The organism is Patescibacteria group bacterium (assembly GCA_041662665.1).
Taxonomy (GTDB): domain Bacteria; phylum Patescibacteriota; class JABMPQ01; order JABMPQ01; family JAQVVF01; genus JAQVVF01.
The window spans coordinates 403,700-461,370 of the sequence record JBAZSC010000001.1; the positions used below are offsets into that span (position 1 = coordinate 403,700).

At 31.9% G+C, this 57,671-nt stretch carries 58 protein-coding genes and 2 tRNA genes (2 of these 60 running past the window's edge); 56 read left to right on the forward strand and 4 right to left on the reverse strand.

Annotated elements, in window-relative coordinates; all coding sequences use genetic code 11:
• From WC663_02075 to WC663_02145, 15 genes are all read left to right on the forward strand, one after another.
• On the forward strand, positions 1 to 2,177 hold the 3' portion of the coding sequence (locus WC663_02075; GenBank protein ID MFA6296114.1) for a chitobiase/beta-hexosaminidase C-terminal domain-containing protein. It extends 2,107 nt beyond the left edge of the window; the window shows 2,177 of its 4,284 coding nt (coding positions 2,108-4,284); its start codon lies beyond the left edge, outside the window; it ends in the stop codon at positions 2,175 to 2,177.
• A gap of 5 nt (positions 2,178 to 2,182) precedes the next feature.
• Positions 2,183 to 3,007: a hypothetical protein gene (locus WC663_02080; GenBank protein ID MFA6296115.1), complete on the forward strand. Its 825-nt coding sequence runs from the start codon at positions 2,183 to 2,185 to the stop codon at positions 3,005 to 3,007.
• A gap of 254 nt (positions 3,008 to 3,261) precedes the next feature.
• Positions 3,262 to 3,333, forward strand: a tRNA-Glu gene (locus WC663_02085).
• 71 nt (positions 3,334 to 3,404) lie between these two features.
• A complete protein-coding gene (locus WC663_02090; protein MFA6296116.1) occupies positions 3,405 to 4,736 on the forward strand; it encodes an ATP-binding protein in 1,332 nt (443 codons plus the stop codon).
• Between the two features lie 67 nt (positions 4,737 to 4,803).
• Complete coding sequence (locus tag WC663_02095; protein ID MFA6296117.1) at positions 4,804 to 5,184, forward strand: response regulator; 381 nt, start codon at positions 4,804 to 4,806, stop codon at positions 5,182 to 5,184.
• Entirely contained in the window at positions 5,181 to 5,975 is a 795-nt protein-coding gene (locus WC663_02100; protein ID MFA6296118.1) for a hypothetical protein, read from the forward strand. The genes WC663_02095 and WC663_02100 overlap by 4 nt, the downstream gene beginning before the upstream one ends.
• A gap of 170 nt (positions 5,976 to 6,145) precedes the next feature.
• On the forward strand, positions 6,146 to 6,862 hold the full coding sequence (locus tag WC663_02105; protein ID MFA6296119.1) for a hypothetical protein: 717 nt from the start codon (positions 6,146 to 6,148) through the stop codon (positions 6,860 to 6,862).
• 30 nt (positions 6,863 to 6,892) lie between these two features.
• Positions 6,893 to 7,405, forward strand: coding sequence for a hypothetical protein (locus WC663_02110; GenBank protein MFA6296120.1), 513 nt, complete (start codon positions 6,893 to 6,895; stop codon positions 7,403 to 7,405).
• A 188-nt stretch (positions 7,406 to 7,593) separates the two neighbouring features.
• Complete coding sequence (locus WC663_02115) at positions 7,594 to 8,358, forward strand: hypothetical protein (protein MFA6296121.1); 765 nt, start codon at positions 7,594 to 7,596, stop codon at positions 8,356 to 8,358.
• 119 nt (positions 8,359 to 8,477) lie between these two features.
• Positions 8,478 to 8,954 carry a nucleotide exchange factor GrpE gene (locus WC663_02120; protein MFA6296122.1) on the forward strand — a complete coding sequence of 159 codons (477 nt, stop codon included), beginning with the start codon at positions 8,478 to 8,480 and terminating at the stop codon, positions 8,952 to 8,954.
• A gap of 141 nt (positions 8,955 to 9,095) precedes the next feature.
• A complete protein-coding gene (dnaK, locus tag WC663_02125; protein ID MFA6296123.1) occupies positions 9,096 to 11,024 on the forward strand; it encodes a molecular chaperone DnaK in 1,929 nt (642 codons plus the stop codon).
• 73 nt (positions 11,025 to 11,097) lie between these two features.
• Positions 11,098 to 12,237 (forward strand): molecular chaperone DnaJ, encoded by a 1,140-nt coding sequence (gene dnaJ / locus WC663_02130; protein ID MFA6296124.1) that lies wholly within the window; start codon positions 11,098 to 11,100, stop codon positions 12,235 to 12,237.
• Positions 12,238 to 12,391: 154 nt separating this feature from the next.
• Positions 12,392 to 12,931: a hypothetical protein gene (locus WC663_02135; protein MFA6296125.1), complete on the forward strand. Its 540-nt coding sequence runs from the start codon at positions 12,392 to 12,394 to the stop codon at positions 12,929 to 12,931.
• Between the two features lie 121 nt (positions 12,932 to 13,052).
• A tRNA-Lys gene (locus tag WC663_02140) sits at positions 13,053 to 13,123 on the forward strand.
• A gap of 251 nt (positions 13,124 to 13,374) precedes the next feature.
• Positions 13,375 to 14,034: a hypothetical protein gene (locus tag WC663_02145; protein MFA6296126.1), complete on the forward strand. Its 660-nt coding sequence runs from the start codon at positions 13,375 to 13,377 to the stop codon at positions 14,032 to 14,034.
• Between the two features lie 163 nt (positions 14,035 to 14,197).
• On the opposite strand, the gene WC663_02150 is transcribed toward WC663_02145, so the two are convergent.
• The gene (locus WC663_02150; GenBank protein ID MFA6296127.1) at positions 14,198 to 14,710 is read right to left on the reverse strand and encodes a hypothetical protein; all 513 of its coding nucleotides are present in this window, start codon (positions 14,708 to 14,710) and stop codon (positions 14,198 to 14,200) included.
• Positions 14,711 to 14,911: 201 nt separating this feature from the next.
• Here WC663_02150 and WC663_02155 point away from each other — a divergent pair, with 201 nt between their 5' ends.
• From WC663_02155 to WC663_02190, 8 genes are all read left to right on the forward strand, one after another.
• Positions 14,912 to 15,346, forward strand: coding sequence for a hypothetical protein (locus WC663_02155; GenBank protein ID MFA6296128.1), 435 nt, complete (start codon positions 14,912 to 14,914; stop codon positions 15,344 to 15,346).
• Positions 15,347 to 15,434: 88 nt separating this feature from the next.
• A complete protein-coding gene (locus WC663_02160; GenBank protein MFA6296129.1) occupies positions 15,435 to 15,740 on the forward strand; it encodes a hypothetical protein in 306 nt (101 codons plus the stop codon).
• A gap of 266 nt (positions 15,741 to 16,006) precedes the next feature.
• Positions 16,007 to 17,044: a sigma factor-like helix-turn-helix DNA-binding protein gene (locus WC663_02165; protein ID MFA6296130.1), complete on the forward strand. Its 1,038-nt coding sequence runs from the start codon at positions 16,007 to 16,009 to the stop codon at positions 17,042 to 17,044.
• Positions 17,045 to 17,132: 88 nt separating this feature from the next.
• The gene (locus WC663_02170) at positions 17,133 to 18,422 is read left to right on the forward strand and encodes a hypothetical protein (protein ID MFA6296131.1); all 1,290 of its coding nucleotides are present in this window, start codon (positions 17,133 to 17,135) and stop codon (positions 18,420 to 18,422) included.
• Positions 18,423 to 18,448: 26 nt separating this feature from the next.
• The gene (locus WC663_02175; protein ID MFA6296132.1) at positions 18,449 to 19,948 is read left to right on the forward strand and encodes a type IV secretion system DNA-binding domain-containing protein; all 1,500 of its coding nucleotides are present in this window, start codon (positions 18,449 to 18,451) and stop codon (positions 19,946 to 19,948) included.
• A gap of 74 nt (positions 19,949 to 20,022) precedes the next feature.
• A complete protein-coding gene (gene mnmA, locus WC663_02180) occupies positions 20,023 to 21,153 on the forward strand; it encodes a tRNA 2-thiouridine(34) synthase MnmA (protein ID MFA6296133.1) in 1,131 nt (376 codons plus the stop codon).
• Between the two features lie 80 nt (positions 21,154 to 21,233).
• Positions 21,234 to 21,440 (forward strand): hypothetical protein, encoded by a 207-nt coding sequence (locus WC663_02185; protein MFA6296134.1) that lies wholly within the window; start codon positions 21,234 to 21,236, stop codon positions 21,438 to 21,440.
• 113 nt (positions 21,441 to 21,553) lie between these two features.
• The gene (locus WC663_02190) at positions 21,554 to 23,365 is read left to right on the forward strand and encodes an alanine--tRNA ligase (protein MFA6296135.1); all 1,812 of its coding nucleotides are present in this window, start codon (positions 21,554 to 21,556) and stop codon (positions 23,363 to 23,365) included.
• Positions 23,366 to 23,387: 22 nt separating this feature from the next.
• Here the strand turns inward: WC663_02190 and WC663_02195 are convergent, their stop codons facing one another.
• Positions 23,388 to 23,795: a hypothetical protein gene (locus WC663_02195; GenBank protein MFA6296136.1), complete on the reverse strand. Its 408-nt coding sequence runs from the start codon at positions 23,793 to 23,795 to the stop codon at positions 23,388 to 23,390.
• Between the two features lie 87 nt (positions 23,796 to 23,882).
• On the opposite strand from WC663_02195, the gene WC663_02200 reads away from it, so the two are divergent.
• The 14 genes from WC663_02200 (at position 23,883) to WC663_02265 (ending at position 34,970) form a co-directional block, all read left to right on the forward strand.
• Positions 23,883 to 24,359, forward strand: coding sequence for a GNAT family N-acetyltransferase (locus WC663_02200; GenBank protein MFA6296137.1), 477 nt, complete (start codon positions 23,883 to 23,885; stop codon positions 24,357 to 24,359).
• A gap of 247 nt (positions 24,360 to 24,606) precedes the next feature.
• Positions 24,607 to 26,700 (forward strand): chitobiase/beta-hexosaminidase C-terminal domain-containing protein, encoded by a 2,094-nt coding sequence (locus WC663_02205; GenBank protein MFA6296138.1) that lies wholly within the window; start codon positions 24,607 to 24,609, stop codon positions 26,698 to 26,700.
• Between the two features lie 170 nt (positions 26,701 to 26,870).
• Positions 26,871 to 28,136: a cell division FtsA domain-containing protein gene (locus WC663_02210; GenBank protein MFA6296139.1), complete on the forward strand. Its 1,266-nt coding sequence runs from the start codon at positions 26,871 to 26,873 to the stop codon at positions 28,134 to 28,136.
• Positions 28,137 to 28,214: 78 nt separating this feature from the next.
• Positions 28,215 to 29,855: a hypothetical protein gene (locus WC663_02215; protein MFA6296140.1), complete on the forward strand. Its 1,641-nt coding sequence runs from the start codon at positions 28,215 to 28,217 to the stop codon at positions 29,853 to 29,855.
• 173 nt (positions 29,856 to 30,028) lie between these two features.
• Positions 30,029 to 30,256 carry a translation initiation factor IF-1 gene (gene infA / locus WC663_02220; GenBank protein ID MFA6296141.1) on the forward strand — a complete coding sequence of 76 codons (228 nt, stop codon included), beginning with the start codon at positions 30,029 to 30,031 and terminating at the stop codon, positions 30,254 to 30,256.
• Between the two features lie 79 nt (positions 30,257 to 30,335).
• Positions 30,336 to 30,449: a 50S ribosomal protein L36 gene (rpmJ, locus tag WC663_02225; GenBank protein ID MFA6296142.1), complete on the forward strand. Its 114-nt coding sequence runs from the start codon at positions 30,336 to 30,338 to the stop codon at positions 30,447 to 30,449.
• Positions 30,450 to 30,500: 51 nt separating this feature from the next.
• The gene (gene rpsM / locus WC663_02230; GenBank protein ID MFA6296143.1) at positions 30,501 to 30,890 is read left to right on the forward strand and encodes a 30S ribosomal protein S13; all 390 of its coding nucleotides are present in this window, start codon (positions 30,501 to 30,503) and stop codon (positions 30,888 to 30,890) included.
• Between the two features lie 7 nt (positions 30,891 to 30,897).
• Positions 30,898 to 31,293 (forward strand): 30S ribosomal protein S11, encoded by a 396-nt coding sequence (rpsK, locus tag WC663_02235; protein ID MFA6296144.1) that lies wholly within the window; start codon positions 30,898 to 30,900, stop codon positions 31,291 to 31,293.
• Positions 31,294 to 31,380: 87 nt separating this feature from the next.
• Positions 31,381 to 32,004: a 30S ribosomal protein S4 gene (gene rpsD, locus WC663_02240; GenBank protein ID MFA6296145.1), complete on the forward strand. Its 624-nt coding sequence runs from the start codon at positions 31,381 to 31,383 to the stop codon at positions 32,002 to 32,004.
• Between the two features lie 138 nt (positions 32,005 to 32,142).
• Positions 32,143 to 33,102 (forward strand): DNA-directed RNA polymerase subunit alpha, encoded by a 960-nt coding sequence (locus WC663_02245; protein MFA6296146.1) that lies wholly within the window; start codon positions 32,143 to 32,145, stop codon positions 33,100 to 33,102.
• A gap of 44 nt (positions 33,103 to 33,146) precedes the next feature.
• Entirely contained in the window at positions 33,147 to 33,497 is a 351-nt protein-coding gene (gene rplQ / locus WC663_02250; protein ID MFA6296147.1) for a 50S ribosomal protein L17, read from the forward strand.
• A 30-nt stretch (positions 33,498 to 33,527) separates the two neighbouring features.
• Positions 33,528 to 33,920: a 50S ribosomal protein L13 gene (gene rplM, locus WC663_02255; protein ID MFA6296148.1), complete on the forward strand. Its 393-nt coding sequence runs from the start codon at positions 33,528 to 33,530 to the stop codon at positions 33,918 to 33,920.
• Positions 33,907 to 34,374: a 30S ribosomal protein S9 gene (gene rpsI, locus WC663_02260; protein MFA6296149.1), complete on the forward strand. Its 468-nt coding sequence runs from the start codon at positions 33,907 to 33,909 to the stop codon at positions 34,372 to 34,374. The genes rplM and rpsI overlap by 14 nt, the downstream gene beginning before the upstream one ends.
• A gap of 104 nt (positions 34,375 to 34,478) precedes the next feature.
• Positions 34,479 to 34,970 carry a hypothetical protein gene (locus tag WC663_02265; protein MFA6296150.1) on the forward strand — a complete coding sequence of 164 codons (492 nt, stop codon included), beginning with the start codon at positions 34,479 to 34,481 and terminating at the stop codon, positions 34,968 to 34,970.
• Between the two features lie 191 nt (positions 34,971 to 35,161).
• Here WC663_02265 and WC663_02270 read toward each other — a convergent pair whose 3' ends face one another.
• A complete protein-coding gene (locus WC663_02270; GenBank protein MFA6296151.1) occupies positions 35,162 to 36,592 on the reverse strand; it encodes a PEGA domain-containing protein in 1,431 nt (476 codons plus the stop codon).
• A gap of 114 nt (positions 36,593 to 36,706) precedes the next feature.
• On the opposite strand from WC663_02270, the gene WC663_02275 reads away from it, so the two are divergent.
• The 4 genes from WC663_02275 (at position 36,707) to WC663_02290 (ending at position 39,732) form a co-directional block, all read left to right on the forward strand.
• A complete protein-coding gene (locus WC663_02275) occupies positions 36,707 to 36,922 on the forward strand; it encodes a hypothetical protein (GenBank protein MFA6296152.1) in 216 nt (71 codons plus the stop codon).
• Positions 36,923 to 36,984: 62 nt separating this feature from the next.
• Complete coding sequence (locus WC663_02280) at positions 36,985 to 37,179, forward strand: hypothetical protein (protein ID MFA6296153.1); 195 nt, start codon at positions 36,985 to 36,987, stop codon at positions 37,177 to 37,179.
• A 125-nt stretch (positions 37,180 to 37,304) separates the two neighbouring features.
• Positions 37,305 to 38,582 (forward strand): UDP-N-acetylglucosamine 1-carboxyvinyltransferase, encoded by a 1,278-nt coding sequence (gene murA, locus WC663_02285; protein MFA6296154.1) that lies wholly within the window; start codon positions 37,305 to 37,307, stop codon positions 38,580 to 38,582.
• 139 nt (positions 38,583 to 38,721) lie between these two features.
• Positions 38,722 to 39,732 (forward strand): rod shape-determining protein, encoded by a 1,011-nt coding sequence (locus WC663_02290; GenBank protein MFA6296155.1) that lies wholly within the window; start codon positions 38,722 to 38,724, stop codon positions 39,730 to 39,732.
• 139 nt (positions 39,733 to 39,871) lie between these two features.
• On the opposite strand, the gene WC663_02295 is transcribed toward WC663_02290, so the two are convergent.
• Complete coding sequence (locus tag WC663_02295) at positions 39,872 to 40,084, reverse strand: hypothetical protein (protein MFA6296156.1); 213 nt, start codon at positions 40,082 to 40,084, stop codon at positions 39,872 to 39,874.
• Positions 40,085 to 40,222: 138 nt separating this feature from the next.
• Between WC663_02295 and WC663_02300 the strand changes: the two genes are divergently transcribed.
• The 15 genes from WC663_02300 to WC663_02370 all read left to right on the forward strand — a co-directional run.
• Positions 40,223 to 41,338 (forward strand): glycosyltransferase family 1 protein, encoded by a 1,116-nt coding sequence (locus WC663_02300; GenBank protein MFA6296157.1) that lies wholly within the window; start codon positions 40,223 to 40,225, stop codon positions 41,336 to 41,338.
• A gap of 68 nt (positions 41,339 to 41,406) precedes the next feature.
• Positions 41,407 to 43,266 (forward strand): chitobiase/beta-hexosaminidase C-terminal domain-containing protein, encoded by a 1,860-nt coding sequence (locus tag WC663_02305; GenBank protein MFA6296158.1) that lies wholly within the window; start codon positions 41,407 to 41,409, stop codon positions 43,264 to 43,266.
• Between the two features lie 90 nt (positions 43,267 to 43,356).
• Positions 43,357 to 44,244, forward strand: coding sequence for an AAA family ATPase (locus tag WC663_02310; protein MFA6296159.1), 888 nt, complete (start codon positions 43,357 to 43,359; stop codon positions 44,242 to 44,244).
• A gap of 51 nt (positions 44,245 to 44,295) precedes the next feature.
• Entirely contained in the window at positions 44,296 to 45,336 is a 1,041-nt protein-coding gene (locus WC663_02315; protein ID MFA6296160.1) for a YCF48-related protein, read from the forward strand.
• Between the two features lie 32 nt (positions 45,337 to 45,368).
• Positions 45,369 to 45,926, forward strand: a complete 558-nt coding sequence (gene frr, locus WC663_02320) for a ribosome recycling factor (GenBank protein ID MFA6296161.1) — start codon at positions 45,369 to 45,371, stop codon at positions 45,924 to 45,926.
• A 161-nt stretch (positions 45,927 to 46,087) separates the two neighbouring features.
• On the forward strand, positions 46,088 to 47,287 hold the full coding sequence (gene rseP / locus WC663_02325) for an RIP metalloprotease RseP (protein MFA6296162.1): 1,200 nt from the start codon (positions 46,088 to 46,090) through the stop codon (positions 47,285 to 47,287).
• A gap of 9 nt (positions 47,288 to 47,296) precedes the next feature.
• On the forward strand, positions 47,297 to 48,547 hold the full coding sequence (locus WC663_02330) for an aminoacyl--tRNA ligase-related protein (GenBank protein MFA6296163.1): 1,251 nt from the start codon (positions 47,297 to 47,299) through the stop codon (positions 48,545 to 48,547).
• Positions 48,548 to 48,624: 77 nt separating this feature from the next.
• Positions 48,625 to 49,689 (forward strand): rod shape-determining protein, encoded by a 1,065-nt coding sequence (locus WC663_02335; protein ID MFA6296164.1) that lies wholly within the window; start codon positions 48,625 to 48,627, stop codon positions 49,687 to 49,689.
• A gap of 11 nt (positions 49,690 to 49,700) precedes the next feature.
• Positions 49,701 to 50,504: a rod shape-determining protein MreC gene (mreC, locus tag WC663_02340; GenBank protein ID MFA6296165.1), complete on the forward strand. Its 804-nt coding sequence runs from the start codon at positions 49,701 to 49,703 to the stop codon at positions 50,502 to 50,504.
• A 124-nt stretch (positions 50,505 to 50,628) separates the two neighbouring features.
• Entirely contained in the window at positions 50,629 to 51,162 is a 534-nt protein-coding gene (gene mreD, locus WC663_02345; protein ID MFA6296166.1) for a rod shape-determining protein MreD, read from the forward strand.
• 56 nt (positions 51,163 to 51,218) lie between these two features.
• Positions 51,219 to 53,210, forward strand: coding sequence for a penicillin-binding protein 2 (gene mrdA, locus WC663_02350; protein MFA6296167.1), 1,992 nt, complete (start codon positions 51,219 to 51,221; stop codon positions 53,208 to 53,210).
• Between the two features lie 66 nt (positions 53,211 to 53,276).
• Positions 53,277 to 54,107: a bifunctional 5,10-methylenetetrahydrofolate dehydrogenase/5,10-methenyltetrahydrofolate cyclohydrolase gene (locus tag WC663_02355; protein MFA6296168.1), complete on the forward strand. Its 831-nt coding sequence runs from the start codon at positions 53,277 to 53,279 to the stop codon at positions 54,105 to 54,107.
• Positions 54,108 to 54,347: 240 nt separating this feature from the next.
• Positions 54,348 to 54,803 carry a transcription elongation factor GreA gene (gene greA, locus WC663_02360; protein ID MFA6296169.1) on the forward strand — a complete coding sequence of 152 codons (456 nt, stop codon included), beginning with the start codon at positions 54,348 to 54,350 and terminating at the stop codon, positions 54,801 to 54,803.
• 203 nt (positions 54,804 to 55,006) lie between these two features.
• The gene (lysS, locus tag WC663_02365) at positions 55,007 to 57,082 is read left to right on the forward strand and encodes a lysine--tRNA ligase (GenBank protein ID MFA6296170.1); all 2,076 of its coding nucleotides are present in this window, start codon (positions 55,007 to 55,009) and stop codon (positions 57,080 to 57,082) included.
• Between the two features lie 20 nt (positions 57,083 to 57,102).
• On the forward strand, positions 57,103 to 57,671 hold the 5' portion of the coding sequence (locus WC663_02370) for a hypothetical protein (protein MFA6296171.1). 82 nt of this gene lie beyond the right edge of the window; 569 of the gene's 651 nt are visible here — the first part of the coding sequence; it begins with the start codon at positions 57,103 to 57,105; its stop codon lies off the right edge, out of view.

The window sequence follows — 57,671 nt, forward strand, 5'->3', positions numbered from 1 at the left end:
CAGAAATTTATGTTTTTGATTTTGTAGCTCCACACACATCAGCCAACCCTCCTGGTGGAATATATGAAAATCCTCAAGCAGTAGAATTGACTTCAGACAAGCCAGCCACAATTTATTTTACAACTGATGGCACTGAGCCGACAGAAAACTCAAATGTTTATAATGGTCGAATACTTATTAGCGAGAATACTACTTTGAAATTTTTTGGCATTGATGAAGCAGGAAATAGAGAGGCAACTGTTAATACAGAAGTTTACGTTATCTCATCAACAAGCCCATTTATTTCTCTTACCAAAACTTACAGCATCTCAGCAATTTCAGCCGGCACATCAGGCAGCGGAAGCTCAATGCTAAAAAAAGCAACATCAGTTGTCAGTAATTTTAATGTCAAATCAAAATTTAGTTTAATCCTCTTTATCGTAATCGCATTTTGGCTTATTGTTTCATCAATTTATTTCATCTTTACTTTCTTTAAGAATAGAGCCAGAATATCAAAAACTTTCAGCTATCTATTTAAAAAACAAAAAGTATTTTGTGGAACTGTCACAATAATTATTGCCTTTTGTTTAATTATTGAATTATTTATAGGTTACGGCACAAGAGCAGCTTCTGTTTCTCGAGGAGATTTTATAAATTATCGCATTGATTATATTAATCAAGGTGCAAAGTCGACAGCTGATTTAAGAATCGTCGATTCAATTTCATCTTCTACTACATATATTACAGGTTCAATTAATGTTAATGGTGTCGGACGTTCTGATTCTAGAGATAATGATAATGCTGATTATAACGAAACAAATCCTGGTGCAGTTACTGTTGATATTGGCGTTGTTGATCCAAATAATTCAGGATTTATTGAATTTCAAGTTCAAGTTAATAGCGATGTTCCATTTGGAACAGTTATTTCAAATAAAGGAATTGGCAGCTACAACCCAGGAGCAATATTTACGGAAAGCAATATTGTTTCTAATACTGTTTCAAGTGCTGCATTTGGCGGACCAATTATTGTTAAAAAAGAAGAAAAAAAACCAGTTGTTCAACCTAAAGAAGAAGAAAAAAATATAGAAAAAGAAATAGAAAAAGTTGTCGGTGAAAAATTTGTTGATAATGTTATTAAAATTTTCGATGATGTTCTTAATTTTCTCAAAAATAAGGATATTCAACAAATAATAAATAATTACGTTGCTCCAATAATAACCGCATTAACAGCCTTGGGAATATTGGCAGCAATCCCATTTATCAATTCATTGCTTCCATATCTTGCTTATCTTTTACAATATCTTACTCATCCAGTTCTATTTTTTGGCAAAAGAAAAAGATGGGGAATTGTTTTCGATTCATTAAGTAAACAGCCTCTTGATTTAGCTATTGTCCGTTTGTTTAACAAAAATACCAAAAAATTGCTCGCAACTAGAATTACTGATGTTCATGGCCGTTATTTATTTATCGTTGATCCAGGAGATTATTATATTACAGTTGCCAAGCCTTATTATATATTTCCATCAAAATTAACAACTGAAAAAACAGAAAATACTTATATTGGTGAAACAATTTCAGTTCAATCAAATAATAACCAAAAAGAAAAAGGCGTTATTGCTTTTGACATTCCTCTAGACCCACAAGAAGGTTACATGCAAAATCCAGTCAATCCATCAAAAGTAATTGCAACTCCGATAAAGACACTTAGCGATTTACAAACATTGCCAAAAGAAGTTATTAAAAATGCTGATAACCAATTATTAAAAGTAAGGCGACAATATAAATTCAATCAATTTGTTGCAATCGTTGGTCCAATTATCGGATTATTTTGCTTAATCATCAGCCCATCAATTTTGACAGCAGTATTATTTGTTTTGGATATAATATTATTCTTTGTCTTCAGGAGATTGGCAGTTAAGCGCATGAATTCATGGGGCAAAACAATTGATCAATCCAAGCACAAAGCTTTGCCAAAAACAATTGTCAGACTTTTTGACAATAAATACGGCAGAATGTTGCTAGCTGATATTTCCAAAGGCGATGGCCGTTATGGCTTCCTAGCTGGCAAAGACAAATATGTTCTAACATCTCAAAAATCTGGTTATGAATTGCCACAAAATAAAATTGAAGTTCAAGGTGGAAAAGAAGGAGTTATTAGCCAAAATCTAGAATTAAAGAAAGTTATTAAAACTTTTTAATACATATGACAAACCCTCCGCAAATCGAACAAGAGCCTCAAATTGATCTTGAAGAAGAAAAAATGGATATTACAAATGATCTACGTCAAGAATTAGATGAACATCGCGAAGTTTCGTATGAAAATTATGGTGAAAAAAAGATCGTTAGCGTAAAAATAGGAGACAAAGTTTATAAATTTTATCCTGATAATCAGGAAGATGCTGATTGGGTTATGGTTACTGAGGATAAAGATGGAAAATATCTTGACTCCATTGGAATCAATAAAAAATCTGATGTTGAATATCTGGAAAAAATTTTCGAACAAGATATTCCCGATAGTTTACGTCAAGCTATAGATGATCATCGCGAAATTTCTTACGAAAATTATGGTGAAAAAAAAGTTATCAAAATACAGCAAGGAGATAAGACCTATAAATTTTTTCCTGACAACCAAGAACATGCAGATTGGGCAATGGTTACTGAAGATGAAGATGGTAAATATCTTGATTCTATTGGCATTAGCGAAAAATCTGATGTTGAATATCTAGAAAAAATTTTCGAACAAGATATTCCAGATGGTTTGCGTCAAGCTTTAGATGAACATCGCGAAGTTTCGTATGAAAATTATGGTGAAAAAAAGATCGTTAGCGTAAAAATAGGAAACAAAGTTTATAAATTTTATCCTGATAATCAGGAAGATGCTGATTGGGTTATGGTTACTGAGGATAAAGATGGAAAATATCTTGACTCTATTGGAATAAAGGAAGAATCTGATGTTGAATATCTAGAAAAACTTTTTGAAACACCAACAAAAGAAGAACAAATTGAAGAAGTAAAAAGAGAATTATAAGAAGTAATTTATAATTTTAAATAATAGGCTGATTTTTCAGCCTATTTAAATTAGATTGACTTTTATGTCAATTCTGATATTTTTAATTTAAGCAAATTTTATATTTTTAGGTTTTTAGGTTATTAAGTTTAACATGCCGCATTCGTCAAGTGGCTAGGACGTATGATTCTCATTCATACAGTCAAAATTTTCCCAGAAAATTTTGACGGGTTCGATTCCCATTATATTCTATTTATAATAATAAAATATTTCATGCCCCTATCGTCTAGTGGTTAGGACGCTTGGTTCTCAACCAAGGAACACCGGTTCGATTCCGGTTAGGGGTATTTTTTATGCAAGCATTTTTGTTTTAAATTTAAAATTATGTTAAACTAAATATAATTTAGTATAAAAAACTGTGAAAAACAAAACCAACAAAAAACCATTATATTGCACAATTTTTCCAGAGTGCTACAAAAATAATCTCAAGCTTTGGGAATGTCCGAGTTTTCTATTTCTAGTTACAGGCGTCATAACTATCATTGTTATGATCGCAACTTATATTTTGACCAATATTTATACGTCTCCAGAGTTTGTCGTTTTTAGTGTTATCGCAATTACGATCATTCTTATAATTGCTGGTTATTTAATTACTCAAGGAGTTGGCAGAATTACGGAAGCAAAATTAACTGCAGAACGTGAAAAAAAGAAAACTGAATCAATAGTTATGAATCTTTCCGATGGATTATTGATGCTTGATAATGCTTACAATATTATTTTATTAAATCCTTGCGCAGAAAAATATTTAGGAATTGATAAAAAACAAATTATTGGTTTAAAAACTTTTGGAAAAGAAATTAATAAATTTCCAAATCTTAAAAAAATCATTAACAAAATTCCAGGAAGTCCAACTGATTTAAAAACAATTGAAGAAAATATTTTAATAGAATCGCCTGAAAAAAGATACTTAAGGATAACAACTTCTCCTGTTTACGATAATCGTCGTACTTTTATTGGTTTCGTAAAAGTCCTGCATGATTTCACCAAAGAAAAAGAAATCGAAAACATGAAAACTGAATTTGTTTCTTTGGCTTCTCATCAGCTTAGAAGTCCTTTGTCTAGTTTGCGATGGTTATTAGAAATTTTATTACGTGGAAGGATTGGCGCTTTATCAGAAGAGCAAACAAAAGTTTTAACCCAAATGAACGAATCAAATGACAGAATGATCAAAACTGTTCAAGATCTTTTGAATGTCTCAAGAATCGAAGAAGGAAGAACTGGTTTAGAGCTTTCATTAACAGACTTTAATCAGATCGTTGACAATGCAATTAAGGATGTAAATGCGCAAGCTCAAAAAAAACAAATTAAAATAAATTTTGAAAAACAAGATATTAAAAAAGCAATGTTAGATCCAGAAAAGATTAAAATTGTTGTTCAGAATTTAATTGATAATGCTGTAAAATATACAAAAGAAAAAGGCGAGATTAAAATTAATTCAGAGCTGAAAGATAATAAAATATTTTTTTCAGTCAAAGATAATGGCATCGGAATCCCAGAAGTAGAGCAAGAAAAAATCTTTACGAAATTCCATAGAAGTAAAAATGCCAAATTACTATCTGTTCATGGGACGGGTCTAGGATTATATATCGCTAAAAAAATAGTTGAGACTCACAAAGGAAAAATTTGGTTTGCATCCAAACAAGATCAAGGAACGACATTCTACATTGAGTTGCCGACAAATATAAGTTAAAGCAATTATTGTATATAGTAATTTTACGTATAACAATTTAGCAGTTTAACAATTTAACAATATAGCTATGCCAACAAAAATATTGATTGTCGAAGATGAAACAGCTCTTTTATATGCTCTAAAAGCTGAATTATCACAAAACGATTTTGAAGTTATAGAAGCAATAGATGGTGAAAAAGGACTTCAAGCTTTGGAAAAACAAATTCCAGATATTATTATTTTAGATTTGCTTTTACCAGGAATTGACGGTTTTGAAGTTTTGCAAAGGATAAAAAGCAAGCCTGAAATGAAAAATATTCCTGTAATAATTCTTACGAATTTAGGTGATAAAGAAAGTGTTGAGAAGGGCAAGAAATTAGGTGCTGATGATTATTTAATTAAAACTGATTACTCTTTGGAAGAAGTTATTAATAAATTAAAATCTTTGGTAAATAAAACAAAAAAATGAGAATAAAAATAATTTTTGTTCTAATAATTTTAGCGCTTGCAACTAATTTTACTTGTTTTGCCAGGACTTCTGATCAGCAATCAAACGAATCTTTTACTGAAGAAATTGATAATAAAATAAAACAAGAAATTTCGGATCAAAAAAAACAAAATGAACAGCAAGTTTCAGATATCAAAAACTTTTTACCTGCTTTAGATGGCATTATTATCGATACAATCGAAAAAAATGGAATGACTATTGTTGAAATAAATTCCAATATTTTAACACAAGAAAATAATCAACCAATTTTTTATGTTAAAGAATATATAAAAGATCCTTTTCTTTTTTTGGCATCAGAACCAAATACTTTTGAATATAAAAATAAGTTTTATAAATTTACTGATACTCCAATCTTTCGCTTTAAATTAAGAAGCGCTCCAAGTGGAAAAATAGATTTGTCTTATGATTCATCTAAGATTAAAATCAAAAGCGAACAGAATTATGTTATTACAGATTTGAATTTAAGAATTCAAGATGGCGCTTTTTCTGCAATAAAACAAGATAATGATTACCCAATTAATTTTTTCGCTGATACATTATTCAAAAAGGCAATCAATGGTTATAAAGATTATCAAATCAAAAGTGCAGATCTTTCTTTGAATAATAATATTTTAGAATACAAAGTTTCATTAAATATTTCCGGAAAAATATTATGGATGTTTGATACAACTTTTGATTTAATAGCAACAATGAATGCTAATAATGGAAAAATATCAGTTGAAAAGCCATGGTGGGAGACTTTCGTGTTCTAGATTATCGAAACATTTAAACACTTTAACAAAAAAACAAGGAGCTGGTTGCAGAATCCTTTCTGCAACCACATCATCACTGTTGACATGGTTTCAGAGAGGACTCTGAAACCAGCGAATTGCACTATAATTTGGATTTTTTTAAATTTCTATATTTTTAGTTTTTTACATACATGCCAGAAAGAGAACAATTAACTCAAAAAGATATTCAAGGCCCAGAAAAAGAAACATCAGAGCCAGGTCTTGAAATTGCAAGAACACCTGAATCAGAAACAGTTGTAGATTTAGCTAATGAACTGCACGAAGCAATACAAAATGATTCGCCAATTACTTATGGAAAAGTTGAAGACTTTAGAGAAGCTTTGGACCAATTAAAATTTAATATTGGCGGAGAAATGATGACAGCCGAAGAAGCAAGAAAGATTCCTGATTTAAAATTGAATATGGAAATTTGGAAAAGGATAAAAGTCGGTGATTATTCGACTTCGACTATTACTCAAATGACTTATGTAAGTCTAGAGGTAGCAGATATTCTTAAAAACGTAGGAACTGTGCGTTTGCTAAACGTAAAATATTTTCCTAGCTCAATATTGAGAAAATTATGTGAACGAAAAGGTTATCTTACGCTTGGAATTGAAGAAATTTCTGATCAAGATGCAGAAATTATTAGTAATCATCAAGGAGAGCTATTTCTTGATAATATAACTCGATTGTCAGTTAAGCAAGCTGAATTTTTAAGTCAGCATCGAGGACAGCTTTCATTGGCTGGTCTTGAATCATTACCAGATCAAGCAGCAATATATTTCATTGATTTTAAGCATTTTCTTAATGTACAAAGTAGAATTACAACGCAAATTGGTAGATTAAGAAAAAGGAGTAGAAAGAAATAATTATATTTATATTTTTAGTTTTTTACACAAATGCCAGAAAGAGAACCACTAACTCAACAAGATATTCAAGGTCCTGAAAAAGAATCAGAAAAGATAGGTCTTGAAATTGCAAGAACACCTGAATCAGAAACAGTTAAAGATTTAGCCAATGAATTTCACGAAGCAATACAAAATGATTCGCCAATTACTTATGGAAAAGTTGAAGACTTTAGAGAAGCTTTAGGAAAATTGAAATTTAATATTGGTGGAGAAATGATGACAGCCGAAGAAGTTAAAAAGATTCCTGATTTAAAAATGAATATGGAAATTTGGGAAGAAATTAGACGCCGAGATTATAGAAGAGTAAGGGAGCTCACTTTCATAATTCCCGATATCTATCATATTATTAGTCAAACTGGTAGAGTTTTTTCTTTAGAAAAAATTGATTCGTTGCCTGATGAAATTGCATTATTATTTTTAGATTTTTCTTTCCAAGTAAAGATTTCAGATAACTTCAAAAAACATTTGACTGAATTGTATATAAAAAGAAGCAATAAATCTTAAATTAAATATTTATCCACATAAAAACCTTGACAGGTTTTTTTTTATTGCTAGAATATAATTAGCACTAAAGATAAGAGAGTGCTAGTGCTCTCGAAACTAGAGTGCTAATAACCCTGTCATCCTGAACCGTAGTGAAGGATCCCGAAAATGAACGCTCATTCATGGGATTCTTCGGCTTCGGCCTCAGAATGACAGATAAAAAAATGAATTCAAGACAGAAAACAATTTTAAACGCAATTATCAAAGAATATATCCAAACAGCCGAACCAGTTGGCTCAAAAGTTTTAGTTGAAAAATATCATTTTGATTTATCTTCTGCCACACTTCGAAATGAAATGAAAGAATTAGAAGATATGGGATTTTTGACTCAACCTCATACTTCAGCAGGCAGAACTCCAACAGACAAAGGCTATCGATTTTTTGTGGATAGTTTAATGGGTGAAAAAGAATTAACTTTAAATGAGCAAAGACAATTACAAACAGAATTAATCAAGACCAAAGCAAAATATAATAGATTAGCCAAATCAACTGCAAGATTGTTATCCAGATTATCTGACAATTTAGTTATTTCTGGTGTTCTAGATTCTCAAGACATTTGGGAAGCTGGCATGCCAAAATTATTAAAACAGCCAGAATTCAAAAATCCAGATGAAGTTTATGATGTTGCTGAAGCACTTGATTTATTAGATGAAAATGTTGAAACTCTATGCGACAAAGCAAAATCAAAATGCATTAAAGTCTATATCGGCAAAGAAAATCCACTTCATATCAATAATTGTTCAATGATAGTTTCACAGATCAAATATCCGTCAGGTGAAAAAGGATTCATCGCCATTATCGGTCCAAAAAGAATGCATTATGATAAAAATATATCGTTGTTAGAACACATAACCAAGTTTTTAGGATCAGGTCTATTAATAATTCTATTTTTACCTTTAATTACGAGAATCTAGAATTTTGAATCTAGAATCTGGAATTGAATTTAGAATATTGAATAAAAAATTCTGCATTCTAAATTCTGTATTCATTCAAGATTCTAGATTCCAGATTCAAGATTCATAATTTAAAAACTATGTTTAAAAAGAAAAACGAGAATAAAGAAATCGAAGAATTAAAAAAGAAGAGTGACGAGTATCTCAACGGCTGGAAGCGCGCTCAAGCCGATTATCAAAACTTAAGAAAGCAAACAGCCAAAGATCAAGTTGATTTTGTAAAGTTCGCAAATGAAAATGTTATCTTAGAAATTATTCCAGTCTTAGATAATTTTCAGTCAGCCTATAATGCAGTACCAAAAGATTTAGAAAATAACCCATGGGTACAAGGTATCAAATTCATTAAGAAACAATTAGAAGATGTTCTGGCAAAAAATGGCGTTAAGCAAATTGAATGTCTTAATAAAGAATTTGATCCAAAATGTCATGAAGCAGTGAATTACAAAGAAGAAAAAGATAAAGAAAAGAAAGAAAAATTAGTCGTTTGCAAAGAAATATTTAAAGGCTACGAGCTTAACGGCAAAATAATTAGACCAGCAAAAGTAGAAGTAAAATAAATTAACTAGAATCAAGAATCAAGAATTATGAATTAAGAAAAAAGATCTTTATTCATAATTCATTATTCATAATTCATCTATCTCAATTCTTTTCAAGTTTTATTCAAGCAATAAACCTGAAAAGAAAAAGAGAACAAATCTATGTCTAAGATATTAGGTATTGATCTAGGAACAACAAATTCCTGCATGGCCATCATCGAAGGTGGCGAGCCAAAAGTTTTAGAAAACAAAGATGGAAATCGAACAACTCCATCAGTTGTTGCAATAAAACAAGATGGTGAAAGAATCGTCGGACAGCTAGCAAAAAGACAAGCTGTTACAAATTCTGAAAATACAGTTTATTCAGTTAAGCGTCTTATTGGTCGTAAATATGATTCTGAAGAAGTTCAAAAAGATGTTAGAGTTTTGCCTTACAAAGTTACTCAATCAGGTTTAGGTGTTAAAGTTACAATGCATGGCAAAGAATATACTCCTCAAGAAATTTCAGCAATGGTTTTGCAAAAATTAAAAAAAGACGCTGAAGAAAAATTAGGCGAAGAAATCAAAGAAGCAATTATTACAGTTCCTGCATATTTTGATGATGCTCAAAGACAAGCAACAAAAGATGCTGGAAAAATTGCTGGTCTTGAAGTCAAAAGAATTATCAATGAACCAACAGCTGCTGCATTAGCTTATGGTTTCAACAAGAAAAAAAATGAAAAAATTGCAGTTTACGATTTAGGCGGTGGTACATTTGATATTTCAATTCTTGAAGTAGGCAATGACACAGTTGAAGTAAAATCAACAAATGGTGATACTCATTTAGGTGGTGATGATTTTGATCAAAAAATTATTGACTTCTTAGTTAGCGAATTCAAAAAAGAACAAGGTATTGATTTATCAACTGATAAGATGGCAATCCAGAGATTAAAAGAATCAGCTGAAAAAGCAAAGCACGAATTATCAAGCGCTTTAGAAACTGAAGTTAATCAGCCATTTATTACTACTGATAGCACTGGTCCAAAACACTTAAATATTAAAATAACTCGTGCTAAACTAGAAGAGTTAGTTGGCGATTTGGTAGAAAAAACAATTGAGCCATGTAAAAAAGCTTTGGCAGATGCAAAGTTAAGCATCTCAGATATCAATGAAGTTGTCATGGTTGGTGGACAAACAAGAATGCCAATGGTACAGAAAAAAGTTGAAGAATTTTTCGGCAAGAAACCGCACATGGGTGTAAATCCAGATGAAGTTGTTGCAGTTGGTGCAGCTGTAGAAGCAGGTGTTTTGCAAGGTGATGTTAAAGACATTTTGTTATTAGATGTTACTCCATTAACATTAGGTCTAGAAACATTAGGTGGAATTAGAACTGCTTTGATCAATCGAAATACAACAGTTCCAACATCAAAAGCTCAAGTTTTCTCAACTGCAGCTGACAATCAGCCACAAGTTGAAATCAATGTTTTGCAAGGTGAAAGAGAAATGGCAAATGATAACAAATCTTTAGGCAGATTTATCTTAGACGGCATTCCACCAGCACCAAGAGGAATTCCTCAAATTGAAGTTACTTTTGATATTGATGCTAATGGCATTTTGAATGTCAAAGCAAAAGACAAAGCAACTGGCAAAGAACAAAAGATTACAATCACTGCTTCTTCAGGTTTGTCAGATGAAGAAGTTGAGAGAATGAAAAAAGATGCTGAATCTCATGCTGAAGAAGACAAAAAGATTAAAGAAAAAATTGAAATCAAGAATAATGCAGAAACTTTAATTTATACTGCTGAAAAAACTTTAAGAGACGCAAAAGGCAAAGTTGATGAAAAAACTACAAAGTTAATTACAGAAAAAGTTGAAGCTTTGAAAAAAGTCAAAGATACAGCAGAGGCTACAGTTGTTAAAAAAGCAACAGAAGAATTATCAGCTGAACTACAAAAGGTTGGTCAGAAAATGTACCAAGACGCTCAAGCAGCACAAGCTAAAGCACAACAAGCTTCTCAAGCTCAAGGACAACAAGCTCAAAGTGCACCACATGCTGATCCAAAAGGACCAAATACAGTAAAAGGTGAATACAAAGAAGTACCTAAAAAATAATTAAGATTTTGTCGTGGTTCGTAGCGACAGGGCACTGCCCTGTCGCTACGTGTTAAATTTGTTTACAAAAAAAATGCCCAAAGATTATTACGACATTCTAGGCGTTACTAAAGAATCTTCAGGAGATGAAATTAAAAAAGCTTTTTATAAAAAAGCTCATCAATATCATCCTGACAAAAAAGGCGGAGACGCTGAAAAATTTAAGGAAGCCAACGAAGCTTACCAAGTTTTGTCTGACCAAGAAAAAAAATCTCAATATGATCAATATGGACAAACCTTTGAACAAGCTCAAAGCCAAGGCGGATCTTATGGCGGTAATCCTTTTGGCGGATTTAATTCTCAAGGCTTTAATGTGAATTTTGAAGACATTGATCTTGGTGATATTTTTTCATCATTTTTTGGCGGTAAAAGAAAATCAAAAGGCAATAGAAATGCTGTTGCTGGCAATGATATTAATATTGATTTAAATATTAATTTTGAAGATCCAGCAAATAATATTGAAAAAGAAATTGAATTATATAAAAAGATACAATGTGATAAATGCCATGGACAAGGGAATGAGCCAGGTACAAAAATTAATACTTGCCAAACATGCCATGGCAGCGGTCAAGTTACGCAAGCTCGCCAAACAATGTTTGGTATGTTTCAACAAGCAACAGTATGTCCAGCATGTAATGGCCAAGGGCAAACATTTGAACAAAATTGTTCAAAATGCAAAGGCAAAGGACAAGTTCAAGGTTATGAAAAAATATCCATCAACATTCCAGCTGGCATCAAAGATGGACAGACAATGGAATTAGGCGGAAAAGGTGAAGAAGGTCAAAAAAATGGTCCTGCTGGAAATCTTTATGTTACAATTCATGTTGCAAAACATAAATATTTCAAAAGAAAAGATGATAATTTAATTTATGCATTGCCTTTGAGTTTTACGCAAGCAGCTCTCGGTTCCGAAATAGAAATCCCAACTCTTGATGGCAAAATAGCATTAAAAATTCCAGCTGGTGTTCAAACTGGAAAAATATTTGTCATTGATGGCAAAGGCTTTCCGAATTTAAACGGACAAGGTGCAGGTGATTTGTTAATTCCAGTTAAAGTTATTACTCCAACAAAGCTTAACAAAAAAGAAAGAGAATTATTATTAGAATTAGCAAATACAAATGGACAAACAGTAAAAATCAAAAAGCATAATTTTCTTCACGATCTATTCGAATAACTTGTAGTAAGTAGAAAGTAGAATGTAGCAAGACGATCTTTCTACTTTCTACATACTACTTGCTACTTCGTGATTTATCCACTTCCCATTTTACATAATTTGATATTACTGTTATACTAAAACTAATCAAAAAAAATAATTAAAACAAAAACATATGCCTACTGGATTAACTTCTGCGGTAAACTGGAGTTTGCCGTCTTGGGATTTATTTATAATAATCTTTTTTGTCCTTGCCATTCTTGTTTATGGAATGTCTTTAGGACGAGAAAGAGTTTTAGCTGTTTTAGTCAGCGTCTATATTTCTCTGGCCATCACAACTAATCTGCCATTTATCAATGAAAAAATGTCGCAGAAATTTGGCTTAGGTCCAGTTTTCGTCTTACAAATTTTATCATTCTTTGGTTGTATAGCTGGCATATTCTTTTTGCTATCAAGAGTTGGCGCACTTTCTGGTTTTGTCGGTAAGCCAAGTATTCCAGTCATTGCTTTATTTAGCGTCTTGCAAGTTGGTTTGATAATTAGTTGTGTCTTGTCATTCTTGCCACCAACAGCATTGGCATATTTATCTTCAATGGTTAGGTTTGCTTTTGCTTCAGACATCGGACGTTTCTTGTGGATTTTAGCTCCAATGGGTGCACTATATTTGATCCGTCAGAAAGAACCAACCACTCCAGAAGCAGAACAGAAAAAATAGTCTTGCAGTTTGTTTATTTTTATGTTAATTTTCCATAAAGCAAACCTTGCTTTTTTGTTTCGTTAAATTTTATTTAAAATAATACTTTTAACTTTAGACTTTTTAACTTTTAACTTCGCGTGGGTCCGTAGCTCAATGGTAGAGCTGTAGCCTTTTAAGCTATAGATAAGAGTTCGATTCTCTTCGGACCCAAAATTTGGAGCTTCAGAACGTGGGAGCGTTAGAGCGTCAGAAAGTTCTGCGGAAAAATATAATTTATATCAATAAACTGCATTCATAGCAGTTTTTTATTTTTAGAAAGTCCGACGTTCTGACGCTCCCACGCTCCCACGCTCCCACGCTCCCACGCTCCCACGCTCCGAAGCTCCAATCCCGTTGACATTAAAAATCATTCATTATATATTATCTAGTAAATTCGCACTCTAAAAAAGGAGAAGAGGGAAATGCCAAATCAGCAAGATCGAGTTGAAGCCTTGCAAAGATTGATTCAGCAAAATCAAGTTAATTTTTTTGATGCATTAGCAAATCATCCAGAAAGGCAACAAGCAGCTGTCCAACATCTTTTGCAAGCGCATCGAGAATCACTTGAAGAAACAGCAACAGAACAATTTTCGGATGTTCCAGAACAAGCCAGAAGACAAGCTCTTGATCAACACATGCAAAATCTGCAAAGACAAATGACATCTTGTTTGGTTGGATTTGCTGGAAATCAATTAGCCTTGTCGCCATTAGTCCATATTGATGATTATCGTCAAACATTATGCTACAAGGTTTGTAAATATTTAGAATCATTGGGTTATAAACTTAGGATTGAAAATTCAAGCAATTTCAGGCATGCTTGCATTTGTTCAACAAACAGAGATACCTTAATCGATATATACAAACCGTTGAATGTCAAGGAAATGTCGTGGCTAGGAAAATTATTTTTCTTTTTTACTCCAGATGTAGACGAGGAAGACCTAAATGAAAAGTTGTGTAGTTTAATGATTACTCATGGAACTATGGAATTTGAAGTTAATGATGGAAATTCTTATAATGAAGTTTTACAACTCGCCAACAACATTGCCCATCTTTTCCAAGTCGAAATCACTGTACAATTGTAATCTCCATTTTCGGAGATTTTTTTTATTTCAGAAAATTAGAATATCAGAAAGTCCGACCGTTCCGACGTTCTGACGCTCCCACGCTCCGACGCTCTCAAGCTCCCACGTTCCCACGTTCCCAAATAAAAAATCCTGTCAAGATAACAGGATCAAAAAAGTGCGACTAAAAGAGCTGGATAGATTCTCCATGTAGAATGGCATCCAAGACATTAATCTGATGCGGTTCCAGCCAAAAACACGTAATAATATTTTGCTCGCGAACAACAAAAATCAAATCATCAAATCTATAATATCTAACATCATTCTCTAGCCTTGGGTTGCCTGAAGTTTCTTGCTTCAGATACAATTCCGCCATGCCAGAAATTTCAACGGTTTCATCAGAATAAAATAGTCCGATAACCATGAGCGCAACAGTAGAAAGACATAGAATTCCATTCTCTGCATAAAAGCGATCAAAAGCTTTCAAAGCTTCATGGTATTTCTTATCAGCAAACATTCTTGAAAAATAATTCTCTTGAGCCGATATTTTGATCTTCAAGGAAGCTGAAACAATATGATCAGGAGACTTAAAAAAATCGTAGTAACTAAGATCAGGAATTTTTAGTCTTCTTTCAACAAAGCGCTCAATACAATGAACGCTTACTGTTAGGGTATTCACTTTGCTTGGGGAGCACATTTTCTTGCCCTCCTCTGCTGTTTCTTGTCTAGGGAACAATAAAATATAATATAACTTTTTAATTAAAAAGTCAAGCTGTTTACTAAAAAAATATTTTATGATATTATCAAATAAAGAAGAGTATTCGCATAATTCGCATATTTGCAACATTTGCATTATTCGTATATTCGTATTATATTTTTAAAATAAAACAAAAAAAATATGAAAGATTTCTTTCCAAAAGCGTTCCGTATTTTCATGGTAGCCGTCATTTTAGTTGGTGGTGCATTATGGTTAGATTATGAAGCAAAAAAAGACACCAAGGAGCAATCAGCTCTGGGCAGTATCATTAAAGCTTATAAAAATTTTACGCAAGCTGATAAAAAAGTTGCAAAGAAAAAAAAGAAGAAAAAGAGCACTAAGACAAATACTGAAAAAACTTCAACAAATACAGCAAATCCTGAGCCTGAAAAAACAACAACCAAGAAAAAGACTGAAAAAACAACGCAAACTACAGAGAATGCCACAACGCAAGATACTGTAACAGCCCCAAAAGATACAGGAGGCTATATCGATGATTCAATCAAAGAAAAAGCTAGACAAGAAGCTTTGAATGCAGCTAAAGAAATTTATAATCAAACTTCCACTCAACAATAAAATGTGAATTAAGAATAACGAATTATGAATTATGATAATTTATTATATTTCTCATTTTTTGTTCTTAATTCTTAATTCTTAATTCTCTATGTTGATAAAATTTAATAAGCAATTTTCGCAAAACGCATTAACATTAATGCGCAAAATTGGATACCAACCTTGGCGCGATCCAAGATCAAAAACCAGTAGTTTTATCAGACATCCTGGAGCTTCATATTATCCTCGTTTTCATGCATATCCAAAATACGATCAAGATAATAATTTTATGATTGACCTCCATTTTGATTGGCGCAGACCAATGCACAAAATTGGCATCAAATCTACAGAAGGCGAAGAAAGCGAAGTTGTCCAGCAAGAAGTTGACAGAATCAAAAGCATATTAGACAAAATATAAATTAATTAGATTTTTAAACAGCAATAACGCTGTTTTTTTATGCTTAATTGTTCAATTGTTCCATTGCTAAATTGTTAACGTCAAAAGACACTTAACAATAGAGCAATTTAACAATTTAGCTTGAAACACTTGACACCACCAAATATAAGTGCTAAATTAATATGAATAGCAAAACTTATTGACAATTCTGTAAATTTATGCTATACTTAAATAACAATTAATTAACTTCATTAATATAGTTGATTTGACTATATTAAGCCAAAATTATGACTAAGATTAACGAATTTAACCCAACTAAAGACATTCTAGAAATGCTTGATGGTTTGAAAAAAAGAACCAAAAGTATTTTAATCAAAAGATTTGGTTTGGGAGAAGATTATAAAATGACATTGGAAAGCATTGGTTCTACTTACAAAATCACTCGTGAAAGAGTCAGACAAATTGAATCAGTAGCTTTAGCAGAATTGAAAAAATCTCCTAAAATTGCCGGATTAAACAAATATGAAGCAATGTTAGAAGATTTACTCAATGAACATGGCAAAATCATGGAGCATAATTTTTTGATGTCAGAATTCAGAAAAAAATACAATTTAGATCCAATTCATAATAATGCTATTGAATTTGTTTTAAAGGTTTCTTCAAAATTTAATTCAATCAAAGAAAACGAAGAAATCAAAAAAACATGGTCACTAGTTGATGCTAATTTAGATTATTCTAAAAAAGTTATTAATTCATTTGTCTTAAATCTAGAAGGCAAAGGCAAACCAGTTTTGGAAAATAATTTATCAAATGGTTTTGAATTAGAAATCAAAGATAGCAAAACATTAGTTTCATATTTATCATTAAGCAAGAAAATCTTAAAAAATCCATTCAATGAATGGGGTTTGTCAAAATGGAGAGAAATTGTTCCAAAAGGCGTCAAAGACAAAGCTTATATTGTATTAGAAAAATTCAATAAACCAGCTCACTTTACAAAAATTACTGAGCTTATTAATTCTGCAAAATTTGATACAAAAACAGCTATTCCTCAAACAGTTCATAATGAATTAATTAAAGATCAAAGATTCGTTTTAGTCGGCAGAGGTATGTATGCTTTGAAAAAATGGGGTTTTCAACAAGGAACAGTTGCTGAAATTATTGAAAAAGTAATTATTGAATCTGGTAAAACTTTATCTAAAGAAAATATTATCAATAAAGTGCTAGAACAAAGATTTGTAAAAAAGAACACAATCGTTTTAGCTTTACAAAACAAACAAAGATTCCAAAGAGTTAACGGTTTATACTGCTTGGCAGGAAATAAATAATAGTATAAAATATAATTATTAAGTTGTTTATTGTTTATAGCTAAACAATATAAATTTAGTTAATCAATTTTTAAAATAAAAAAATAAAATGAATGGATTACCGCCAATTGATTTTTTTGGCCAACTGCGTGATTTTTTCAGCACGTTTGGTTTTGTTTTTGTCCATGCCTGGTGGGCGATTATTTTAGGTTTAATTTTCTTAGCCTATTACGCTTTTTATCGCATTCAAAATAATAAATTCTTAGCTGGCGTTGAATATGTTTTGCTTACTGTATCTGTTCCAGCTGATAGCGAAAAAAGTCCAAAATCAATGGAACAAGTTTTGGCAGGATTCCATGGCATTTATTCTCCTCCAAACTGGTCTGAATTTTGGATCTTGGGAGAACAACAAGCCCAAGTTAGCTTAGAATTGGTCGGTATCAATGGCCAAGTCAGATTTATTATCAGAACACCTGTCAAACTTCGTGATGCTGTTGAAGCTCATATTTATGCTCATTATCCAGATGCTGAGATTTTTGAAATTGAGGATTACGTTGATGCAATTCCAGACAAATGGCCAAATGAACAATACGAACTTTTTGGCACTGATTTTAAATTAATGATGCCAGATTCATATCCTATCAGAACATATATGCAATTTGCTGAAGAATTTGATAAAGGATTCATTGATCCAATTTCTGCTTACACTGAAGTTATGGGAAAATTAAACGAAGGCGAACAGATCTGGCTTCAGATAACAATTAGGCCAGTTGATGATGCTTGGAAAAAAGAAGGCGAGAATATTGCCGCAAAACTTATTGGAAAAAAAGTTGATATTCCTGAAGACTTTTTCAAAAAAACAGTCGTTAAAGGCTGGCACAATGTTTTAAGCGCTACTGATGCTATTTTGCAAGTTCCAGCAGCTGAATTAAAAGAACAAAAAAGAGAAGTTGAATCTTTAATGCAATATCTATCTCCAGGCGAGCAAGATGTTGTGACTGCTATTCAAAGAAATATCGCCAAAGTTGGTTTTGAAACAAAATTTCGTTATATTTATGTTGCCAAAAAAGATGTATATCAAAAAGGTCGCGGAGTTGTTGCTATTTTAGGCGCTTTAAAACTTTTGCATACTCAAAATCTCAATTGGTTTTGGTTAGATAAACACACAAAGACTAAGCTTGATTATTGGAAATTTAGAATTCCTAAAAGACAAAAGAAAATTGTTAGATATTATAAAGAGCGCGATATGGATGCCGGAATTCCGCCATGCATATTGAGCATTGAAGAGTTAGCTACTTTATTTCACTTTCCTTATGTTTCTGTTGAATCTCCTTCTGTTATCAGCGCATCAGCTAGCAAAGCTGAAGCTCCAAGTAATCTGCCTGTTGGAAGGCAATAGAAATTTAATTGTTAATCATTATTTTTATGGCTAATAGCGATATTTCGAATTTTGCAACTACCAATTACCGCAATAAAAAAGTAGTTTTCGGTATAAAAAGAGATGACAGAAGAAGGCACATGTATGTTATTGGAAAAACAGGTATGGGCAAAACAAACCTTATGGAAAATATGGCGATTTCTGATATTCATGCCGGAAATGGACTTTGTGTTGTTGATCCTCATGGTGAATTCGCTGAAAAAATGCTCGATTTTGTTCCTGCAAATCGTATTAATGATGTTATTTATTTTAATCCTGGAGACATGGATTTCCCAATTGCATTTAACGTGATGGAAAATGTTAATCCTGCATACAAACATTTGATCTCTTCAGGACTTATCGGTGTTTTCAAAAAAATCTGGGCAGATTCTTGGGGCCCTCGTCTTGAATATGTTTTAAGAAATTCTATTCTAGCTTTGCTTGACTATCCAGGTTCAACAATGTTAGGCATTATGAGAATCTTAGTTGACAAAGAGTATCGTAAAAAAGTTATTGAAAAAATTCAAGATCCAGTTGTCAAACAATTCTGGGTTGAAGAATATTCAAAATATCCTGACAAATTTCAAGCAGAAGCAATCGCTCCTATTCAAAACAAAGTTGGACAATTCTTATCCATTTCTTTAATTAGAAATATTGTTGGCCAATCAAAATCAACAATAGATATGCGTGAAGTAATGGATAACAAAAAAATTCTAATTCTTAATTTAGCAAAAGGCCGAGTTGGTGAAGATGCCTCAGCCTTATTTGGTGCAGTTATTATTACTAAGATTCAATTAGCTGCAATGTCGCGCGTTGATATTCCAGAAGAGGAAAGAGCAGACTTTTATCTCTATGTCGATGAGTTTCAAAATTTCGCAACTGAATCTTTTGCTGATATTCTGTCAGAAGCTAGAAAGTACCATCTTAATTTAATTATTGGCCATCAATACATTGGTCAGCTAGAAACTGGCGGTTCTACAAAAGTCCGAGATGCTGTTTTTGGCAATGTCGGAACAATCGCTTGTTTCAGAGTTGGAGCAGCTGATGCAGAATTCTTAGTCAGCGAATTTGAGCCAATATTTACAGAAATTGATTTAGTTAATTTAACCAAATATAATATTTATTTGAAATTGATGATTGATGGTATTGCTTCTCAAGCTTTTAGCGCTACAACTCTTCCTCCTTCCAAAAAAATCGAGGGACATAAAGAAAAAATCATCAAAGTTTCTCGCGAACGTTATGCGCAACAAAGAGAAATTGTCGAAGATAGAATTTCAAAATGGTCAGAAACAATTGTCAGAGATGAAGCAACAATGCCACAAGCCAGATATTTTCCAAAGAAAAGAACTGAAAGTTCAGAGCAACAACAAATACATCAGCCATTTAAAAAAGCATTTAGCGAAATTTTGAAGGGTAAATTACAGGTAGAAGAAAAAAAACCGCAAGAAAAACCGCAAGAAAAACCAAGAGAAACATTAAAGCCAGGACAAGTAATCAAAATGGATTAATATATATTTTTAGCCAGGAAATTTCCTGGCTTTTTGTATTTACAAAAAATCAAAAAAAATATATAATATCGCGTATGCAAAAACATGTCATTTGCGCCATGTCTGGCGGAGTAGATAGCAGTGTCGCAGCTGCTTTACTTAAAAAACAAGGTTATAAAGTAACCGGTGTTTTTATGCGCTTTTGGCATGAAAAGAATAATAAAACTTGCGCAACGAATAGATGCTGTTCTCAAGACTCATTTGATTCTGCAAGACTCGTTTGCCAGAAATTAGGTATTAAATTATATTCTTTAAATTGCGAAAAAGAATTCAAAAAATATGTTGTTGATTATTTTTTAGATTCTTTCAAAAAAGGTTTAACACCAAATCCATGCATTGCTTGCAATAAATATATAAAATTCGGATTTTTTTTTAGAAAACTTCTCGAGTTTGACGCTGATTATCTTGCTACAGGACATTATGTTAAAGTCAAAAGTCAAAAGTCAAAAATTAAAAGTAACAATTCAAAAGTAAAAAATAAATTAAAAATTAAAAATAACTATCTGCTACTTACTGCTAAAGATAAAAACAAAGATCAATCATATTTTTTGTATAATTTAAATCAAAAAAAGTTAGCCAAGATTTTATTTCCAATCGGAAATTACTTAAAGCCTGAAGTTAGAAAATTAGCCAAAAAATTTAATTTGCCAACAGCCGAGAAAAAAGAATCACAAGAAATTTGTTTTATTAAAGAAAAAAATTATCATGATTTTTTAAAAAGAAACTTAAAAAAAATTAAGCCTGGAAAAATTAAAACAGTTAGCGGGCAAACAATAGGCGAACATCAAGGCTTATGTTTTTATACTTTAGGTCAGCGAAAGGGAATAGGATTGGGTTTAGAAAAAACTTTTTATGTCGCCAAACTCGATTTTAAGCACAATATTTTAGTTGTCACAGATAATCCAAAAGACAAGCTATTATTTAGTAAAAATATTAAATTAAAAAATTTAAATTTAATAGGGGAAAGACCGTCTCTCCCCTATTCTTGTCAAATAAAAATTCGATCACATGCCTCGCCTGTTTTAGGAAAAATAATTAAAATAAATAAAAATGAAGCCCATATTTCCCTATCTTCTCCTGCACGTGCAGTTATGCCTGGACAATCAGCAGTAATTTATAATAAAGAGGTTTTAATTGGAGGAGGCGTTATTGCAAAAACAGAGTAGCTATTGTAAAATAGTAATTAGTAACTAGTAATTTGTTAATTCGTTTCTAGTTACTAATTACGAATTACTAATTACAACATATGTCCGATTTTTCCGATCCAAAACGTCAATTGCAATCAAAAATAGACGATCTTCACGATGACATTGACGAGCGAGAAAAAGAGCTTAAAGAAATTGATTTGCAATTAAAAGATTTATCAAGAAGAAAAGAACTTTTAGAAGCCGAACTAGAAGAACTTTATGCTACGGAAAAAAGATTGCAACAAGAAATCAGCCGGCCGGAATAAAAAAAATCACAAATCCCAAATTCCAAACAAAATCCAAATTACAAAGTCGACGATTTGTTGTTTGTGGTTTGTAATTTGTTTGCGATTTGGAATTTGTAATTTTAATTTCACGTATGACATCTCAAGACCTAATCAACAAATACCTAGCTTTTTTCAAAAGCAAAGGCCATCAAATCATACCAGGCGCATCGCTGATTCCAGAACATGATCCATCTGTTTTATTTACAACTGCTGGAATGCATCCATTAGTTCCTTTTTTGTTAGGCGAAAAACATCCGCAAGGAAAAAGATTAACAGATCTTCAGAGATGTTTAAGAACTGTTGATATTGATAATGTCGGTGACAACTGGCACTCAACTTTTTTTGAAATGCTTGGAAATTGGTCTTTGGGCGATTATTTTAAAGAAGACGCAATCAAGTTTGCCTACGAATTTTTAACAAGCAAAGAATACTTAAATATTTATCCTGGTAAATTATCAGTTACAGTTTTTGCTGGCGATAATGATGCGAAAAAAGACGAAGAAGCGATAAAAACTTGGCAAAATTTAGGCATTCCAAATGATAGAATTTATCCGCTTCCAAAAGAAGATAATTGGTGGGGACCAGCAGGTGAAGTTGGTCCATGCGGACCTGATACCGAAATTTTTTATGATACAGACAAAGAAAAATGTTGTGATGATTGCAAGCCAGGCTGTGGTTGTGGAAAATATGTTGAAATCTGGAACTTAGTTTTTATGAGCTATAACAAAACAAAAGATGGAAAATTCTTGCCATTAGCCCAAAAAAATATTGATACTGGCATGGGTGTTGATAGAACTTTAGCTGTACTTCATACTTTTGATAATTCTTATCAAACAGAATTATTCAAGCCAGTTATGGATTTATTGGAAGATAAATTATCTGGCCATTCTCAAGATTTTAACAATGTTACAAAAGACCCAATTAAATCAAAAAGAATAATTGCTGATCATATTAGAGCTTCTGTATTTTTATTGATGGATGGAGTTACTCCTTCAAATCTTGATCAAGGCTATATTTTGCGCCGATTAATTAGACGCGCAGTCCGTCATGCCAAATTATTAGAAATTAAAAAAGAAGAAAAAGTAAATCAGCAAATTGCTAATTTATTTATAAATATTTATAAAGCCAGATACCCAAAATTATTAGAGCAAAAAGATTTTATTATAAAAGAATTGCAAGATGAAGAAGATAGATTTGAAATTTCTTTAGCAAAAGGTTTAAAAGTTTTTGAAAAAATAACGTCATGTAGAGACGATGCACCGCATCGTCTCCGAGACAAAAAGATTAGAGGTCTTGATGCATTTCATCTTTATGACACTTATGGCTTTCCAATTGAAATGACCAAAGAATTAGCCAAGGAAAAAGGATTTAGTGTCGACGAAAAAGAATTCGGTTTAGAATTTGTAAAACATCAAGCATTATCAAGAAAAGGTGCAGAGAAAAAATTTAAAGGAGGCCTAGCTGACCATTCAGAAATAACAACAAGACTCCACACTGCAACTCATCTCTTGCATCAAGCATTACGCCAAGTGTTAGGCGAACAAGTTCAACAAAAAGGCAGTAACATTAATCCAGAACGTTTGCGCTTTGATTTTAATTATGATCAGAAAATGACGCCTGAACAATTGCAACAAGTTGAAAAAATAGTTAATGATCAAATTAAAAAAGGTTTAGAAATTAAAATGGAAGAAATGTCTGTTGACGAAGCAAAGTCAAAAGGCGCAATTGGTTTATTTACAGAAAAATACGGTGATAAAGTAAAAGTTTATTCTATAGGCGATTTTTCCAAAGAAATCTGTGGCGGTCCTCATGCAAAAAACACAAAAGAACTACATCATTTTAAAATAAAAAAAGAAGAATCAAGTTCTGCTGGAGTTAGAAGAATCAAAGCAATTTTAGATTAAAAAAAGACTTGCTGAACAAGTCTCAAAGAACTTTTTTGTGAAGCTCAAAAACCTTTATACATGGTACAGACACTGGAGAACGTGACAATATAGCAAGACGAGAAAAACTAAAAATTTCACTCAAGAGATGATCATAAACATCACCGCTAGCAGGAATTTCTTGACGGATTTGTTCGGGGCTGCTATTTTCAACATACGAAATTTCCGTGCAGGAAAAACCATGTGAATTCGCGAACCAGTTCAAAAGCATTTCTGCATCAGCGAGAATTCCTACTCGCAACTCAAAACGAGAAGACTGTCTGTCAGGCCAATTAACCTGTTGTCGATCTTTATCCGTTAAAGTTAATGCAGCAACAGAACAATTAATCGCAGATTTTACGTAAGGTAGAATAGTAATAATTACGAAGTCACCGTCTTGTAACTGCCTCATCTCCTCCCTCCTTTTCTAGGGTGCGAGAATATTATCACTCAAATAAGAATAGAATATCAATGATAAATTGTCAATTCAATAACAATTATGATAATTGAAAAACTTCAAGAAAAAAATATTAAAGAATTTTGCGACTTGGCACAAAGAATAATTTTAGATTTGTCATATTATTCAGACATTGCAAAGAAAAATTATGCAAAAAGTTTTGAAGTTAAAGAGATACAAAATAAAATAAAAAACGAAAATAAATTATTTTTGAGTGCTAAAAATAATAACAAAATAGTTGGTTTTATGTACGGATTTTTTGATAATACCGGACTTTTTTGGATTGAATGGATTGGAATTAATGAAGAAAATAGACGCAAAGGAATTGGCAATGAGATTCTAAAATTTTTGATAAATTACTTAAAAGAATCAAAAAAAGTACACAAAATTGTTTGTGATATTAGAACTTCAAATTTGCCTTCACAAAAATTTTTTGCAAAAAATAAATTTAATAAAATTGCACTTCTAAAAAATTTTTGGCACAAAGAAGATTTTGAAATTTGGGAATTAACATTATAATAAAAAAATATGTCAATTGATAGTGAGCCAACAGCTCCAAATCCAGAGCAAGAAGGATTAGCTCAACTGATCCGAATAATATTTTAAGAACAATCAAAGATGGTGCCAGAAGTCCTCTATATTGGTCAAGACATGTTGCAGAAGCGATGTACGAAAAAGTAGCTGAAATTATATTAGAATAAATATTTAACATAAAAAATAAAACGTGTTATAATATTTTTGTTAAATAAAAATTTATATAAAACAAATGAAAAAATTATTATGTCTTAGTGCGTTGATTTTTTGTCTTACCGCGTTTTTAGGTTTTAACCAAGCAAAAGCTTATACTTTTGACAACAGCGTGCAAGGGAAAGTTTTTTGGACAAGCATAACTTCGGGTGGTTCAGATAGCTATGGTAGAGCATTAGCATTAGACAGAGAACATTATCCACATATCTGTACCTACTCATCTGAATCAGGTACTCAATACCTTAGGCATTCTTATTGGAATGGAACAACATGGATAGTTGATACAGTTGATAGCTCCGCAACAGCAGATTTTGGAAAATATTGTTCTATTGCTGTCAATCAAAATACGGATGTTACACAAATAAGCTATTATTCTGGCACAGCTGGACATGTGCGTTATGCTACTAACGTTTCAGGTAGCTGGGTTGCAACAAATGTTGATACAACTGCTGATGATACTGGACTATATACTGCTATAGCTTTAGATACATTTGGCGATGCGCATATTTTGTATAGAAATGTCACAGATACTGATTTAATGCATGCTACGAATGCAGGTGGCTCATGGACGACCGAAAAATTACCAAATGCAGGGGATAATATTGGTTTTTATAATGCTATTACCATAGATTCATCAAACAAAATTGATATTGCTTACAGAGATAATACAGATAGCAAAGCTTATTATAATAACAAATCATACGGTGGAAATTGGAGTAATCCAGCCACAGAAGTAGGTTCAGCATCTGCTTCAGCAATTTCTATTTCAAAATCTTCAGACAATATCGTCAGAATTTTCTATGTTGCAGGAGGAGAAACGCTAGAAATGGCATCTCAAAATGGCGCGTCTTGGGATATAACAAATTTAGTTCTAAAATCAAGTACATCTGGCCTAGCAAACTCCTCTGGAATCTATGACAGCGCAACAGGGGCACATGCAGTCACGGTAGATGGCGTCGAATCCTTTACATATTATGTCAACTATCTTAGTCAATCTGGTATCGACGTGCTTAGTAATACAGCCGTTAATTCAACTGCAATTGACTTTTACAATGACAATGCATTTATAACATATGTGGGACAAACCTTTGTCCTCCTCGACTCCGTCAACCCCGACGTTTCAAGTTTTCAAGCCCTCCGCACAGGTTTGTCAGTTGCATACACTTTCACAACTCCTGACTATGCAGAAATGGGTGGCTCAAAATATTTTTGCATTGACGAGACAAATACTTGCGATCCAGCAACAGGTACTGCAATTTCATCTGCTTCAACTTCAGGGACATATACTTTATCAGGCAATTCAGCAAATACTTTTTACATCAGAATTAGTGATTGGGCTCAGAATCTAAGCGTCATTCCATACAATACAGATTCAACAGCTCCAGTTACAACAGCATCATTAGCTAATGGAACTTTCAATGATACCAAGACTACAACATTAACAGCAACAGATTCTCAATCAGGAGTTTCAGCTACTTATTACACTTTAGATGGCACTGATCCAACAACATCTTCAGCAGTTTATTCAGGTACAATTACAATTTCAACATCAAAAACTCTAAAATATTTTTCTGTGGATAATGTTGGAAATGCAGAAGCAGTAAAAACAAATACTTACACCATTACGCGTTTAATCAAACAAGACAAAAAATTAAAAATTTCCAGTACTAAACAAGGCTTTACATATACTGGAGTCGGATTAAATTTATATTTTACAAGCTTACCAGCAAAAGTTACCAAGAATAACAAGTATTGGTTAAAATGGCATAAATATAATAGTTATCCAACTAATTGGGCAAATGCCAGCAATAAGACTTTAAAAAGATACTGGAAGTTAAATGATAATACTTCTAAATTGAAAACCAAATTCAAAATGAAAATTGCTTTCAAATACACAAGTAAATTATTAAAAGCTCTAAAAAAGAAAAATCCAGGCATTAAGAAAAAAGATCTTCGATTACAATATTTTGATTCAACAACAAACAGCTGGAAAAACATCGCCAATGCTTGGCCGAAAGCAAAGATACTTGCCAAAACCAAAAAGAATATGATTACAGTCAAATATTTCAACAAGTTTCCTAAAAAAGAATTCTTATTTGCGATTGGATTGTAAATTTAAAGTAAGTTTTTTCACTTGTTAAAATATGTTATAATAGAACCATAGATATTATTTTATATGACATAATTTTTGAGTCTGGTGATTCGTCGATTCGCATATTCGTAGATTAGCATTAATTTGCTTCTAAGGGCGCAAATTAATTTCGTATATTTGTATTATATTTTATGGGATTTCTAGATAAATTCTTTCCACAAGAAAAACAAAATGGTAATTATGCATTAGCTTTAGATATTGGCACCGATCTTGTCAAAGCTTTGATATTTGAAATAAAACCTGAAGAGCAAAGAGGTTATGTTATTGGTGTTGGCCGTCAAAAACAAAAACTTAGCGACATCCATGCTGGAGCAGTTACTGATATTCAAGGCGTTGTCAGATCAGCAGAAAAAGCAATTGAAACAGCAGAAAAAATGGCAGATGTAAAACCAGACCAAGTTATTCTTGGTATTGCTGGTGAATTAGTAAAAGGCATTACAACTAATGTCCATTATGAAAGAAAAAAACCAAAAGTAAAAATTGATTTTCCAGAATTAAAAAATATTTTGCAAAAAGTTCAGTGGCAAGCTTTCAACAAAGTCCGCAAACAACTTTCTTGGGAAACAGGCTTAGATGAAATAGACGTAAAATTAATTAATGCAGCAATAGTTGATGTCCGAATTGATGGTTATAGAATTGCCAATCCAATTGGTTTTCAAGGCAAGGATGTCAGTATTTCAATTTTTAATGCCTATGCTCCATTAGTGCATTTAGGAGCTCTAGAATCAATCTCAACAGATTTGGAAATGGATTTGTTATCAATAGCAGCAGAGCCATATGCAGTTGCTTCTTGCCAAGATCTTGAAGATTCAAAAGAATTTTCGGCAATCTTTATCGATATTGGTGGTGGAACAACTGATGTCGCAGTTGTCAAAAATGGCGTTTTAGAGGGCACAAAAATGTTTGGTCTAGGCGGAAGAGCTTTTACAAAAAGATTAGCCAATGAATTAAAAGTAAATTTTTCTGAAGCAGAAGAAACTAAACTAAAATATTCCAAGAATTTATTAAAACAAGATCTAGTAAAGCAAGTCAAAAAAGCTTTAGATTCAGATTGCCAAGTTTGGCTATCTGGCGTTGAATTAGCTTTATCAGAATTTGATAATATCGATCATTTACCATCAGAAATTTTATTATGCGGTGGTGGTAGCGCATTACTTGGTATTAAATCCGCTTTACAAAGTGAAGACTGGATCAAAAATCTGCCATTTACCAAAAAACCAAAAATAAATTTTCTAAAACCTGCTGATGTTACAAGTATTGTTGATAAAACTGGCTTATTAAAAAGCCAACAAGATGTGACCCCAATGGCTTTAGCAAATTTAGCCTTAGATTTAGCTGGAGAAGAAGAGCCTTTGCAAGGAATTTTACGCAAAGTTGTAAATATGATGCACACCTAAAAACATTTAACTATTAACACTTAACATTTAACGATTTTTAAAAAATGTTAATTGTTAAAAGTTAATTGTTAACTGTCTATGCGCCATATCTATCTCGAAGAAGATGATGAAATAATTTCCGTAATTGATAAAATAAAAAACGTTCAAGATAGCAACGTTGAGTTAGTATTCCCAAATAAATCACCTTTGATTAGAAGTATTGTTAACTTAAAAATATTAAAACGCCAATCAGACATTTTGAAGAAAAATATTATTGTTGTTTCAACAGACGAGATTGGCCAAGTTCTAGCAAAGAAAGCAAATCTACAAATCAAATCCAAAGTAGATGATAGCCAAGATGAAGACCAAGAATCACAAGTTTCTGATGTTCCTAAAAATGGTCCTGTTTTTAAATCATACAAAGAAGAAGAATTATTAAAGAATATTAAAAAATTAAAAAATCAAGAAACTCCAGAAGTAAACAAGCCAGATTATAAAGAAATATCTAAAGATTCAAAAAGAAAACAAATTGAACTTTTGAAAAAAAAGTTTTCAACAAATCAAAAACCAAAATTTGTTTTGTTGCCGTCAAAAATATCAAAAATAATTTTAGGTTTTTTTGGCGTTTGTTTAGTTATCGGCATTATTGCAATTATCTTTATCTTGCCAAAAGCCCAAATTATCTATTCACCAAAAACAGAACCTTTTACTCATACCTTAGAAGCAACATTAGTTCAAGGACTTAGCGAACCAAATATTGCCGACAAACAAATTTCTTATGAACTTGCAACAATTGAAAAAAGTAGTGACGAAGCAAATTTTAATGCAAGCGGAGAAAAAGATATTGGTGCAAAAGCAAAAGGACAAATTACAATTTACAATAAATATTCTTCAGAGCCACAACCATTAATCGCAACAACAAGATTCATGGGAAATAATGGCAAAATTTATCGCTTAGCTAACGATATAAATGTTCCAGGCGCCAAAATCGATGAAGGAAAGACTATAGCCGGAAGTATTGATGCTACAATTGAAGCTGATGCTTTTGGCAGTGAATATAATTTAGAAGCAGGTGCTTTTGCAATTCCTGGTCTAAGCTTAGATAAACAGCAAGCTATCTATGCAGAAACAGTTTCCGCAATAACTGGAGGAGAATCAAAAAAAGTTACTGTCATAACTTCCGATGATTTGAAAAAAGCAAAAGATGATTTACTTGCAAAAGTTAGTCAAAAAATAGCAGAAGAATACAAAACCAAGATCCCAAATGACAAGATAATTATTGATGGTGCAATTAAAAATGAAATTCTTGATTCGAAAACATCTGGTGAAGAAAATAAAGAAATGAAAGATTTCAAGATGTCTGTATCTGTAAAAAGTACTATTCCTTATGTTTCAAAAAATGATTTGCAAAAAATAGTTTTTGCTGATGCCAATAGTTTCTTGCCAGAAAATAAACAATTGCTTGATGAAAATTTAGACAATGGAATAAATTACGAAAGTATTTCACAAGAAGAAAATAAAATAAATGTCAAAATTTCTTTGAACAAAAAAATGTACACAAAGATTGATGAGCTAGAAGTAAAAAATAATATCGTTGGCAAAAAATCGCAAGAAGCAATAGACTATATCATGACCAATCCTTATGTTTATAAAGCTGAAGTTAATTTGTGGCCATTCTGGGTAAAGAGAGTTCCGCGCATCAAAAGTAAGATCAATATAAGCGAAAAAGAGCTTGACTAAGCTAAAATAAAAAAAGTCCCAAAAAGTCATTGACATTAATAAAATTACGATATATAATTAACCTAAATTAGTGCAGCACTAACTTAGTTCTGACGGTTTCAAAAATACTGTCTAGCTGCTGAGGTTTTTGTTTGTAATCGTTAGATTTAAATTAGTGCTGCATCATATCTTTTATGTCTAAAAATTCGCAGCGCAAAGAGATTATTGAAATGACTGGTAAAGTTGTAGAGACGTTACCAAATGCCAATTTCAAAATTAAACTTGAAAATGGCCATGAGATTTGGGGCTATGCTTCAGGCAAAATGAAAATCAATTTGATTAAACTTTTGCCAGGAGATAAAGTATTGATTGAATTGAGCCCATACGATTTATCAAAAGGTAGAATTACTAGAAGACTGTAATTGACGGACAATTAACTTTTAACTATTAACACTTAACTTTATGTTAACTGTTAGTTGTTAACTGCTAAAAAAATCAATCATGAAAGTAAGAGCATCAGTAAAAAGAATTTGTAATAAATGTAAACCTGTTCACAGAAAAGGCAGAATTTATATTATTTGTGAAAATCCAAAACATAAACAACGCCAGGGCTAACTTTTGATTTTGACGTTTTATTTTAGACTTTAGACTTTTAACTAATAAAATATGGCTAGAATCGCTAGTATCACAATTCCATCAGAAAAAAGAATAGATGTCGCTTTGACATATATTTATGGTATTGGCTTGAATCTTAGTAAAAAGGTTTTAAAGACAGCTAATATTGCTTGGAATAAGAAAACTAAGGAATTAACGACTGACGAAATCAATACATTAAAGAATCTTATTGAAAAAAGACACAAGGTTGAAGGTGATTTGCGTCGTGAAAAAATGCTTAATGTTAAAAGATTAAAAGAAATAAACTGCTATCGCGGCACTAGACATGCTAGAAATCTTCCTGTTCGCGGTCAAAGAACAAAGACCAATTCTAGAACAGTAAGAGGTAATGTAAGAAGAACAGCTGGTAGTGGCAAGCGCGCTTCAGCAGAAAAGACTTAAAAAATTTATGGCTAACACATTTACTAAAAAAAGTGCAAAGAAGAAAGTAGTCCGCAAAATTAGCAAGGGTCGTGCTTATATTGCATCAACTTATAACAATACCCATGTTTCTTTAACAGACTTAAATGGAAATGTTATTTCTTGGAGCAATGCTGGAAAATTAGGCTTTAAGGGCGCAAAAAGATCTACTCCTTATGCTGCAACTGAAATTGTTAAAGATGCTATTACTAAAGCAAAACCAACAGGCATTAGCGAGATTGATGTATTTGTTCGAGGTATTGGTGGCGGACGTGAAGCAGCAATCAGAGCTTTATATTCAAATGGTTTAAATATCGTCTCTATCAAGGATATTACTCCAATTCCACATAATGGTTGCAGACCTCCAAAAGTAAGACGCGTTTAACAGTTGAATTTAATCTTAAATTAAATAAAAGAGATTAGAAAAACTTTCTCAATATCCAATTTCTAATTTCCAATTTCTAAATCTATTATGCTATACAAGAAATGCAAAAAATGCCGACGTTATGGTGAAAAACTTTTTTTGAAAGGTGATCGTTGTTATACGCCAAAATGCGCAATAACAAGAAGAAACTATGCTCCTGGAATTCATGGTGATACTGGAAAGCCAAAGAAAATGTCTGAATTTGGTACTCAACTTTTTGAAAAGCAAAAAGCTAAAAAGATTTATGGACTTCGTGAAAAACAATTCAAAGGTTATTATCAAAAAGCTAGCAAGCAAAGAGGTGTTACTGGTGAAAAAATTGCTCAATTACTAGAAACAAGATTAGATAATATCGTTTTTAGATTAGGTTTCGCAAAGTCTAGGAATTTAAGCCGTCAGATTGTTAATCATGGACATGTTTTAGTTAATGAAAAGCCAGTTGATATTGCTTCTCATCAACTAAAAATTAATGATGTTGTCAAGATTAAGAACAAATCAAAAGCTAATAAATATTTTGTTAATATTCCAAAATCGATTGTAAAAGATTCTATTCCTCGCTGGTTAGACGTAAATCCAAAAGAATATTCTGGAAAAGTTATCGCAATGCCAAGTCTTGCTGATATGGATCATTCAATTGGCATGAAGCAAATTATCGAATCATATTCAAAATAATTAATACATTTTTTTTATTTTTCTGCGTCTTCTGCGTTCGATTCTGCGTAAGTCTGCGTTCATATTTGAACCGCAGAAAAAGCAGAATATAACGCAGAAAGCGCAGAATATATTTATAAGCATTTAATTATAATTTTTATGGAGGAAATTATCATACCATCAAAGATTGCTGCCCTAAAAGAAGAAGATAATGAATCTACTATTGTTATTGAGCCATGTTTTCCTGGATACGGTCTTACTTTAGGCAACGCATTAAGAAGAATTTTACTTTCTTCTCTTAAAGGTGCTGCAATTACTGCTATTAAGATTAAAGGTGTTGATCATGAATTTACAGCTATTGAACATATCAAAGAGAGCGTTATTGATATTATTTTGAATGTAAAGAAAATTAGAGTTAAATCATTCTCAACTGAGCCTGTTAGAGTAAAATTATCACACAAAGGCGTAGGCGAAATTACTGCAAAAGAAATCAAAGCTACTAGCGATATTGAAGTTATCAACAAAGATCAAAAAATTGCCGAAGCTACAAGCAAAGATGCTAATTTTGAAATGGAATTTGTTATTGAACAAGGAATGGGTTATTTACCAGTTGAACAAAGAAATGGCAAAGATCTAGAAATCGGCATGATCGCAGTTGATGCTATTTTTTCTCCAGTTATTGCTGTTGGCTACAAAGTTGAAAGTACTCGTGTTGGACAAAGAACAGACTTTGACAAACTTATCTTAAATGTAAAAACAGATGGTTCAATTTCTCCTTTAGACGCAATTGCAAAATCAGCAAAAATTTTAGTTGACCAATTCTCAATATTAGCTGGTAAGGAAATGATTGAAAAGAAAATCAAAGAAGGTAAAGAAGAAAAAGAACAGCCAGCAGAAGAAAAAGAAGAAGCAACTACAGAAGCAGGAGAAAAATTAGTTTCCGAATTAAAATTATCAACAAGAACATATAATTCATTAGATAAAGCAAAAATCAGAAAAGTTAAGGATTTGATCAAAAAATCAGAAAAAGATTTATTAGAATTAGAAGGCTTTGGCGAAACAGCTTTGAAAGAAATCAAAAAAGAATTAAAGAAATTAGATTTAGATTTAAAAGCGTAATATTTTATTTTTAATTTTAGATTTTAGACTTTTAATTAACAAAGATGCGACATCTTAAGAATACTAAAAAATTAGGACGTGATAGAGCACAACGAAAAGCTTTGAAAAAAATGTTAGCTTCATCTTTAATTTTGCATGGCAAAATTCAAACAACAGAAGCAAAAGCATCTTTTGTCAGACCTTATATCGAAAAGATAATTACTGCTTGCAGAGAAAAAAGTTTAATTTCGAAAAGAGCATTAAATCAAGATTTAAATAGCAAAGCAGCCATCAAATTCAGCAAAGATTTAGCAATAAAATTCGCTGGCAAAAAAGGCGGTTACACAAGAATCACAAAGTTGTTCACTCGCAAAGGCGATAATGCTAAAATGGTATTACTAGAATTAATTCAATAACAGTTTATTAGTGAAATATTAGTGTATTATATGAAAACATTTATTCCAGAATCAAAAAATATTAAGAGAGAAAAACATATTCTTGATGCTTCAAAAGAATCATTGGGAAGATTAGCAACAAAAGCTGCTACTTTTTTAATGGGCAAACACAAAGTTGATTATACTGCTCATTTAGATATGGGAGATTTTGTAACTGTTATTAATTCCAGTGAAGTTATTTTGACTGGCAACAAAATGGAAGATAAAAAATATCATCATTCATCTTGGTATTTAGGAAATTTAAGAACATTTTCTGCACAAGAAAAATATAATAAGAATCCTAATTTTTTGATTAAGAACGCAGTCAAAGGCATGTTGCCAAAAAATAGGCTTCAAAATGCTAGATTAAAAAGATTAACATTATTCACAAATGACGGAAAATAAGAAACCAGAGACAATTAAAGAAGTTGCTAAAGAAGTTATTCAAGAAAAACAAGCCGGCGATTTAGCTGGAAAATATTATTATGGAACAGGCAGAAGAAAAAGAGCTATTGCCCAAGTCAGATTATATCGCGGTAATGGAAAATTTACTGTAAATAAAAAAGAATTAAAAGTATATTTCAAAAATGCAGATTTAAGAGATATTATTTTAGAGCCATATAAATCAGTTGGTCAAGAAGGAAAATTTGATACAACGGTTAAGGTTTTAGGTGGTGGATCAAAAGGCCAAGCTGAAGCAGTTAGATTAGGAATTTCAAGAGCCTTAGTTGTCAAAAATCAGACTTACAAAGTTCCTCTAAAAAAATCAGGATTCTTAACAAGAGATCCAAGAGAAACAGAAAGAAAGAAGCCAGGTTTAAAGAAAGCAAGACGCGCTCCACAATGGGCAAAGAGATAAAAAAATATTTGGCCGCGGGATTTATTCTCGCGGTTTTTTTATTTTCTCTTGAAAAGAAAAAGAACAATAGTATACTTATATTAGCTCTTTGCAGGAGGAAAACGATGAAGCCAAGTAAAGGATTCAACGCTCCATCAATGTGTAGAACTTATCTACGCGAAGATCAGAATCAACATAAAAATGAAGATGACTTGAAACAGAGATTGTATAACAGTATTAGGAAAATCTTGGGCATCAATATTTCTGACCAAGAATTAATGCAAAGCATGAAAAAACTGTCTGCAAGATCGCAACGAGAAAATATGATTCGTCATGTTCGACCGGCACATCAAGAATCTTTAAGACGTATTCAAGATCTAGACCTTATCAAAGAAACGTACCGCAATCTCAACACTGAACTCACAGACGAGCAAGCAAGTATAGTTAGAGACGAATTATTAGATAAGTTTTTACCTGGTTGGTTAGATGACCGTTTTGATTCGTTGGGTTTTTTCTGGGCAATGGATTTGTTGCCAGCATGGTATTCTACAAAAGAACGAATGGCAAAAGTTTTAGATATCGATCTTTCAAGGTATCCACCACTTGAATCAGCCTAGGCTGATTTTTTTTATACTTGTCAGCCGAAGTGTCAAAATATTTTTTTAAGATAAAGAATTTCAACAGTAAAAGAAAGAATTCGTAAAACAAGTCCAAACAAAAACGAAGGCTGACAAAAAAACTGCATTTCAGCAGTTAGTAATCTGTGTATCTGTGTCGCATCTGTTAAATATCTGTATAAAATCTGTGGCTAGAATAAACTATCGTCTTCCGAAATTCTAGCTTCGAATAAAGTTTTATCAGGATTTAAAAATATTAAATTTTCGCCTTTCAAGCCAATTGCAAAATTTGAAACATTAAAATTATTAAATGTGTACGAATTTTTAGTGCTTCTTTCATCTAATTCAATCACATTTAATTTGTCATCAATATTATATAAAACATGCTCAAAATCTGAATACCAAATCGCTTTATCAATTCTTGTCTGAGATCTGGCAATCAAATTTGCATTATTTACTTTATATTCATTATGAATCAACGGAATTTCAGATGAACGATTTACTAATTCATAAAACCACATCTCAACATCATTATAATATAATAATTTGTTTTCTTCTTCGCTCCAAACAAAATCTCTTGGGTTATCAAAAATTTTTGTTGCTGAAAATTCATTGCTGCCTTTTTTTTGTTTTGTTAGATACAAGACATTATTTTCTAGCTTAAATGCAACTGCATTTTTTAATCCTACTTTAATTTCCGATGTTTTTAAATTATCAGGATTTTCTACAAACAAATTATCAGCTCCTAAATTATTTTCATTTGATCTTTTGATGACATATTTCTCATTTTCAAATTTTTCCAAAAATACATAATCATTTCCAATTGCATAATCAAATACAGAAGTTGAAGCAACAGATGGTATTGAAGACGAATCAGCATTAAAGCTATATAAATTATCATTATAAATCCAATAAATTAAGCTATCATTTTGCATTGACCATTTTGGATTTAAAATATCAAAACCAAAAACATTATTTAAATTTATGACTTTTTCCGAATTAGCAATCATATAATTCTTTATTGCTGATGCTTCATTCCAAGTAAAAAAAGTATATCTGCCATTTAGCGATACTTGTAAATCAGAAAATTCTGCATTTTCATATTTTGAGCTCTCTTCTTTTTTTGGAAAAATTTTTGTTAATTTTGATGAATCTAAATCGTATTCAAAAATGCCTTTTTTGTCTTGTTGATTGCTTGACAAAAATATTTTTTTCTCGTCAGGCAAATACTTAAAATTATCAAATGTTTGTTCTTTAGATAAAGATTTTAAGCTTGGATTTTCATAAAATAATCTAACATGACTTGCCCAATTTACTTTGCCACTTTTCACAGGTAATGTTTTCTTCCAAGAAAAAAAGTTTTGTTTTTCAATTCTTATTTTATAATTTTTCGGAGTCAGTGAAGAAGCTTTGAATGGAGTGCCATTATCAACAAATTTATTATTTAAAAAGACATTAACACTTTCTGGTTGCGATTCAATAACTAGCATTCCAACTTTTGTAATCTCAAATTTTTTAAAATCAAAACGAAAGCCCATAGAATAGAAAACCAAAAATGGTGCGAGTGTAATAAAAATGCCAATAGCTAAAGATAATAAAATTTGTCGATGCAATTTTCTCATATAATATATTAATTAAAAAATAACAATTTTTAATCATTTTGTCAAAACCAATCTTGACAGTTAAAATTGAGTTTGATAAAATATGCTTTGATTCGACCCAACGAGGAGGGAGAAATGGCCTCACATGACACTTCCAGTGATGTGAAATTGGCACGAAAAATACTTGAAGAGTTTGATCCAGCAGAACTTCCTGAAGTTTCGCCTGATCAGCTGCCTGACTTGCCAGAAGACAATCCGCCTCCTCCTAACCCTTTAGACCCGCTTGATGAAGGTAGAAGAAGCCCAATCAGATCAAAATTTCATGTCTATGGAGTTAACGAACTATTTTGAGTAATTTCTTTTCTGAAATTATCGTAATTGTTCTAGTTTCCTCAAGAAAGGAGAAGAAAGAAATGCCAAAAGATTGGAATAGTATTGTTGGAAAGCCAAATCTAACTTCAAGAATTCCGGGACAGCCTACTGATATTGAGTTAGCGCAATGGAAAAAGGAACTTGCACAGCCATTGACTCTGTTAATCATATTTGATGAAGATGAGCTTACAGAATGGAACAAATCCCATCAGATTCCAGATTTGATTGCAGGTTAATACATTTTTTGCACTTTTTACTACTGTGATTTTCACAGTTTTTTTATGTTGTATTTTCGCTATTTTTGTAATATACTTAAATAAATTCTAGTTACTTATTACTAGTTACTAATTACTTTTGTTTTATGTCCAAATTCATAATTACAGGCCCAAATAAATTATCCGGCGAAATAAAAGTTGCAGGTGCAAAAAACAATGCCTTAAAAGTCATTGCTGCTACAGTTTTGACAGATCAAGAAGTGATCTTAAAAAACATTCCAGATATTGAAGATGTTCATGTTATGTTTGAAATTTTAAAAGATCTTGGTGGTAATGTAGAAAAAATTAACGATCATGAATACAAAGTCCAAACTAAAGAAATTAAAAAAACAGAATTAAACAAAAATCTAGTTGCAAAATTACGCGCTTCAATAATGTTTTTAGCTCCATTACTAACTAGAGTTAACGAAGTAAAATTTCCATTTCCAGGTGGTGATATCATTGGTAAAAGACCAATTGATATTTATTTAGATGGCTTAGATCAGTTTGGCGTTGAAATAAAATTTGAACGAGATTATTATCATCTGAAAAGAACTAATGAAAAACTAAAAGCAACAAAATTTGTTTTTCCAATTATTTCTCATACTGTTACAGAAAGTTTAATTATGTCAGGAGTGTTGGCAGAAGGCAAAACAGTTCTAATTAACACAGCTTGTGAGCCAGAAATTGTCAGTTTGGCAGAATTTTTGAATTCTTTAGGAGCAAAAATTACCGGTGCTGGTACTCCAAATATTGAAATTGAAGGAGTCCCAAGTCTTAGCGGCGGAGAATTTACAGCAATTCCAGATCGTATTGAAACTGGAACTTTTGCAATTTTGGGAGCATTGACTGGTGGCGATTTAAAAATTACAAATTGCGAACCGTCACATCTTGAAGTTTTCTGGAAAGTACTAAAACATATTGGTGTTAATTTTGAAATTGGCAAAGACTTTGTTAAGATAAATCCTTCAGAAGATCTTAATGTATGCAAAGGTTTAAATGCTTGTGAAGTTAGAACTCATGAATATCCAGGTTTCGCTACAGACTTGCAAGCTCCAGCAACAATTCTTTTAACTCAAGCCAAAGGTTTAAGCATGGTTCATGAAACAATTTATGAAGGCAGATTATTCTATACTGATTCACTTAACAAAATGGGTGCCAATATTATTATGTGCGATCCGCATCGAATTGTTGTCCAAGGTCCAACAAAACTTTATGGCGCAAAACTAGAAAGTCCGGATATTAGAGCTGGTATTGCTTTAGTTATTGCAGCTTTAATTGCAGAAGGCAAATCAGAAATTGATAATATTTACCAAATTGATCGGGGATATGAAAAGATTGAGGAGAGGTTAAGAAATTTAGGAGCAAATATTCAAAGAGTCTAATTTCTAATTTTCAATTTCTAATTTCTATTAAATGTCTAATAATCTAATTTTTAAACCTTCATGTCGTCGTCGATGTTTAGAAATTAATTATTAAAAATTTAATAGAAATTTAGAATTAGAAATTGAAAATTTTCACGTTATGTTTATAAAAAAAATCGGCATTGATTTAGGTACAGCAAACTCAGTTGTTTATCTTCCAAAAAAAGGTATTGTTTTGAATGAGCCATCAGTTGTTGCAGTTTCAATAGATGATAATTCAATTCTTGCAGTTGGTAATGAAGCAAAACAAATGCTTGGTCGAACACCAGACACAATTGTTGCTTCTCGTCCAATGAAAGATGGAGTTATCGCAGATTATCGTGTTACTGAAGCAATGCTCAAATATTTTATTAACAAATCAATTGGCAATGTCAGACTTTTTCGTCCAGAAGTTATGGTTGCAGTTCCAGCTGGTATTACTTCAACAGAGAGAAGAGCTGTAGTTGATGCTACAATGAATGCTGGTGCAAAAGCTGCATATATCATCAAAGAGCCAATCGCTGCTGCTATCGGTGCTGGAATTCCAATCGCTCAATCTTGTGGAAATATGATTATTGATATTGGCGGCGGAACAACTGAGGTTGCTGTTATTTCTTTAGGTGGCATTGTTGCTGTGAATTCAGTTCGTGTTGCTGGAAACAAATTAGATATGGCTATTGCAAATTATATCCGCAAAAAACATGGTTTAGTTATCGGTGACAGAACAGCTGAAGAAATCAAAATTAAAATTGGTACAGCTTTACCAGTTGAAAAAGAAGATTCAATAGAAATCCGAGGCCGTGATATGGTTCGAGGTCTTCCAAAAAATATTATTGTTACTTCAAATGAAACAACTGAAGCAATTCAAGACGAACTTCGTGAAATTGTTCAAGCTGCCAAAGCAGTTTTGCAAGAAACTCCTCCAGAATTATCAGCAGATGTCATGGATAAAGGCATGATTTTATCAGGTGGTGGAGGATTGTTAAGAAATTTAGATCAACTTTTAGCCAAGGCAACAGGTGTTCCATGTTATGTTGCCGAAGATCCGCTTTTATGTGTTGTTAAAGGAACAGCAGCTGCTTTAGAGAATCTTGATTCGTATAAGAGAAGCGTTTTAGCTTCTAAAAGGTAAAATCCTAAGCACTAATATCTAAATTCTAAACCTGCCTACCGGCAGGCAGGCAAACTCAAAATACAAATGTTCAAATTTAATCTTATTCTGAATAATAAAAAAACCGCAAACACAAGTTTAACGGTTAAACAGAGAGCAATTATTTTAAAGAAATGGTAATTCTCGGCAGAACATCTTGGCTGATATCGAGTTCAATGTTTAATAATTGATTATTTTCATAAACGAATCTACCAAGCGCTTCTAAAAGGGTGTCACCAAAAACTTCGATGTGATGCTTGCCCTTTAAACAAACATTGACTTTTTCTTTACCACTTGCGGGTTCCACTTTTCTCGTAACGATCAGTTTTGCCATTTTCTTCCTCCTCCTTTTTCCGGACCAGAATAATATAGTATAATAAAACCGATTACAAAAAACAATAGTTTTTAGATTTTATATTTTGATCATTTAGATTTGTTTAGTATTTAGAATTTAGGATTTAGAATTTTAGCCATGATAATAGGCATAGACGCTTCAAGAGCAAACAAACAAGTCAAAACCGGGACAGAATGGTATTCATATAACCTTATTTTAGAATTAGCAAAATTAGATAAAAATAATCAATATAATTTATATTCTCCTGATAAATTAAAAGGCGAGTTAGCAAAATTACCGCAAAATTTCAAGGAACAAGTTTTATCTTGGCCACCAAAATATCTTTGGACAATGGTTAGGCTTTCTTATGAAATGAAAAAAAATCCGCCAGATATTTTATTTGTTCCAGCTCACATTATTCCTTTAGCCTCGCCAAAAAAAACAGTAACTACAATTTGCGATATTGGTTTTAAATCTCATCCTGAATTATATTCTAATAAAGAAATCAAATATCATAATTTTGGTTTAGAGCAAGCTATCAAAAAAGCAGCATTGATTCTAACTATTTCTGAATTTACAAAACAAGAAATGATTAAATTCTGCAATATTGATCCAAGTAGAATTAAAGTAATTTATTTAGGCTTCAGCCAAAATGATTACAAAAAAATTGATGATCAAAACGCAATTCAAAATATCAAAGATAAATATAAATTACCAGAAAATTATTTATTTTACACTGGCAGATTAAATTTGAAAAAGAACATCTTAAATTTAGTAAAAGCTTTTAAAAATATAATTGCAGATCCAAAATTTAAGGATTACAAATTAGTTTTAGCTGGCGTACCTGAGAATGGTTATGATTTAATAGAAGAAGAAATTAATAAAAATAATTTACGCGATAAAATTATTGAACTTGGCTGGACAAAGGAAGAAGATTTGCCATATCTGATGAATGGTGCAAAATTATTTGTTTTTCCATCAAATTATGAAGGCTTTGGTATTCCGCCGTTAGAAGCAATGGCTTGCGGAACATTAGTTGTTTCTTCAAATGCCGCATCTTTGCCAGAAGTTACTGGCGAGGCAGCCATATTATTTGATCCAAAAAATGTTGATGAAATGACTGAAAAAATTAAATTGGGCTTAAGCGATGAAAATTTAAGATATAATTTAATAGAAAAAGGTTTTCAGCAAATCAAAAAATTCTCTTGGGAAAAATGCGCTAGAGAAACATTAGATATTTTGAAAAAAGTATAAAAAATGTTAATAACTTTTTTCGTATCTATGCTATATTAAATACAAAGTTATCACATAAAACAAAATAAATGAAAAAACATTTTCTTGGGAGTATTATTTTTGCATTTCTATTTTTTGTTTTCAGCTTTTTTTTAAACAATCAAGCGTTTGCCAGAACGAGCTCAACTTGGAGCGCAGTTGGTACTTCCGGAATGAACGCCTCAGTTGATGCCTTAGCAGTTTATAATAATGAATTGTATGCTGGTGGATCTTTCACAACAGCTGATGGGATCACAACAAATTGTATTGCAAAATGGAATGGCACGAGCTGGAGCAAAGTTGGTTCTACTGGCTTTACAGATGGAGACGTATATAGTTTAGCAGTTTATAATAATGAGTTATACGCTGGCGGATCTTTTGGCACAATAGATGGAATTTCCGCGTTTGCTATTGCAAAATGGAATGGAACAGCCTGGAGTAAGGTAGGTACTATTGGCATGAATGGTGCAGTCAATGCATTAGTCGTATATAATGACAAATTATATGCCGGAGGTGATTTTACAACAGCTGATGCAGCTCCAGTTTTTTATATCTCTGCATGGAATGGTACTGTCTGGAGTGCAGTTGGTTCTTCGGGAATGGACAATGATATTAAATCATTAGCTACTTTTAATAATGAGTTATACGCCGGAGGAGCATTTACTACTGCAGATACAAACACTGTTAATCACATTGCTGTTTGGAGTGGTACTACTTGGAGCGCGGTCGGTTCTTCAGGAATGGACGGTAATGTCAATGCTTTAGCCGTTTTTAATAATCAATTATATGCTGGAGGAGCATTTACTACTGCAGATGCAAATACCGTTAATCGTATTGCAGTATTAAATGGGGCAACTTGGAATGGGGTTGGCTCCTCAGGAATGGATGCGCAAATTAATACTTTTGCTGTTTACGATAATAATTTATATGTTGGAGGACAATTCACTACAGTAGATTCAACAGCAATCAATTATATTGCTAAATGGAATGGAACTTCTTGGAGTGCTGTTGGTTCAGGCACAAATGGCAAAGTTTCAGCTTTAGAAGTTTACAACGATGCATTATATGCAGGAGGATCTTTTACAGTTGCTGGCGGAATTACTGCGAATAGAATTGCCTCTTGGTTTATCGACTATATTGCTCCAACAACAACAGCCTCACCAGCTGGCGGTACATATGAAACAGATCAAACAGTAACATTAACCGCAACTGATGCAGATTCAACAATTTCAGCAACATATTACACTACTGACGGAACTACTCCAACAACTTCATCAACAGTTTACACTTCGCCAATTACAATTTCTCAAGATACAACTCTTAAATTCTTTTCAGTCGACAGTCTAGGAAATTCAGAAGAAGTAAAAACAGAAACATATATTATCGATCGTACAATTATCGCTGAAAGACATCTTAAAAAAGGAAAAAAAATCTATCTCTATTCAGGTTTGAATAGCAAGCAAATCGAAGGCAAGTCATTAATTATCAATTTTACTAAATTACCAAACAAATTAACAAAGAATCATAACTATTGGATTCAATTTGTTAGACATTCTGCTTATCCAGGAAGTCTAGAGCTTGGCTCTCATTTATCATTAAAAAAGTATTGGACATTTAAGACAAATTTAAATAAATACAAAGCAAAAAATTCAGATCAGAAATTCAAATTTAAAATTGCCTACAAATATACAAAAAAAGAATTAAAAGCATTAAAAAAGATAAATCCAGCAATCACTCAAAAAGAGCTTAGACTGAAATATCGCGTTAAAGCTGGTTTGAACTGGTATCCAATTAGCAATAATTGGAAAAATGCAAAAATAAAACATAATACCTCAAAAAAGAAATTTATAGTAAAATATTTCAAGAAATTTGCAAAAAGTACATATTATTTTGCGATTATTAAAAAGTAAAAAAATTTAATAAATGCATAGAAACGGGTTAAGCCCGTTTTTATTTGCTCTTTTAACGTTAGTAAATTTATGTTAAATTATATATGAGTTATGAAAATAATCGGAAATGAAAGAATTCAGGAGGCCATCAAAAAAAGTGTTCAAAACCACCAATTTTTTCATGCCTACCTATTTAGCGGACCTGCCAATCTTGGCAAAAAAACATTAGCTTTAGAATTCGCCAATCTCCTGAAATGCTCAAAGAATGATATTCATATTCTAGAGAAAAATACCGCAATCAAAATTGATGAAGTCCGCGATTTACAGCACAAATTATTATTATCATCGCAATCAGAATTTAAAATAATGATAATTGATGATGCAGCTAATATTACCAATCAAGCAGCAAGCGCTTTATTGAAAACTCTAGAGGAGCCATCAAGAAATACAGTTTTAATTTTGGTTACATCCAACAAATCAAAAGTTTTGCCAACCATTATTTCTCGTTGCATTAATTATGAATTTAATCTAGTCAGTAAAGAAAAAATAAATCTTTTGCTGAATAATCACAATTTGTCGGAGCAAGAAAAAAACCAGATCTTGCAATTTGCACAAGGCCGTCCTGGAATTGCTCTTGCATTAGCGAATAATAAAAATGGAATTCTTGCCAGACAAAAATTTATTTCTAGTTTTTCAAATTTATTAAATTCAGATATTAACTCAAAATTTATTTTTGTCGAAAAAATTTACAAAGAATCAAAAGAAAATTTTAATAAAATAATTAATCTCTGGACTTCATTTTTTCGCGATTGTTTATTATTAAAATCAAATAATCCAAATCTAATTTTAAATCAGTCTAATTTAAATGAGCTTAAGCAATTTTCAGAAAATAATGAAAAAATAAAAATAATTAATTTAATAAAATATCTTACAGAAATAAATAATGCTCCTAACATTAATGAAAAACTAGCATTAGAAAATTTCTTTTTGAAGATATAAAATACTTTATAACTTTAAGAACTTTATAAACTTTATAACTACCAAATAAATATGCCAACAAAAAAAATATCAATTCTAATATTTCTACTGGCATCAGTGATGTTAACAGGTTCAGCTTGCAATAAACCAAAAGATTTGTTTATTTACAAGACAGTTGATTCCGGCAAGAATTGGGAACAAAAAGCTGTATCAGAAAATAAAAAGTCATTAGCAACATTTAGTGTACTTTGCATTGCCATTGATAAAAATAATCCAAACAATATTGTCATTGGAACTCTAGGCAACGGAATTATGAAGAGTCAAAATGCTGGCGATACTTGGCAACAAACTTCTTTGAAGCAAGGAACGATTAATGCAGTTGCAATTAATCCAAAAGATAGTAATGTTATTTACGCTGGAGGAAGTATCGGAACATTAGGAAAAATGTACAAGAGTACAGATGCTGGAGCAAATTTCAACGAAATATATTCTGAAACTCACGCAAAAATTGACGTTATGAGTATTCTAGTTGATCATTTTAATCCAAAAATAATTTATGCAGGTTTGACTAATGGCGGATTTCTAAAAAGCTCTGATTCCGGCAACAGCTGGCTTGCAACTAACTGGTTTTCAGGCCCAGTTGCGACAATGGAAATGAGTCCAAAAGATTCTCGCAAAATTTATGTTGCAATCAAGGGCAGATTCGCTTATGTAACAAAAGATGGTGGAAAAACTTGGAAAGATTTGAAAGATAGTTTAGTCGATTTTCGCGGTGCTAATTTAATTACTGCAATTCAATTTGATCCAAGAGATGATCGTATCATTTATCTAGGATCGCACTATGGCGTTACAAAATCTATAGATGACGGAAAAAAATGGATTGATACAGGATTATTATTAGATCCAGGAAAATTTACAAATGTGGCAATGGCAGTTAGTCCAAAAAGCCCAGAAATAATTTATGTCGGAGTTGATACTACAATTCATAAATCAGTTGACGGAGGAAAAAATTGGAATGTAAAAAAAATTACAAATAATGTAATAACTAGTTTAGTAATCGATCCAAAAAATACGCAAAATGTTTATACTGGCATAATGGCAGTAAAACAATAGATAACTAAATTTTATAAAATAATTCAAAAAATATGCCTAATCAAATTATCAATCAAGCAAAGAAAAATATGGATGAATCTCTAGATTTTATGCAAAATGAATTAAGGAAATTCAAAACTGGCCGTGCTCAATCTGCATTGGTTGAAGATATTCTAGTCGAATATTATGGAACCAAGACTCCATTAAAACAAATTGCGACAATTAGTGTTCCTGAGCCAGCAATGATCTCAATTTCTCCATTTGATAAAAATTCAATTAAATCTATCGAAAAAGCAATTTCAGAATCAAAGCTTAATTTAACTACTAGCAGTGATGGTCAAATCATCAGAATAAAAATTCCTCCATTGACAGAAGAGAGAAGACAAGAATTGGCTCAAGTTTTGAATCAAAAAGTCGAAGAAGTAAAAGTCTCAATCAGAAGCACTCGCGAAGAAACAATGAAAAAGCTTAAAGATATGGAATCTGCAAAACAAATCAGTGAAGATGAAAAATTTAAGACTAAAGAAGATTTAGATAAATTAGTTGATGAATACAATAAGAAAATTGAAGATATCAGAAAGAAAAAAGAAGAAGAAATCCTGACTGTCTAGAAAATTATAAATTCTAAATACTAAACTCTAAACAAATTCAAAAGCCAAATTTTCAAAATTAAAAAGAATCGGTTTTGAGCATTTAAAATTTTGAATTTTGGGCTTGTTTAGGATTTAGAATTTAGGATTTAGAATTTTATTTAATTTTTTTAAAAAAATATATGATAACTTTAATAACCTTTATAATAATTTTAGGTCTGTTGATCTTTGTTCACGAGCTCGGTCATTTTGTTGCTGCAAAAAAAGCAGGAATTAAAGTTGATGAATTCGGTTTCGGCTATCCACCAAGAATTATTGGCACTTACAAAGATCCTAAAACAAAAAAGTTTGTTTTGGTCTTACCCAAAAGAGGCAAAGGAAAAAAGCAATTAGCAGCTGTTGCAGGTCAAGAATCAGAAGAAAATTTTCCAGCAACAGTATATTCATTAAACTGGTTGCCATTGGGCGGTTTTTGTAAAATGAAAGGCGAGAATGGCGATGGCAAATCAGATCCAGATAGTTTTTCAGCAAAAAAAGCTTGGCAAAGAATTATTGTTTTAATCGCTGGCGTTGCTATGAATTTTGTCTTAGCGGCATTAGTATTAATGATTGGCTTCAAAGTTGGCTTGCCAACAGCAATAGATTCTCAAAACAAAAGTTATGCCAAAGATCAAAAAGTACAGATCATGTCAATCTCCACAGATTCACCAGCTGAAAAAGTTGGCTTAAAAATTGGCGATCAAGTTGTATCAATAAATAATAAAAAATTAGAGAACGTTACTCAAGTTCAAAAAGCAATTGATAAAAATAAAGGCAAGGAAATTGATTTAAAAATTAAAAGATATAATGAAAATTTAGATATAAAAATAGAGCCTAGAAAAAATCCGCCAGAAAATCAAGGCGCTTTGGGTGTCGGTTTAGTTGAGACTGGTATCGTTTCCTATCCATGGCTTACATCAATTTGGAAAGGCATAACAGCAACATTTAGTTTAACTATTGCTTTGATAGTTGGTTTTTACGATATTATTAAAAATCTTTTTGTTGGCAATAAAATTGGCGCTGATGTTGCCGGTCCAATTGGAATTGCTGTTATGACTGGCCAAGTTACAAAAATGGGATTTAGTTATGTTTTGCAATTTGTTGCATTATTATCAATTAATTTAGCGATTATCAATGCCTTGCCAATTCCTGCAATTGATGGCGGAAGAATATTATTTATTATCATAGAAAAAATCCGCCGCAAACCAATTTCTATGAAAGTGGAAAATATAATTCATACTACAGGCTTTGCTTTATTGATTTTATTAATGGTTGTTGTTACTTTCAGAGATGTATTTAAATTCAAAGATATCTTTATAAATTTATGGAATAAAATTTTTTAATTTTTAATTATGTTACAATCACAACTTTTTACCAAAACTAAACAAACTGCGCCAAAAGATGAAATTTCATTGAACGCAAAACTTCTAATTCAAGCAGGTTTTATAAATAAAGAAATGGCTGGAGTTTATGATCTTTTGCCTTTAGGTTTAAAGGTTGTAAACAAAATTAGAAAAATTGTTAATGAAGAAATGGAAAAAATAGATTCTGAAGAAATAAGCATGTCTAGTTTACAGAATAAAGAAATTTGGAAAAAAACTGGAAGATGGGATGATAAAGCTGTTGATGTTTGGTTTAAATCAAAATTTAAAAATGATACAGAAGTTGGTTTTGGTTGGTCTCATGAAGAGCCAATTATTGAAATGATGAAATCTTTTGTCGCTAGCTATAAAGATTTGCCAAGATATGTTCATCAATTTCAAAATAAAATGAGAAATGAAGTTAGAGCAAAAAGCGGTATTATTAGATGCCGAGAATTTTTAATGAAAGATATGTATGCCTTTGCAGCATCCGAAGAAGATAATATGGCTTTCTATAAAAAAACTACTGATGCTTATTTAAAAGTGTTTGATAGAGTTGGACTTGGCGATATCACATATGTTACATCAGCTTCTGGCGGAGTTTTTACTGATAAATTCAGTCATGAATTTCAAACTATTTGCGATTCTGGTGAAGATATTATTTATGTAAATAAAGATAAAAAAATTGCTGTTAATGAAGAAATATTTAATGAAGAAACTGTTAAGAAAATGGGAATGGAAATGAAAGATTTTGAACAAAAAAAAGCAGCTGAAGTTGGCAATATCTTCAATTTTGGCACAGGCAAGTGCGAGCAAATGGGTTTATATTTTATAGATAAAGATGGTACAAAAAAACCAGTTCATTTAAGTTCTTATGGTATAGGTATTACGAGATTAATGGGCGTATTGGTAGAAGTTTTTGCAGACAATAGAGGAATCATTTGGCCAAAACAAGTCGCACCATTTCAAATTCATTTATTATGTTTACAGCAAGATAATCAAGAAGTTTCAAATAAAGCAAAAGAAATTTATGATTCTTTACTGAAAAACAATTATGACGTATTATATGATGATAGGAAAGAATCAGCAGGATACAAATTAAAAGATTCAGATTTGCTTGGCATGCCATTGCGAATTGTCATTAGTCAAAAAACATTAGAAAAGAATTCAGTAGAGATAAAAGAACGTCAAGAGCAAAATTCCAAGTTAATTGAAATAGACGAGATTTTCAGTAACATTTAATTTAATTAAAAGAAAACAGAAAACAGAAAACAGTCAACGAGAACTGTTTCCTATTTTCTATTTTCTATAATATTTTTATGTCCATAGTTAATAATATTTTAGGACGCTTTTCCAAAGATATCGGAATTGATTTAGGAACAGCAAATACTTTGGTTTACGTTAAAGACAAAGGCATTGTTATCAACGAGCCTTCTGTTGTTGCAATCAACAAAAGAACAAATCAAGTATTAGCAATCGGTAATGAAGCCAAAAAAATGGTTGGAAAAACTCCAGCTCATATTGTTGCAACTAGACCTCTCGTTGATGGCGTTGTCTCTGATTTTGAAGTCACAGAACAAATGCTTCGTTATTTTATTGAAAAAGTCCATCAAGAAGGTTTCACAATCTTTCCGCGTCCTCGTGTTGTCATTGGCATTCCATCTGGAGTTACTGAAGTTGAAAGAAGGGCAGTAGAAGATGCCTCAATTAGCGCTGGAGCTAGGCAAGCATTTTTGATCGAAGAACCTATGGCTGCAGCAATTGGCGCGCGCCTTCCAGTTCAAGATGCATCTGGAAATATGATTGTTGATATTGGCGGAGGTACTACCGAAGTTGCTGTAATTTCTTTAGGCGGATTAGTAACTGCAAAATCATTGAGAATTGCCGGCGATGAATTAAATCAAAATATTATTGAATACGCTCGCTCTGAATTTAATTTGCTTCTAGGTGAAAAAACAGCAGAAGATATTAAGATCGCCATTGGTTCAGCTTCAAAATTAGACGAACCGCTTGAAACAACAATGCGCGGCCGCGATTTAGTTACTGGCTTGCCAAAAGAAGTTGTTATTAATGATGAACAAGTTCGTGAAGCTTTAATGCGTTCAGTGAGAACAATTGTTAATAATATAAAAACTACAGTTGAAGAAACACCTCCAGAATTAGTCGCTGACATTATGAAAAGAGGAATAGTTTTGGCTGGCGGTGGATCTCTACTTCGTGGCTTAGACAAAGTTTTAGCCGAGCAAACTCAAATGCCTGTTCATATTGCTGATGATCCATTGACATGTGTTGTTCGTGGTTGTGGTATCGTTCTAGAGGATATTGATTCCTTAAAAGACGTTTTGATACCAACACAATACGAAAAACCACCAAGAATATTTTAAAGGCTTAATAGATGATTAATAAACAAGAATCGTCAACAACTTTATTTATAGTTAGCGGAGCGATAATTGTATTATTGATTATTCTTCATGTCTTTAAGATTTTGAGTCCAATTGAAAATATAGTTATTAGAATTTTTTCGCCAATTCAAAGGTATGTTTATCTTTCTGGCAATCGATTTTCTGGCAGTATAAAATTTTTTACTTCAATTAAAGATTTGAGCAAAGAAAATAAAGTTTTAATTGAAAAAGTAAATAAATTGACTTTTGAAAATTCAGAATTAGTTAGATTACAAAGTGAAAACAAAGATTTGCGTGCCCAATTAGGATTATTGAAAAAAGAAGAATTTAAATTAGTTGCAGCAAATGTTATTGGACAAGATCCAAATAATTTAATTCAATTTATTAACATTGATAAAGGAAGCAGTGATGGCATAAAAGAAAATCAGCCAGTTATCATTGCAAACAATTTTTTAATTGGCAAAGTATCTGAAGTTCAGAGCCATTCTGCAAAAGTCGTTTTAATTACAGATGCCAGAAGTAAAATAAATGCGCAGATTCAAGGTGCTGACGCTAATGGTATTGTCAATGGTGAACATAATTTAGGTTTGGCAATGGAAATGATTCCGCAAGACAAGATTATCCAGCGTGGAGATAAAGTCGTTACTTCTGGAGTCGGCGGTGACATGCCTGTCGGTTTATATATTGGCGAAGTCGAGGAGGTCAAGACAACAGACAATGAATTATTTCAGTCAGCCAGAATTAAAACTCAAGCTGATTTTAAAACCCTCAAAGTCATTTTTGTTATTCTAGAATAAAATTAATAAATTTCTCGTAACTCTTTATACACGATTCCGCGTGTAATCAGTTATATCCGTTTTTTCGATAAATATCAAGAAGCAAGTTGATTTGTAAGTCAAAAAAAATTTTGTAATCAAGTTTATGCGTATCGCAATTTCCATAATTAGTTTAATAATCCTATCTTTTTTGCAAATTTCTTTTCTGCCAAATTTTGTCATTTTAGGTTCAGTACCAAATTTAATTTTAATAGTTGCAATAAGCTGGTGTATTGTCGGAAATTTTAAGGAAGCAATTTTTTGGGGAATTGCAGGTGGAATTATTCTTGATCTTTTTTCTCCGTTTTATTTTGGAATTATTTCTTTGAGCAATATAGCAATAATTGCAGCTATTTATTTTATTGTTAAAAACATTATTAATAGCGATGATCGAGTCTCTGTTGCTGCAATTTGTGCGATTGCCACATTATTATACAATTTCTTTTTGATATTTTTTATATTAATTGCAAATTTAGTTAAATTAGATAATTTAATTCAGCCATTAAGTTTTCAATTTTTGCTTTCAATTTTTGTCCAGATAATTTTTAATACGATTTTAATTTCTCTGGTTTACAATTATATTAAATCTATCCAAGAAATTGAAAGCTATTACGAACAAAGACGACAAATAAAAGCATAAATTAACAATTAACAATTCTAAAGTTAAATGTTAACTGTTAAAAGTTAATTGTTCACATGCGCGACCCATTTCAAATTAAAAATTCATTAAATTTTGATAGTCGGGCAACAAACTCCGATTATGGATCAGATTGGGATGTTGATCCTTTTTTTTCTTCAAAAAGCTCGCGTCCTGATATCAAAAAACCTTTTTATAAGCATCAAAAAATTAGATGGCTTTATTTTGTTGTACTTGGAGTTTTTATTGTCCTAATTAGTCGAACATTTTTTTTGCAAATTGTTCAAGGAAATTCCTTAAAAGCAGCAGCAGAGGAAAATAGATACAGAATAAATATTACTCGAGCGCCAAGAGGAGTAATTTATGATTCTAAAAAACAAATGCTCGTGAAAAATGTGCCAAGTTTTGATGCAACAATAATTCCAGCAGATTTGCCCTTAGAAAAAAATACGGATACAGGCGAAAGAGAATGTAAAGAAAAATGTCAAAAAGTTTATTCTTTATTAAAAGACATTTTAAAAATATCAAATGATGATTTCAATGAAGCATTAAAAAAAATTGATTATACTTCTTATGAAGTATTATTAGTTAAAGAAAATGTTTCTCGCGATGAAACTTTAATAATAAATTCCAGAGATGCAGAATTGCCAGGAGTCATCATTGAAAAAAATCCAATTCGCGATTATCAATTTTCAAGCACTTTTGCTCATCTCATGGGTTACATTGGAAAAATAACTTCCGAAGAATTGGATCAAAAGCAGAATGCTCCAAAAAAATATTTATTGAACGATTATATCGGAAAACAAGGATTAGAATTATCATACGAAGAAACATTAAAAGGTATTAATGGACAGCAACAAGTTGAAGTTGATTCTACCGGCCGAGTTAAAAAAATTGTTAAACAAGAAGAGCCTCAAGCTGGCAATGATCTTGTTTTAAGTATTGATAAAGATTTTCAAATCCAATTAGAAAAATCTTTAAAATCAGGAGCAGAAGTTACTGGCTCAAAAAAAGCAGCTGCAGTTGCTATGAATCCTCAAAATGGAGAAATATTGGGTTATGTGTCTTTGCCGACATTTGATAATAATTTATTTGCTAAAGGAATTTCTGAAAAAGATTATCGCCAAATTGCTAACGATGAAAATAAACCTTTGCTTGATAGAATAATTGATGGCGTTTATCCGCCAGCTTCAACGATTAAACCAGTTGTTGCATCAGCAGCTTTAACAGAAGGCTTAATTAATGAAAATACAACAGTTGAAGACAAAGGTTCAATTACAGTTAGAAATAAATATAATTCTGATATTATCTATAATTTCGTCGGTTGGAATCCGCAAGGTTTAGGTCCAGTTAATATTTATAGTGCAATTGCGGAATCTTCAGATATCTATTTTTATTATGTTGGTGGCGGTTTTGAGGAATTTCAGGGACTTGGAGAAAAAAAACTCGAAGAATATTACAAAAAATTTGGCCTAGGCGCTCAAACTGGCATTGACTTGCCAAATGAAGCAGAAGGTTTAATTCCAACACCATCTTGGAAAGAAAAAGCAAAAAATGAAGTTTGGTATTTAGGCGACACTTATCATATGGCAATCGGACAAGGTGATGTGCTTGCAACTCCATTGCAAGTTGCAAATTGGACTGCAATTGTTGCTAATGGCGGTACATTTTACAAACCTCATCTTGTTAAAAAGATAATTGATAATAAGCAGAATATGATTAGCGAGGTAGAATCAAGAATTGTTAGAGAAAATTTCATTCCAAAGGGCCATATTGAAACTGTAAGGCGTGCCATGAAACAAACAGTCGAAGATGGTTCAGCAAAGATGTTGCAAGGATTAAAAGTTTCATCTGCAGGTAAAACAGGAACTGCAGAACATAGTGGAAGTGATAAAAACCACGCATGGTTTACTGTTTTCGCTCCTTATGAAAATCCAGAAATAGTTTTGACAGTTTTGGTTGAGGAAGGTATAGGCGGTGAATCTGCAGCAGTACCTATTGCCAAAGAAGTACTTCAGTGGTATTTTAATAACAAGACTAATAGTAACTAGAAATTAGTAACTAGTAATTCGGGTCGTTTTCGAGTTACTAATTACTAGTTACTTGTTACCGAATTTATGCTAATCAACGGAACACAATCTGCTCGAAAAATCCTTTCCAATATTCAAAGAAAGGTTACTATTTTGAAACAGCAAGGCCGACATTTAAAAATGGCTGTTGTTTTAGTTGGCGAAGATAAAGCTTCTTTGAGTTTTATTAGAAAAAAAGAAGAATCCTGCAAAAAAATCGGCATTAATTTTGAATTATTTAAATTTCAAGCCGATATTGATACTTTAAGTCTTGCTCAAAAAATTAAAATTATTCAAGAAGATCCGAGATTATCAGCTTTAGTCATTCAGCTTCCATTGCCTCCAAAAATCAATACTCGCCAAGTTTTAGAGATGATCGATCCAAGACTTGATGTCGATTGTTTGACTTCACATAATTTAGGAAAATTAGCTGCTGGTATTTACAAAATTTTACCTCCGACTCCAGCTGCGATTCTACATCTCATTAAAGAATATAATATTAATTTATTAAGAAAACATATTGTAATAGTTGGAAAAGGCGAGTTAGTAGGAAAGCCATTAGGAATTTTGCTTACTCAGGACCAAAATACTTTAACAATTTGCACAAAATTTACTAGAAACTTAGGAAATTATACAAGACAAGCTGATGTCATAATTACAGCTGTTGGAAAGCCGAATTTAATCACTGGCGATATGGTCAAAGACAATGTTATAATTTTAGATGCTGGCACAAGCTATAAAGGCAAAAAACTTTACGGCGATGTCAATTTCAAACAAGTTTCAGAAAAAGCAAAAATGATTACTCCAGTACCTGGTGGAATTGGACCAGTCACTGTTGCAAAATTATTAGAGAATATTTTAATATTAGCTAATTTATAGTATTAAAAAATCCTAAGCACTAATTTCTAAATACAAAACAAATCCAAATTTCCAAATTACCAAATTTTTAAAACGCGAATAAAGTTTTGGGTTTAATCTTTTGTATTTTGAATTTGTTTAGAGTTTAGGATTTAGAATTTAGGATTTTTTCTCTGTGGATAATTAAGTTTGACAATAATTCAAGCTTAGAGTATATTAGTAGCATTATCATCATACATAATCATACATAATCATACATATATGACACCATTTTACATTACAAAAGAAGGTCTAGAAGATTTGAAAAAACAATTAATAACATTAAAAAGCTCAAAAAGAAAAGAAGTTGCAGCTCGTCTTAAACGTGCTTTAGAACAAGGCGATTTATCTGAAAATGCAGAATATCAAGATGCCAAAGACGAACAAGCTTGGACAGAAGGAAAGATTGCAGAGCTTGATTCCAAAATTAAAAATGCTCAAATTATTTCTAAAGACAGAAATGGCAATATTTCTATTGGTTCACAAATCAAGATAAAAAATGGCGGTCGCGCTTTAGAATACACAATTGTTGGTTCACAAGAAGCCAATCCAGCAGAAGGTAAGATTTCCAATGAATCACCAATCGGCATGGCATTTTTAGGCCACAAAAAAGGTGAGCGTGTTAAAGTTCAGACACCTGATGGATTTATCGAATATAAAATTTTGCAGGTTAGCTAGGACGTATTTAAACACTAAAACAACGAAACACAGAAACAATCGCCATTAAAACTGGCGATTTTTTATAGCCAAAATCAACAAAACTTGATAAAATAAACATATTATAACTTTAAATAATTTGTCATTCTGAGCGAAGCGAAGAATCCCATTATTACTATCTATTCACGGGATCCCTCACAGCGGTTCGGGATGACTTGTAAAATATGCAAAGTGAACTTCGCCAAAATAGAATCAAAAAATTAGAAGAAATCAAAGCTTTAAACATTGATCCATATCCAGCATATGCAGAAAGAACAAATACATGTCAGGAAATCATTAACGATTTTGACAAGTTTAAAGACCAAAAAAATATTATAGTTGGTCGTATTTTTTTATTTCGTCCATTTGGCAAAGCAACATTTGCCCAAATTGGCGATGAGACAGGAAGAATCCAAGTTTATTTTAAAGAAGAAAATTTAAAAAAGAATTATGATTTAGTCAGAAAATTAGATATTGGCGATTTTATTCAAGCCACTGGCACATTATTTTTAACTAAAACAAAAGAAAAAACTGTCCAAGTCAGCAATGTAAAATTATTAACAAAATCAATTCTGCCTCTTCCGGAAAAATTTCATGGCTTGAAAAATGAAGAAGAGCGCTATCGCAAAAGATATTTAGATTTAATTTCGAATAAAAAAACTTTTGATTTATTCAAAAAAAGAACTCAATTCGTAAATTCAATTCGAAGCTTTATGCAAGAATCAGGTTTTATGGAAGTTGAAACTCCGACATTAGAGCATATTCCAGGCGGTGCAGACGCAACTCCATTCGTTACTCATCATAATGCATTAGACATCGATTTGTATTTACGCATTTCACTTGAGCTTCACTTAAAAAGATTAATTGTCGGCGGCTATGAAAAGATTTTTGAAATTGGCAAAGTTTTTCGTAATGAAGGAATTTCGCCTCAACATTTACAAGAATTCACAATGATGGAATATTATTGGGCTTATGCAACTTGGAAGGATCTAATTGGTTTTACTGAAAATTTTTACACCAAAATTATTAATGACACTTTTGGAACATTAAAAATAAAATACAAAGATCAAATTTTGGATTTTACAACTCCATGGAAACAATATGATTACATAGAATTAATAAAAGACAAAACTGGTATTGATTTAAACAAAGCAAATACTTTTGAAAAACTGATCGAAGAAATTAGAGCCAAAAAAATAGAAGTTGAAAATGTAATTGGCTATGGCAGATTAGTTGATAATCTTTACAAAAAAACAGTTAGACCAAGTTTAATTCAGCCATGCTTTTTAATTAATCAGCCTGTTGCAATTTCTCCATTAGCCAAAAAGAATGAAAATAATCAAAATACAACACAGCGTTTGCAAGTTTTAATTGCAGGCAGTGAATTAGGTAACGGTTTTTCAGAATTAAACGATCCATTAGATCAAAGACAAAGATTCGAGCAACAAGCAAAATTACGTAAAGAAGGGGACACAGAAGCGCAAATGATGGATGAAGATTTTGTTGAAGCTTTGGAATATGGCATGCCTCCAACTGCTGGTTTTGGTGTTGGCATTGATCGTTTATTAGCCATTCTTACAAATTCAGAAAATATTAGAGATGTAATTTTCTTTCCACTAATGCGTCCCGAAAAAAATAATTTAGAAGCAAAGTCCAAGCCTTCAAAATATTCAGAAGTTGAAGAAGTGAAATCAATGGATTCAGTTATTGACCGCAAAACAGCTTGGGAGTTATTAAAGCAAAATGTTAAAACAGAAAATTTAATTAAGCATTGTTTGGCATCAGAGGCAATCATGAAAGCTTTAGCCAAAAAATTAAATAAACCAGAACAAGCTTGGGGAATTACTGGTCTTGTTCATGATTTAGATTTTGATTATACAAAAGAAAAGCCAGAAAAACATGCTTTGATGACAGCCGATATTTTAAATGAATATGAGGTACCAGAAGATATGATTGATGCAATTAAATCGCATAATTATGAAAATACCGGCATCACCAAAAAAACAGATTTAGATTTTGCTTTGTCGGCATCAGAACAGCTTAGCGGTTTAATTGTTTCTGCCACTCTAGTCTTGCCAGACAAAAAATTGCAATCATTAAAACCAGAATCAGTTCTGAAAAAAATGAAAGAAAAATCTTTTGCTAGAAATATCAGCAGAGAAGATATTCAAGATGTAGAAAAATTAGGAATTAATTTAGATGAATTTGTTGCTTTAGCTATCAAGTCAATGCAAGAAATCAATAATGATTTAGGATTATAATTTTTTAAAACCAAAACATAATGCCAAATCCAGAACAACCACAACCAATTCAAGAAAATTTAGCTGATGTTAAAGAGCCTCAACAAAATAATGTTGAAGGTCTTGAAGTTGCTCATGGGGAAGAATTAGAAAATGTTGTTGATGCAGCAAATGCCTTAGCAGGAAAAATTGAACGAGATGAAAAAGTTACAAAAGGAGAAGTTTATGATTTGCGAGAAGCTTTGGGACAAGTTAAATTTGATATTGGTGGAGAAATGATGACAATAGAACAGATTAAGCAAATTCCAGATCTGAAAACAAATCTTCCAATATTTCAAGAAATTCAAGCCGGGAATCTTAAGAGAGTGACAATGCTTTCGTTCTTACCTAAAAATATTGCAGAATCATTGAGCCACCATCATGGTGATCTTTATCTTATCGGTCTTTCTTCCTTATCTGATGAAGCTGCAGAATCATTGAGCCATCATCAAGGCGATCTTGATCTAAGAAATCTTTCTTCTTTATCTGACGCATCCGCAGAATCATTAAGTCATCATAACGGTGTTCTTAGTCTCTCTTTCCTTTCTTCTTTGTCTGATAGAGCTGCAGA

What these genes read in the sequence shown, in the direction of transcription:
- WC663_02135 (MFA6296125.1), top strand. Translation starts at nt 12,392, where the DNA reads ATGCCTACTGGATTAACTTCTGCGGTAAACTGGAGTTTGCCGTCTTGG.
- rpmJ (MFA6296142.1), top strand. Translation starts at nt 30,336, where the DNA reads ATGAAAGTAAGAGCATCAGTAAAAAGAATTTGTAATAAATGTAAACCT.
- WC663_02210 (MFA6296139.1), top strand. Translation starts at nt 26,871, where the DNA reads ATGGGATTTCTAGATAAATTCTTTCCACAAGAAAAACAAAATGGTAAT.
- WC663_02245 (MFA6296146.1), top strand. Translation starts at nt 32,143, where the DNA reads ATGGAGGAAATTATCATACCATCAAAGATTGCTGCCCTAAAAGAAGAA.
- WC663_02270 (MFA6296151.1), bottom strand. Translation starts at nt 36,592, where the DNA reads ATGAGAAAATTGCATCGACAAATTTTATTATCTTTAGCTATTGGCATT.
- WC663_02120 (MFA6296122.1), top strand. Translation starts at nt 8,478, where the DNA reads ATGTTTAAAAAGAAAAACGAGAATAAAGAAATCGAAGAATTAAAAAAG.
- WC663_02335 (MFA6296164.1), top strand. Translation starts at nt 48,625, where the DNA reads ATGTCCATAGTTAATAATATTTTAGGACGCTTTTCCAAAGATATCGGA.
- WC663_02105 (MFA6296119.1), top strand. Translation starts at nt 6,146, where the DNA reads ATGCCAGAAAGAGAACAATTAACTCAAAAAGATATTCAAGGCCCAGAA.
- greA (MFA6296169.1), top strand. Translation starts at nt 54,348, where the DNA reads ATGACACCATTTTACATTACAAAAGAAGGTCTAGAAGATTTGAAAAAA.
- WC663_02160 (MFA6296129.1), top strand. Translation starts at nt 15,435, where the DNA reads ATGTTGATAAAATTTAATAAGCAATTTTCGCAAAACGCATTAACATTA.
- rpsI (MFA6296149.1), top strand. Translation starts at nt 33,907, where the DNA reads ATGACGGAAAATAAGAAACCAGAGACAATTAAAGAAGTTGCTAAAGAA.
- WC663_02185 (MFA6296134.1), top strand. Translation starts at nt 21,234, where the DNA reads ATGTCCGATTTTTCCGATCCAAAACGTCAATTGCAATCAAAAATAGAC.
- lysS (MFA6296170.1), top strand. Translation starts at nt 55,007, where the DNA reads ATGCAAAGTGAACTTCGCCAAAATAGAATCAAAAAATTAGAAGAAATC.
- WC663_02295 (MFA6296156.1), bottom strand. Translation starts at nt 40,084, where the DNA reads ATGGCAAAACTGATCGTTACGAGAAAAGTGGAACCCGCAAGTGGTAAA.
- WC663_02300 (MFA6296157.1), top strand. Translation starts at nt 40,223, where the DNA reads ATGATAATAGGCATAGACGCTTCAAGAGCAAACAAACAAGTCAAAACC.
- mrdA (MFA6296167.1), top strand. Translation starts at nt 51,219, where the DNA reads ATGCGCGACCCATTTCAAATTAAAAATTCATTAAATTTTGATAGTCGG.
- mnmA (MFA6296133.1), top strand. Translation starts at nt 20,023, where the DNA reads ATGCAAAAACATGTCATTTGCGCCATGTCTGGCGGAGTAGATAGCAGT.
- rpsM (MFA6296143.1), top strand. Translation starts at nt 30,501, where the DNA reads ATGGCTAGAATCGCTAGTATCACAATTCCATCAGAAAAAAGAATAGAT.
- dnaJ (MFA6296124.1), top strand. Translation starts at nt 11,098, where the DNA reads ATGCCCAAAGATTATTACGACATTCTAGGCGTTACTAAAGAATCTTCA.
- WC663_02170 (MFA6296131.1), top strand. Translation starts at nt 17,133, where the DNA reads ATGAATGGATTACCGCCAATTGATTTTTTTGGCCAACTGCGTGATTTT.
- WC663_02205 (MFA6296138.1), top strand. Translation starts at nt 24,607, where the DNA reads ATGAAAAAATTATTATGTCTTAGTGCGTTGATTTTTTGTCTTACCGCG.
- WC663_02155 (MFA6296128.1), top strand. Translation starts at nt 14,912, where the DNA reads ATGAAAGATTTCTTTCCAAAAGCGTTCCGTATTTTCATGGTAGCCGTC.
- WC663_02275 (MFA6296152.1), top strand. Translation starts at nt 36,707, where the DNA reads ATGGCCTCACATGACACTTCCAGTGATGTGAAATTGGCACGAAAAATA.
- mreD (MFA6296166.1), top strand. Translation starts at nt 50,629, where the DNA reads ATGCGTATCGCAATTTCCATAATTAGTTTAATAATCCTATCTTTTTTG.
- WC663_02265 (MFA6296150.1), top strand. Translation starts at nt 34,479, where the DNA reads ATGAAGCCAAGTAAAGGATTCAACGCTCCATCAATGTGTAGAACTTAT.
- WC663_02280 (MFA6296153.1), top strand. Translation starts at nt 36,985, where the DNA reads ATGCCAAAAGATTGGAATAGTATTGTTGGAAAGCCAAATCTAACTTCA.
- WC663_02095 (MFA6296117.1), top strand. Translation starts at nt 4,804, where the DNA reads ATGCCAACAAAAATATTGATTGTCGAAGATGAAACAGCTCTTTTATAT.
- WC663_02190 (MFA6296135.1), top strand. Translation starts at nt 21,554, where the DNA reads ATGACATCTCAAGACCTAATCAACAAATACCTAGCTTTTTTCAAAAGC.
- WC663_02165 (MFA6296130.1), top strand. Translation starts at nt 16,007, where the DNA reads ATGACTAAGATTAACGAATTTAACCCAACTAAAGACATTCTAGAAATG.
- WC663_02290 (MFA6296155.1), top strand. Translation starts at nt 38,722, where the DNA reads ATGTTTATAAAAAAAATCGGCATTGATTTAGGTACAGCAAACTCAGTT.
- rseP (MFA6296162.1), top strand. Translation starts at nt 46,088, where the DNA reads ATGATAACTTTAATAACCTTTATAATAATTTTAGGTCTGTTGATCTTT.
- frr (MFA6296161.1), top strand. Translation starts at nt 45,369, where the DNA reads ATGCCTAATCAAATTATCAATCAAGCAAAGAAAAATATGGATGAATCT.
- rpsK (MFA6296144.1), top strand. Translation starts at nt 30,898, where the DNA reads ATGGCTAACACATTTACTAAAAAAAGTGCAAAGAAGAAAGTAGTCCGC.
- infA (MFA6296141.1), top strand. Translation starts at nt 30,029, where the DNA reads ATGTCTAAAAATTCGCAGCGCAAAGAGATTATTGAAATGACTGGTAAA.
- WC663_02215 (MFA6296140.1), top strand. Translation starts at nt 28,215, where the DNA reads ATGCGCCATATCTATCTCGAAGAAGATGATGAAATAATTTCCGTAATT.
- murA (MFA6296154.1), top strand. Translation starts at nt 37,305, where the DNA reads ATGTCCAAATTCATAATTACAGGCCCAAATAAATTATCCGGCGAAATA.
- WC663_02145 (MFA6296126.1), top strand. Translation starts at nt 13,375, where the DNA reads ATGCCAAATCAGCAAGATCGAGTTGAAGCCTTGCAAAGATTGATTCAG.
- WC663_02115 (MFA6296121.1), top strand. Translation starts at nt 7,594, where the DNA reads ATGACAGATAAAAAAATGAATTCAAGACAGAAAACAATTTTAAACGCA.
- mreC (MFA6296165.1), top strand. Translation starts at nt 49,701, where the DNA reads ATGATTAATAAACAAGAATCGTCAACAACTTTATTTATAGTTAGCGGA.
- WC663_02305 (MFA6296158.1), top strand. Translation starts at nt 41,407, where the DNA reads ATGAAAAAACATTTTCTTGGGAGTATTATTTTTGCATTTCTATTTTTT.
- dnaK (MFA6296123.1), top strand. Translation starts at nt 9,096, where the DNA reads ATGTCTAAGATATTAGGTATTGATCTAGGAACAACAAATTCCTGCATG.
- rplM (MFA6296148.1), top strand. Translation starts at nt 33,528, where the DNA reads ATGAAAACATTTATTCCAGAATCAAAAAATATTAAGAGAGAAAAACAT.
- WC663_02200 (MFA6296137.1), top strand. Translation starts at nt 23,883, where the DNA reads ATGATAATTGAAAAACTTCAAGAAAAAAATATTAAAGAATTTTGCGAC.
- WC663_02195 (MFA6296136.1), bottom strand. Translation starts at nt 23,795, where the DNA reads ATGAGGCAGTTACAAGACGGTGACTTCGTAATTATTACTATTCTACCT.
- WC663_02150 (MFA6296127.1), bottom strand. Translation starts at nt 14,710, where the DNA reads ATGTGCTCCCCAAGCAAAGTGAATACCCTAACAGTAAGCGTTCATTGT.
- WC663_02100 (MFA6296118.1), top strand. Translation starts at nt 5,181, where the DNA reads ATGAGAATAAAAATAATTTTTGTTCTAATAATTTTAGCGCTTGCAACT.
- WC663_02080 (MFA6296115.1), top strand. Translation starts at nt 2,183, where the DNA reads ATGACAAACCCTCCGCAAATCGAACAAGAGCCTCAAATTGATCTTGAA.
- rpsD (MFA6296145.1), top strand. Translation starts at nt 31,381, where the DNA reads ATGCTATACAAGAAATGCAAAAAATGCCGACGTTATGGTGAAAAACTT.
- WC663_02315 (MFA6296160.1), top strand. Translation starts at nt 44,296, where the DNA reads ATGCCAACAAAAAAAATATCAATTCTAATATTTCTACTGGCATCAGTG.
- WC663_02330 (MFA6296163.1), top strand. Translation starts at nt 47,297, where the DNA reads ATGTTACAATCACAACTTTTTACCAAAACTAAACAAACTGCGCCAAAA.
- WC663_02310 (MFA6296159.1), top strand. Translation starts at nt 43,357, where the DNA reads ATGAAAATAATCGGAAATGAAAGAATTCAGGAGGCCATCAAAAAAAGT.
- WC663_02355 (MFA6296168.1), top strand. Translation starts at nt 53,277, where the DNA reads ATGCTAATCAACGGAACACAATCTGCTCGAAAAATCCTTTCCAATATT.
- WC663_02110 (MFA6296120.1), top strand. Translation starts at nt 6,893, where the DNA reads ATGCCAGAAAGAGAACCACTAACTCAACAAGATATTCAAGGTCCTGAA.
- rplQ (MFA6296147.1), top strand. Translation starts at nt 33,147, where the DNA reads ATGCGACATCTTAAGAATACTAAAAAATTAGGACGTGATAGAGCACAA.
- WC663_02175 (MFA6296132.1), top strand. Translation starts at nt 18,449, where the DNA reads ATGGCTAATAGCGATATTTCGAATTTTGCAACTACCAATTACCGCAAT.